At 62.8% G+C, this 55,633-nt stretch carries 56 protein-coding genes and 1 riboswitch (2 of these 57 running past the window's edge); of the genes, 35 read left to right on the top strand and 21 right to left on the bottom strand.

Annotated elements, in window-relative coordinates; all coding sequences use genetic code 11:
• Positions 1-544 carry the final stretch of a lytic murein transglycosylase gene (locus tag DSM14862_RS15730; protein ID WP_007118269.1) on the top strand. 755 nt of this gene lie to the left of the window's left edge, so 544 of the gene's 1,299 nt are visible here — the last part of the coding sequence; its start codon lies off the left edge, out of view; it ends in the stop codon at positions 542-544.
• Positions 545-574: 30 nt separating this feature from the next.
• Here DSM14862_RS15730 and DSM14862_RS15725 read toward each other — a convergent pair whose 3' ends face one another.
• Positions 575-1,972, bottom strand: coding sequence for an aspartate aminotransferase family protein (locus tag DSM14862_RS15725; RefSeq protein ID WP_007118268.1), 1,398 nt, complete (start codon positions 1,970-1,972; stop codon positions 575-577).
• Between the two features lie 75 nt (positions 1,973-2,047).
• Positions 2,048-2,749 (bottom strand): GntR family transcriptional regulator, encoded by a 702-nt coding sequence (locus tag DSM14862_RS15720; RefSeq protein WP_007118267.1) that lies wholly within the window; start codon positions 2,747-2,749, stop codon positions 2,048-2,050.
• 145 nt (positions 2,750-2,894) lie between these two features.
• On the opposite strand from DSM14862_RS15720, the gene DSM14862_RS15715 reads away from it, so the two are divergent.
• The 5 genes from DSM14862_RS15715 to DSM14862_RS15695 all read left to right on the top strand — a co-directional run bounded on the left by DSM14862_RS15715 (position 2,895) and on the right by DSM14862_RS15695 (position 8,207).
• Entirely contained in the window at positions 2,895-3,980 is a 1,086-nt protein-coding gene (locus DSM14862_RS15715) for a polyamine ABC transporter substrate-binding protein (protein WP_007118266.1), read from the top strand.
• A 78-nt stretch (positions 3,981-4,058) separates the two neighbouring features.
• The gene (locus DSM14862_RS15710; RefSeq protein WP_007118265.1) at positions 4,059-5,186 is read left to right on the top strand and encodes an ABC transporter ATP-binding protein; all 1,128 of its coding nucleotides are present in this window, start codon (positions 4,059-4,061) and stop codon (positions 5,184-5,186) included.
• 2 nt (positions 5,187-5,188) lie between these two features.
• Complete coding sequence (locus DSM14862_RS15705) at positions 5,189-6,064, top strand: ABC transporter permease subunit (protein WP_040700321.1); 876 nt, start codon at positions 5,189-5,191, stop codon at positions 6,062-6,064.
• The gene (locus DSM14862_RS15700; protein ID WP_007118263.1) at positions 6,061-6,882 is read left to right on the top strand and encodes an ABC transporter permease; all 822 of its coding nucleotides are present in this window, start codon (positions 6,061-6,063) and stop codon (positions 6,880-6,882) included. Before DSM14862_RS15705 ends, DSM14862_RS15700 begins: the two co-directional genes overlap by 4 nt.
• Complete coding sequence (locus tag DSM14862_RS15695; protein WP_007118262.1) at positions 6,879-8,207, top strand: NAD(P)/FAD-dependent oxidoreductase; 1,329 nt, start codon at positions 6,879-6,881, stop codon at positions 8,205-8,207. The genes DSM14862_RS15700 and DSM14862_RS15695 overlap by 4 nt, the downstream gene beginning before the upstream one ends.
• Positions 8,208-8,213: 6 nt before the next feature.
• Here the strand turns inward: DSM14862_RS15695 and trhO are convergent, their stop codons facing one another.
• Positions 8,214-9,113 carry an oxygen-dependent tRNA uridine(34) hydroxylase TrhO gene (gene trhO, locus DSM14862_RS15690; RefSeq protein WP_007118261.1) on the bottom strand — a complete coding sequence of 300 codons (900 nt, stop codon included), beginning with the start codon at positions 9,111-9,113 and terminating at the stop codon, positions 8,214-8,216.
• 98 nt (positions 9,114-9,211) lie between these two features.
• Between trhO and pncA the strand changes: the two genes are divergently transcribed.
• On the top strand, positions 9,212-9,808 hold the full coding sequence (pncA, locus tag DSM14862_RS15685) for a bifunctional nicotinamidase/pyrazinamidase (protein WP_007118260.1): 597 nt from the start codon (positions 9,212-9,214) through the stop codon (positions 9,806-9,808).
• 69 nt (positions 9,809-9,877) lie between these two features.
• Positions 9,878-11,170 carry a nicotinate phosphoribosyltransferase gene (gene pncB / locus DSM14862_RS15680; RefSeq protein ID WP_007118259.1) on the top strand — a complete coding sequence of 431 codons (1,293 nt, stop codon included), beginning with the start codon at positions 9,878-9,880 and terminating at the stop codon, positions 11,168-11,170.
• Between the two features lie 3 nt (positions 11,171-11,173).
• Here pncB and DSM14862_RS15675 read toward each other — a convergent pair whose 3' ends face one another.
• Complete coding sequence (locus tag DSM14862_RS15675; RefSeq protein ID WP_113075677.1) at positions 11,174-12,184, bottom strand: PAS domain-containing protein; 1,011 nt, start codon at positions 12,182-12,184, stop codon at positions 11,174-11,176.
• 177 nt (positions 12,185-12,361) lie between these two features.
• A riboswitch (cobalamin riboswitch) is annotated at positions 12,362-12,579 on the top strand.
• A gap of 34 nt (positions 12,580-12,613) precedes the next feature.
• Here DSM14862_RS15675 and DSM14862_RS15670 point away from each other — a divergent pair.
• The 10 genes from DSM14862_RS15670 (at position 12,614) to cobJ (ending at position 22,170) form a co-directional block, all read left to right on the top strand.
• Positions 12,614-12,799 carry a CbtB domain-containing protein gene (locus tag DSM14862_RS15670; RefSeq protein ID WP_007118257.1) on the top strand — a complete coding sequence of 62 codons (186 nt, stop codon included), beginning with the start codon at positions 12,614-12,616 and terminating at the stop codon, positions 12,797-12,799.
• 222 nt (positions 12,800-13,021) lie between these two features.
• Complete coding sequence (locus DSM14862_RS15665; protein ID WP_007118256.1) at positions 13,022-13,705, top strand: CbtA family protein; 684 nt, start codon at positions 13,022-13,024, stop codon at positions 13,703-13,705.
• An 11-nt stretch (positions 13,706-13,716) separates the two neighbouring features.
• Positions 13,717-14,214: a hypothetical protein gene (locus tag DSM14862_RS15660; RefSeq protein WP_007118255.1), complete on the top strand. Its 498-nt coding sequence runs from the start codon at positions 13,717-13,719 to the stop codon at positions 14,212-14,214.
• Between the two features lie 72 nt (positions 14,215-14,286).
• The gene (locus DSM14862_RS15655) at positions 14,287-14,661 is read left to right on the top strand and encodes a DUF1636 family protein (RefSeq protein WP_040700318.1); all 375 of its coding nucleotides are present in this window, start codon (positions 14,287-14,289) and stop codon (positions 14,659-14,661) included.
• The gene (gene cobW, locus DSM14862_RS15650; protein WP_007118253.1) at positions 14,658-15,692 is read left to right on the top strand and encodes a cobalamin biosynthesis protein CobW; all 1,035 of its coding nucleotides are present in this window, start codon (positions 14,658-14,660) and stop codon (positions 15,690-15,692) included. Before DSM14862_RS15655 ends, cobW begins: the two co-directional genes overlap by 4 nt.
• A gap of 6 nt (positions 15,693-15,698) precedes the next feature.
• The gene (cobN, locus tag DSM14862_RS15645) at positions 15,699-18,941 is read left to right on the top strand and encodes a cobaltochelatase subunit CobN (RefSeq protein WP_007118252.1); all 3,243 of its coding nucleotides are present in this window, start codon (positions 15,699-15,701) and stop codon (positions 18,939-18,941) included.
• On the top strand, positions 18,938-20,086 hold the full coding sequence (cobG, locus tag DSM14862_RS15640) for a precorrin-3B synthase (protein WP_040700315.1): 1,149 nt from the start codon (positions 18,938-18,940) through the stop codon (positions 20,084-20,086). The genes cobN and cobG overlap by 4 nt, the downstream gene beginning before the upstream one ends.
• Entirely contained in the window at positions 20,076-20,705 is a 630-nt protein-coding gene (locus DSM14862_RS15635; protein ID WP_007118250.1) for a precorrin-8X methylmutase, read from the top strand. The genes cobG and DSM14862_RS15635 overlap by 11 nt, the downstream gene beginning before the upstream one ends.
• Before the next feature lie 2 nt (positions 20,706-20,707).
• Positions 20,708-21,439, top strand: a complete 732-nt coding sequence (locus DSM14862_RS15630; protein ID WP_040700722.1) for a precorrin-2 C(20)-methyltransferase — start codon at positions 20,708-20,710, stop codon at positions 21,437-21,439.
• Positions 21,436-22,170, top strand: coding sequence for a precorrin-3B C(17)-methyltransferase (cobJ, locus tag DSM14862_RS15625; protein ID WP_007118248.1), 735 nt, complete (start codon positions 21,436-21,438; stop codon positions 22,168-22,170). Before DSM14862_RS15630 ends, cobJ begins: the two co-directional genes overlap by 4 nt.
• Here the strand turns inward: cobJ and DSM14862_RS15620 are convergent.
• Entirely contained in the window at positions 22,146-22,895 is a 750-nt protein-coding gene (locus DSM14862_RS15620; protein WP_040700720.1) for a cobalt-precorrin-6A reductase, read from the bottom strand. The two genes, cobJ and DSM14862_RS15620, sit on opposite strands and share 25 nt — an antisense overlap.
• Here DSM14862_RS15620 and cbiT point away from each other — a divergent pair.
• From cbiT to cobF, 7 genes are read left to right on the top strand one after another with little or no spacing between them, the layout of a single operon-like run.
• On the top strand, positions 22,894-24,075 hold the full coding sequence (gene cbiT, locus DSM14862_RS15615; protein ID WP_007118246.1) for a precorrin-6Y C5,15-methyltransferase (decarboxylating) subunit CbiT: 1,182 nt from the start codon (positions 22,894-22,896) through the stop codon (positions 24,073-24,075). The two genes, DSM14862_RS15620 and cbiT, sit on opposite strands and share 2 nt — an antisense overlap.
• Entirely contained in the window at positions 24,072-24,449 is a 378-nt protein-coding gene (locus DSM14862_RS15610; RefSeq protein WP_007118245.1) for a cobalamin biosynthesis protein, read from the top strand. The genes cbiT and DSM14862_RS15610 overlap by 4 nt, the downstream gene beginning before the upstream one ends.
• Entirely contained in the window at positions 24,446-25,231 is a 786-nt protein-coding gene (cobM, locus tag DSM14862_RS15605; protein WP_007118244.1) for a precorrin-4 C(11)-methyltransferase, read from the top strand. The genes DSM14862_RS15610 and cobM overlap by 4 nt, the downstream gene beginning before the upstream one ends.
• Positions 25,228-26,550 (top strand): cobyrinate a,c-diamide synthase, encoded by a 1,323-nt coding sequence (locus tag DSM14862_RS15600; RefSeq protein ID WP_007118243.1) that lies wholly within the window; start codon positions 25,228-25,230, stop codon positions 26,548-26,550. Before cobM ends, DSM14862_RS15600 begins: the two co-directional genes overlap by 4 nt.
• The gene (cobA, locus tag DSM14862_RS15595; RefSeq protein ID WP_007118242.1) at positions 26,550-27,275 is read left to right on the top strand and encodes a uroporphyrinogen-III C-methyltransferase; all 726 of its coding nucleotides are present in this window, start codon (positions 26,550-26,552) and stop codon (positions 27,273-27,275) included. Before DSM14862_RS15600 ends, cobA begins: the two co-directional genes overlap by 1 nt.
• Positions 27,272-27,574 (top strand): DUF1636 domain-containing protein, encoded by a 303-nt coding sequence (locus DSM14862_RS15590; protein WP_007118241.1) that lies wholly within the window; start codon positions 27,272-27,274, stop codon positions 27,572-27,574. The genes cobA and DSM14862_RS15590 overlap by 4 nt, the downstream gene beginning before the upstream one ends.
• Complete coding sequence (cobF, locus tag DSM14862_RS15585; RefSeq protein ID WP_007118240.1) at positions 27,571-28,320, top strand: precorrin-6A synthase (deacetylating); 750 nt, start codon at positions 27,571-27,573, stop codon at positions 28,318-28,320. The genes DSM14862_RS15590 and cobF overlap by 4 nt, the downstream gene beginning before the upstream one ends.
• A gap of 3 nt (positions 28,321-28,323) precedes the next feature.
• On the opposite strand, the gene arfB is transcribed toward cobF, so the two are convergent.
• From arfB to DSM14862_RS15555, 6 genes are all read right to left on the bottom strand, one after another.
• A complete protein-coding gene (gene arfB / locus DSM14862_RS15580; protein WP_007118239.1) occupies positions 28,324-28,746 on the bottom strand; it encodes an alternative ribosome rescue aminoacyl-tRNA hydrolase ArfB in 423 nt (140 codons plus the stop codon).
• 329 nt (positions 28,747-29,075) lie between these two features.
• Entirely contained in the window at positions 29,076-29,696 is a 621-nt protein-coding gene (locus DSM14862_RS15575; RefSeq protein WP_007118238.1) for a queuosine precursor transporter, read from the bottom strand.
• 63 nt (positions 29,697-29,759) lie between these two features.
• Positions 29,760-30,674, bottom strand: coding sequence for an esterase-like activity of phytase family protein (locus DSM14862_RS15570; RefSeq protein WP_040700312.1), 915 nt, complete (start codon positions 30,672-30,674; stop codon positions 29,760-29,762).
• Complete coding sequence (gene mepA / locus DSM14862_RS15565; protein WP_007118236.1) at positions 30,647-31,591, bottom strand: penicillin-insensitive murein endopeptidase; 945 nt, start codon at positions 31,589-31,591, stop codon at positions 30,647-30,649. Before mepA ends, DSM14862_RS15570 begins: the two co-directional genes overlap by 28 nt.
• Entirely contained in the window at positions 31,588-32,961 is a 1,374-nt protein-coding gene (locus DSM14862_RS15560) for an MFS transporter (RefSeq protein WP_007118235.1), read from the bottom strand. Before DSM14862_RS15560 ends, mepA begins: the two co-directional genes overlap by 4 nt.
• A gap of 68 nt (positions 32,962-33,029) precedes the next feature.
• Entirely contained in the window at positions 33,030-33,599 is a 570-nt protein-coding gene (locus DSM14862_RS15555; protein ID WP_007118234.1) for an acyl-CoA thioesterase, read from the bottom strand.
• 132 nt (positions 33,600-33,731) lie between these two features.
• Between DSM14862_RS15555 and DSM14862_RS15550 the strand changes: the two genes are divergently transcribed.
• From DSM14862_RS15550 to DSM14862_RS15530, 5 genes are all read left to right on the top strand, one after another.
• The gene (locus DSM14862_RS15550; RefSeq protein WP_007118233.1) at positions 33,732-34,019 is read left to right on the top strand and encodes a YggT family protein; all 288 of its coding nucleotides are present in this window, start codon (positions 33,732-33,734) and stop codon (positions 34,017-34,019) included.
• Between the two features lie 99 nt (positions 34,020-34,118).
• The gene (gene recQ, locus DSM14862_RS15545) at positions 34,119-36,164 is read left to right on the top strand and encodes a DNA helicase RecQ (RefSeq protein ID WP_007118232.1); all 2,046 of its coding nucleotides are present in this window, start codon (positions 34,119-34,121) and stop codon (positions 36,162-36,164) included.
• Positions 36,165-36,193: 29 nt separating this feature from the next.
• Positions 36,194-36,973 (top strand): peroxide stress protein YaaA, encoded by a 780-nt coding sequence (gene yaaA, locus DSM14862_RS15540; protein ID WP_007118231.1) that lies wholly within the window; start codon positions 36,194-36,196, stop codon positions 36,971-36,973.
• A gap of 93 nt (positions 36,974-37,066) precedes the next feature.
• Positions 37,067-37,717 (top strand): DUF1007 family protein, encoded by a 651-nt coding sequence (locus DSM14862_RS15535; protein WP_007118230.1) that lies wholly within the window; start codon positions 37,067-37,069, stop codon positions 37,715-37,717.
• A complete protein-coding gene (locus tag DSM14862_RS15530) occupies positions 37,702-38,583 on the top strand; it encodes a nickel/cobalt transporter (RefSeq protein ID WP_007118229.1) in 882 nt (293 codons plus the stop codon). The genes DSM14862_RS15535 and DSM14862_RS15530 overlap by 16 nt, the downstream gene beginning before the upstream one ends.
• Here the strand turns inward: DSM14862_RS15530 and DSM14862_RS15525 are convergent.
• Genes DSM14862_RS15525 through DSM14862_RS15510 form a run of 4 tightly spaced genes read right to left on the bottom strand, consistent with a single transcriptional unit; the run spans position 38,580 to position 45,275 of the window.
• Entirely contained in the window at positions 38,580-40,622 is a 2,043-nt protein-coding gene (locus tag DSM14862_RS15525; RefSeq protein WP_007118228.1) for a hypothetical protein, read from the bottom strand. The two genes, DSM14862_RS15530 and DSM14862_RS15525, sit on opposite strands and share 4 nt — an antisense overlap.
• A complete protein-coding gene (locus tag DSM14862_RS15520; protein ID WP_007118227.1) occupies positions 40,619-43,387 on the bottom strand; it encodes a DUF4159 domain-containing protein in 2,769 nt (922 codons plus the stop codon). Before DSM14862_RS15520 ends, DSM14862_RS15525 begins: the two co-directional genes overlap by 4 nt.
• A complete protein-coding gene (locus DSM14862_RS15515) occupies positions 43,384-44,271 on the bottom strand; it encodes a DUF58 domain-containing protein (RefSeq protein WP_007118226.1) in 888 nt (295 codons plus the stop codon). The genes DSM14862_RS15520 and DSM14862_RS15515 overlap by 4 nt, the downstream gene beginning before the upstream one ends.
• Positions 44,268-45,275 carry an AAA family ATPase gene (locus tag DSM14862_RS15510; RefSeq protein ID WP_007118225.1) on the bottom strand — a complete coding sequence of 336 codons (1,008 nt, stop codon included), beginning with the start codon at positions 45,273-45,275 and terminating at the stop codon, positions 44,268-44,270. The genes DSM14862_RS15515 and DSM14862_RS15510 overlap by 4 nt, the downstream gene beginning before the upstream one ends.
• Positions 45,276-45,345: 70 nt before the next feature.
• Here DSM14862_RS15510 and DSM14862_RS15505 point away from each other — a divergent pair, with 70 nt between their 5' ends.
• Positions 45,346-45,921 carry a DUF1285 domain-containing protein gene (locus tag DSM14862_RS15505; protein WP_007118224.1) on the top strand — a complete coding sequence of 192 codons (576 nt, stop codon included), beginning with the start codon at positions 45,346-45,348 and terminating at the stop codon, positions 45,919-45,921.
• A 19-nt stretch (positions 45,922-45,940) separates the two neighbouring features.
• Positions 45,941-46,705 (top strand): hydroxypyruvate isomerase family protein, encoded by a 765-nt coding sequence (locus tag DSM14862_RS15500; RefSeq protein WP_007118223.1) that lies wholly within the window; start codon positions 45,941-45,943, stop codon positions 46,703-46,705.
• Here the strand turns inward: DSM14862_RS15500 and DSM14862_RS15495 are convergent.
• The 4 genes from DSM14862_RS15495 to DSM14862_RS15480 all read right to left on the bottom strand — a co-directional run bounded on the left by DSM14862_RS15495 (position 46,694) and on the right by DSM14862_RS15480 (position 50,835).
• Complete coding sequence (locus tag DSM14862_RS15495) at positions 46,694-47,311, bottom strand: glutathione S-transferase (RefSeq protein ID WP_007118222.1); 618 nt, start codon at positions 47,309-47,311, stop codon at positions 46,694-46,696. The two genes, DSM14862_RS15500 and DSM14862_RS15495, sit on opposite strands and share 12 nt — an antisense overlap.
• A gap of 216 nt (positions 47,312-47,527) precedes the next feature.
• Positions 47,528-47,734: a YdeI/OmpD-associated family protein gene (locus tag DSM14862_RS15490; RefSeq protein ID WP_007118221.1), complete on the bottom strand. Its 207-nt coding sequence runs from the start codon at positions 47,732-47,734 to the stop codon at positions 47,528-47,530.
• Positions 47,734-50,532: a DNA polymerase I gene (gene polA / locus DSM14862_RS15485; RefSeq protein WP_007118220.1), complete on the bottom strand. Its 2,799-nt coding sequence runs from the start codon at positions 50,530-50,532 to the stop codon at positions 47,734-47,736. Before polA ends, DSM14862_RS15490 begins: the two co-directional genes overlap by 1 nt.
• A gap of 123 nt (positions 50,533-50,655) precedes the next feature.
• Positions 50,656-50,835, bottom strand: a complete 180-nt coding sequence (locus tag DSM14862_RS15480; RefSeq protein ID WP_007118219.1) for a zinc-finger domain-containing protein — start codon at positions 50,833-50,835, stop codon at positions 50,656-50,658.
• A gap of 166 nt (positions 50,836-51,001) precedes the next feature.
• Here DSM14862_RS15480 and gpmI point away from each other — a divergent pair, with 166 nt between their 5' ends.
• From gpmI to DSM14862_RS15465, 3 genes are read left to right on the top strand one after another with little or no spacing between them, the layout of a single operon-like run.
• Positions 51,002-52,519, top strand: coding sequence for a 2,3-bisphosphoglycerate-independent phosphoglycerate mutase (gene gpmI, locus DSM14862_RS15475; protein ID WP_007118218.1), 1,518 nt, complete (start codon positions 51,002-51,004; stop codon positions 52,517-52,519).
• A complete protein-coding gene (locus DSM14862_RS15470; protein WP_007118217.1) occupies positions 52,516-53,652 on the top strand; it encodes a murein hydrolase activator EnvC family protein in 1,137 nt (378 codons plus the stop codon). Before gpmI ends, DSM14862_RS15470 begins: the two co-directional genes overlap by 4 nt.
• Positions 53,653-53,655: 3 nt before the next feature.
• The gene (locus tag DSM14862_RS15465) at positions 53,656-54,993 is read left to right on the top strand and encodes a S41 family peptidase (RefSeq protein ID WP_007118216.1); all 1,338 of its coding nucleotides are present in this window, start codon (positions 53,656-53,658) and stop codon (positions 54,991-54,993) included.
• Positions 54,994-55,088: 95 nt separating this feature from the next.
• On the opposite strand, the gene DSM14862_RS15460 is transcribed toward DSM14862_RS15465, so the two are convergent.
• Together DSM14862_RS15460 and DSM14862_RS15455 are read right to left on the bottom strand one after the other, a co-directional pair.
• Positions 55,089-55,463, bottom strand: a complete 375-nt coding sequence (locus tag DSM14862_RS15460) for a hypothetical protein (protein WP_007118215.1) — start codon at positions 55,461-55,463, stop codon at positions 55,089-55,091.
• A gap of 9 nt (positions 55,464-55,472) precedes the next feature.
• Positions 55,473-55,633: the 3' end of a DUF6478 family protein gene (locus tag DSM14862_RS15455; protein WP_007118214.1), read on the bottom strand. Its footprint extends 613 nt past the window's final position; 161 of the gene's 774 nt are visible here — the last part of the coding sequence; its start codon lies beyond the right edge, outside the window — the gene reads right to left on this strand; its stop codon occupies positions 55,473-55,475.

Here is a 55,633-nt window from a genome sequence, read left to right as displayed (position 1 = left end):
TACCGCGGCGTACCTCAAGCATTTTGGCTGGACCGAAGGACAGCCTTGGGGTGTCGAAGTAGCCCTGCCCGAGGGGTTCGATTATCTGCTGGCCGACCGTGAGGTGACAAAGACGCCTGCGGAATGGGCCGAGCTTGGCGTAACCGCATTGGATGGCACTGCGGTGGCAGATCACGGGCCGGGGTCGGTGTTGCTGCCCGCTGGGGCGCAGGGGGCCGCCTTCATGATTTTCCCGAATTTCGAAGTGATTGAGCGCTATAATACGGCGGATGCCTACGTGATCGGGGTGGGCCACTTGGCCGACCGGATCGGCGGCGCTGGGGAGATTAAGCAAGAATGGCCCCGCGAGGATCGCGCGCTGAGCTTTGATGAGCGGATCGAATTGCAGACCCTGCTGACCAAGGCCGGATTTGACACGCAAAAGATTGATGCCAAGATCGGACCGCTGACCGTCAATGCGGTGCGCAGCTTCCAACAGGCCGAGGGCATCGCGCCGGATGGCTATGCCTCGCCCCGGCTGCTGGAACGTTTACGCAAAGAGTGAGGGCCGCCCCGCATGGGACAGCCCGGCTGCTTAGGACGCCGCTCTTAACAGGTCTTTGTCTTTCAGGTCCGCATAGGTCGCATCTAGCGCCTTGGTGGCCCGCTTAGCGAAAATCTTGATCTCTTCGGGCGTGATGATCAACGGCGGAGAGATGATCATCCGGTCGCCCACATGGCGCATCACCAGATTGTTGGCAAAGCAATGCTCCCGGCAAGTATACCCCGCGACGCCACCATCGGCGGCAAATTTGGCGCGGCTTTCTTTATGCGGTGTCAGGGGCAGGGAGGCCATGAGGCCAGAGACGTTAACCCCGCCCACGAGCGGATGCTCCCCCAGCTTATCCAGCGCTTCTTTCAACGCGGGGGCTGCAATGTCTCGCACATGGTCGATGATGCTCTCTTCTTGCATGATGCGCAGGTTTTCCAACGCCACAGCGGCGCAAACGGGGTGGCCTGAATAGGTGTAACCGTGGTTAAATTCGCAGGCGTTGATCACCTCGGCCACTTCGTCACAAACGATCGACCCGCCAATCGGCGCGTAGCCCGAGCTGAGCCCCTTCGCGATGGTCATGATATGCGGCTTGATGCCGATGGTTTGCGAGCCGAACCAGTTGCCCGTCCGGCCGAAGCCGCAGATCACCTCATCGGCGATGATCAGAATGTCGTGCTTTTCGCAGATGCGCTGGATTTCAGGCCAATAGGTGCTGGGCGGGATGACGACGCCACCGGCGCCTTGTACGGGCTCGCCGATGAATGCAGCGACCTTATCCGCGCCCAGTTCGAGGATCTTTTCCTCCAACTCACGCGCACGGGCCAGACCGAACTCTTCGGGTGTTTGGTCGCCTCCCTCGGCGTACCAATCAGGCTGGCCGATATGGTGAATACCGGGGATGGGCAGACCGCCTTGTTCGTGCATCGGCGTCATGCCCCCAAGGCTGGCCGAACCGACCGAAGACCCGTGATAAGCATTCTTGCGGCTGATGATATGGCTCTTCTCGGGTTTGCCCTTTTGCGCCCAATAGGTGCGGACCATGCGCAAATTGGTGTCATTCGCCTCTGACCCGGAGCCAGCGAAAAAGACGTGGTTCAGATCACCGGGGGCGAGGTCGGCCAGTTCTTTGGCCAGCGCGATGGCAGGCACATGGGTCGTTTGAAAGAAGGTGTTGTAATAGGGCAGTTCATTCATCTGCCGCGCGGCCACTTGGCCCATCTCTTCGCGACCATAGCCAAGGTTCACGCACCAAAGCCCCGCCATCGCGTCGAGGATTTCATTGCCCTCGCTGTCGGTCAAATAGATGCCTTTTGCCCGCGTGATGACGCGTGCGCCTTTTTTGCCCAAGTCGTCGTTGGTGGTGAAAGGGTGCATATGATGCGCCGCATCGAGGGCCTGTAGGTCCGCGGTGGGGAGGTGATTCGTGATGGGCGGCATGGGTGTGCACCTTCTATCTGCGTGGAAATTAAGCTTCGCCGCAGGATATGATCAAATTATAGCATGTCAATCGAATCAACGCGGAATGGGTTGCCCATCGAGCGCGGCGCGGATTTGGGTCATTCCTTGGGCAACATCGCCTGCCATGACCTCCCCGGCGAGGGTGACATTGCCCGCAGAAAAGGCAGCCATAAGTTCTGCATGTTTATCGGGCAGATTGCTGGTGCCATAGCGCCCGCAAACCACCCGAAGCGACGGGCCAAACCGCAGCCAAAGTCGGTCTACTGTGGCGGCCATGATCGGGGCTTCGGCAAGGTCGTAGATCATCGCATGGAAGTTGTAGTTCTGCATTAGATAGCCGCCCACATCGCCGCGGTCGATCGCGTGGTTCAACGCCGTGTCGCAGTCATTCAACGCTGTTAAACGCCCTTCTGTCATGCGTTCCGCGGCGCGTCTGGTCAGCTCAGGCTCAAGGGTTTCACGCATGAACTTAAGCTCTTCAAGGCCCGTGTGGGTCAGTTCGGGCACGGTGACGCGACGGTTGCCCAGATGGGTCAACGCGCCTTCGGATGTCAGACGGCGAATGGCCTCGCGTACGGGGGTCATCCCCGCATCAAGGGCGGTGGTCAAACCTTGGATCGTGACCCCCTGTCCGGGGGCCAGATCGCCGAAAAGAATCATCTTACGCAGGCGTTCATAAACATGCTGATGGATCGGTGTTTTGACCGCCGCGTCGGCGGCGGGAAGCAGTCTCGAATCGGTTTTTTCTGAACCCATGGGAGCGGTCTTTCCGTCTTGTTTCGCCGTAGCTTGCAGCATTTCATTCTGCATGAAAGCATAAACCATCTTGCCCGAAGAGGCAAAACTTGATCAAATTGATGAAAGGTGGGGATCAACCCGACCTGTCTAACGGGAGTATGAAATGAAACATGTGCTACTAAGCAGCGTCGCCGTTGCCACCTTGATGGCAGGTGCGGCCTCTGCGGAAACGGTCCGGGTCTATAACTGGTCCGACTATATCGACGAATCCCTGCTGGAAAAATTTGAAGAAGAGACCGGCATCGAACTGGTCTACGATGTGTTCGACAGCAACGAAATGTTGGAAACCAAAATGCTGTCCGGTGGGTCGGGCTATGACGTGGTCGTCCCCACGGGCACCTTCCTGCAGCGCCAGATCACTGCCGGGGCATTCCAGCCACTGGACACCTCCAAGCTGCCCAACCTTGAGAATATGTGGGACGTGGTTTCTTCGCGGACCGAACAATATGATCCCGACAATGCGCATTCGATCAACTACATGTGGGGCACCACCGGCATCGGCGTAAACCTCGGCAAGGTCAAAGAAGCACTGGGTGAAGACGCCCCGGTCGACTCTTGGGACTTGGTCTTTGATCCCGCCAATATGGAAAAGCTGGCCGACTGTGGCGTGCATTTCCTCGACGCCCCTGCCGAGATGATCCCTGCGGCGCTGAACTACATCGGCGAAGACCCCAACAGCCATGACCCCGACGTGATCGCGAAGGCCGAAGGCGTCTTCATGCCGATCCGCCCCTATATTCAGAAGTTCCACTCCTCGGAATATATCAATGCCTTGGCGAACGGCGATGTGTGCGTCGCAGTCGGCTGGTCCGGCGATATTTTGCAGGCCCGTGACCGCGCGGCCGAAGCTGATAACGGCGTTGAAGTTGCCTATAACGCTCCCTCCGAAGGGGCGCAGATGTGGTTCGACCAAATGGCCATCCCGGTCGATGCGCCAAACCCCGAGGGCGCGCATAAGTTTCTGAACTTCATCATGGACGCCGAAAATATGGCGGCCGCGTCGAACTATGTGTACTACGCGAACGGCAATAAAGCCTCGCAAGAGCATCTGGTCGAAGATGTGATCGGCGACCCGGCGATCTACCCTTCTGAGGCGGCGTTGGACAATCTGTTCACCACCACACCTTACCCGCCAAAAGTTCAGCGCGTGGTGACCCGGCTCTGGACCAAGATCAAGTCCGGTACCTGATCTGAGACAGGGGGTGCGGCCAGTCAGGTCGCGCCCCTTTTTCTTGCCCTCGCGACCTGATCAAAGGATGTCTCAACCGTGAGCCCAACCGTCTTCGCCCCGTGGAATGATCCCGACGAAAAACCGCTTATTCGCTTTAAGAATGTCACCAAGAAATTTGGTGAATTCGTCGCCATCGACGATCTATCGCTGGACATCTACGCGCAAGAATTCTTCGCGCTGCTTGGCCCCTCGGGCTGCGGCAAAACGACGATGATGCGGATGCTGGCGGGGTTTGAAAACCCAACCGCCGGGCGGATCGAATTGGCCGGGCAAGACATCGCGCCGGTCCCGCCGAACAAGAGGGCGGTGAACATGATGTTCCAGTCCTACGCGCTGTTCCCGCATCTCAGCGTTTGGGACAACATCGCTTTTGGTCTGCGTCGCGATAAGATGGGCAAAGACGCGATCGAGGCACGCGTGGCCGAGATGCTGAAACTCACCCGTCTTGAAAAGTTCGCCCGCCGTAAGCCGCATCAGATCTCTGGTGGCCAACGGCAGCGCGTGGCATTGGCGCGATCCCTTGCCAAAGCGCCGAAGCTTTTGTTGCTCGATGAACCCTTGGGCGCGCTCGACAAGAAACTGCGGCAAGACACCCAGTTTGAACTGATGGACATTCAAGAATCCACCGGCACCACCTTTGTCATCGTGACCCACGACCAAGAAGAGGCGATGACCGTTGCCTCCCGCGTGGCGGTGATGGACGAGGGCCGTGTCATTCAAGTGGCCACCCCGGCTGAGATCTATGAGGCGCCGAATTCCGTTTATGTGGCCGACTTCATTGGTGACGTGAACATCATCGAAGCTAACACCAAGGCCATTGGACAAGACCAGTACCATTTAAATTGGATCGACGGGCAGCCGCCGCTGACGGCGACCTCTGCCGTGCCATTCAGCGAAGGCCAGCAGGCCCATCTGGCGATCCGCCCCGAGAAGATCCGCATCACGACCGAGCAGCCCGAGGATGCGCCTAATGCGCTACAGGGCAAAGTGCTGGATATCGCGTATTTAGGCAACCTCTCCACCTATCATGTCGAACTGCCCGGCGGGCAGGTGATCAAGGCGCAGACGGCCAACACCCGCCGCATCGCCCGTCGTGACATCACTTGGGAAGACCCGGTCTGGATTTCATGGAGCGCCACCGCAGGCGTTTTGTTGGCGCAATGAATATGCGTCGTTTCGCCCTGATCGCGGTCCCATATTTCTGGCTGCTAGCGCTGTTTTTGGTGCCTTTCCTGATCGTTTTCAAAATCTCCTTGTCTGACACGGCGCTGGCGATCCCGCCCTATACGCCGACCATCAAGGACGGCATCAGTGCGCTTTTCGCCCAATTGGATTTCGAGAATTTCGCCTTTCTGGCCTCTGATGACCTTTATTGGAAAGCCTACCTCAGTTCGCTGCGCATCGCGTTGATCTCAACCGCCTTCACGCTGCTGGTCGGCTATCCTATCGCCTACGGCATGGCCCGCGCCCCCGAAGAGTGGCGTGCCACGTTGATGATGTTGGTGATCCTGCCGTTCTGGACCTCTTTCTTGATCCGCGTCTACGCGTGGATGGGCATTTTGAGCAACGAAGGGCTGCTGAACCAACTGTTGATGTGGGTGGGTTTAACTGCAGAGCCTTTACAGATCCTTAATACCAACACGGCAGTCTATATCGGCATCGTTTATACCTATCTGCCCTTCATGATCCTGCCGATCTATGCCGCGCTTGACCGTTTGGATGAATCATTGAACGAGGCCGCCGAAGACCTGGGCTGTTCGCGTCTGCAAGCCTTCTGGCTGGTGACGATCCCACTGTCGCGCAACGGTATCGTGGCGGGCAGTTTTCTGGTCTTCATTCCGGCCTTGGGCGAATTCGTGATCCCCTCGCTGCTGGGCGGTTCGGGCACGCTGATGATCGGCAAAGTGCTGTGGGAAGAGTTCTTTAACAACCGCGATTGGCCGGTGGCGAGTGCTGTTGCCGTGATCTTGCTGCTGATCCTGATCATCCCGATCATCCTGTTCCAACGCAACCAGCAAAAGCAGGCGGAGGCCGAACAATGAAGCGGATGACATGGTTCAACGTGACCTCGCTGACGCTGGGGTTTGCCTTTCTTTATCTGCCGATGATCATTCTGGTGATCTACAGCTTCAACGCCTCCAAATTGGTGACGGTCTGGGCTGGCTTTTCAACCCGCTGGTATAGCGAGTTGCTGCAGAATGAGGCCTTCCTGAACGCCGCTTGGGTGACGATCAAGGTCGCGGTGATTTCGTCGTCGATCGCCACGGTGCTGGGCACGATGGCCGCCTATGTGCTGGTGCGCGGCGGGCGGTTCATGGGGCGAACGCTGTTTTCCGGCATGATCTATGCGCCGCTGGTCATGCCCGAGGTGATCACCGGTCTGTCGCTGCTCTTGCTCTTCATCGGCATCGGGCTGGACCGCGGCGTGCTGACCATCGTGCTGGCGCATACGACCTTTTCGATGTGCTATGTCTCGGTCGTCGTCTCCTCGCGGCTGGTGTCCTTTGACCGGTCTCTGGAAGAGGCCGCGCTTGATCTTGGATCATCTCCTTGGGAGGCATTCCGTCTGGTGACCCTGCCGATCATTGCGCCTGCGGTCATCTCGGGCTGGCTTCTGGCCTTCACGCTCAGCCTTGATGATCTGGTGATCGCCTCCTTCACCGCTGGGCCGTCGGCGACGACGCTGCCGATCAAGATCTTCTCGGCCGTGCGGCTTGGCGTATCGCCAGAAATCAACGCGCTCTCGACGATCATGATCGCCATCGTCACTGTCGGCGTCATCACGGCATCGCTGGTCAGCAAACGCTCAAGCCTGCGCGCGCAGGAGGAGGCCCGCGCGGCAGAACGGCCCGCAACGTGAAGCGTATCTACCCGGCTTTCGCCTATTCCGAAGCGCCGCGTGCGGGCTGTTGGTGGGATGAAACCTGCGCCGCGCCAGACCGCAAGGCGCAGCAAGGCGACGCGCAAGCCGATGTGGTAATCATCGGCGGCGGCTTCACCGGGCTCAACGCCGCGCTGCATCTGGCCCAGGCCGGGGTGGGGGCCACGGTGCTGGAGGCCGAGCGTGTCGGCTTTGGCGCATCTGGGCGGAACGGGGGCTTTTGCTGTCTAGGCGGCGGAATGCTCGACGACGTCACGCTGGATCGCAAATTTGGGCGGGAGGAGCGGCTCGGTTGGCGGCAGGCCGAATTGGCCGCGATCCGGCAGGTGGAGGATTTCATCACCACCCGCGGTGTCGATGTCGACCGACATTCCGATGGCGAGACCCAACTCGCCCACCGCCCCCGCGATTTCGATGAGATGCGCGGCAAGCTGGATCACTACGCAGAGAACTACGGTGTCACGGCACGGCTAACCCAGAAGGCCGACCTTGCCGCCGAAGGGCTAAACGCGGGTTTCGAAGGCGCGATCACCGTGCCGATTGGTTTTGGCTTCAACCCCCGCAAATATGTGACCGCCTTGGCGCAGGCCGCCGAAGAGGCGGGAGCGGTGATCTACCACAACAGCCCGGCCCTGAACGTGACCCGGCGTGATGGTGCATTCGATGTCACCACCCCCAAGGGCCGCATCCGCGCCGAGCGGGTGATCATCGCCACCAACGGCTATTCATCGGAAGACCTGCCGCTATGGCTTTCCGCGCGTTACATGCCGACGCAGTCCAGTGTGATCGTGACGCGGCCCTTGACCGAAGCTGAGCTGGCCGCCCAAGGCTGGACCAGCCAGCAAGCTAGCTATGACAGCCGCCATCTGCTGCATTATTTCCGGCTAATGCCCGACAATCGCATGTTGTTCGGCGTGCGCGGCGGGCTGCTGTCTAACCCAGCGTCCGAGGCGCGTGCCCTGCGCCGCGCACGGGCGGATTTCGAGGCGATGTTCCCCGCGTGGCGCAATGTTGAAACGCCGCATGGCTGGTCGGGCATGGTCTGTATCGCGCGCAACCGGATGCCGTTTGTGGGCGAAGTGCCGGATCAGCCGGGCATGTTCGCGGGTCTGTGTTACCACGGCAATGGCGTGGCAATGGCGAGCTATTCCGGCGCGCTTTTGGCCGATCTGGTGCGCGGCAAAACGCCCGAGCGGCCCTATCCCGCCCCCATGCGCGGCCCGCTGGCGCGGTTCGAGTTGGGGCGCTATCGCCGGGCGGTCATGCCCTTTGCATATGCCGGATTTGCGCTGTCGGACCGTTAAAGGCGCTTAGCTCTGATCTGGCGCTGCACGTTCTTTCGCCAACATGATCTGCCGCTGCCGCTCGCGAAAACGCTCCTTGTCGGCATCCGAAGTCTCGTCCACACATTGATGGCACGAAACCCCGATCTCATACCCGGCGTGTTTCGTATCCTCAGGCAGGATCGGACGGCGGCACCCGTGGCAGAGCATATGCGGCCCCTCGCGCAGCCCGTGGCCGACGCTGACGCGGTTGTCGAAGACAAAGCAATCGCCTTCCCAAGTGCTTTCCTGTTCGGGCACCTCTTCGAGGTATTTTAGAATGCCGCCTTTGAGGTGAAAGACATCATTCACCCCTTGGCCGATCAGATAGTTGGTCGACTTCTCACAACGGATACCGCCGGTGCAGAACATCGCGATCTTCTTGTTGTGGAAACGCTCTTTGTTCGCCTCCCACCACTCGGGGAATTCGCCAAAGCTTTCGGTCTGGGGGTCGACCGCGCCTTCAAAGGTGCCGATGGCGACTTCGTAATTATTGCGCGTGTCGATCACCGCCACATCGGGGGAACGGATCAACTCGTTCCACTCTTTCGGATCAACATAATGGCCCACCTTGGCGCGCGGATCGACATCGGGCTGGCCCATCGTCACGATCTCACGCTTGATGCGGACCTTCATCTTGCCAAAAGGCGGCTTATCGCTCGTTGCCTCTTTCCACTCCAGATCGGCGCAGCCGGGCAGGGCGCGCAGGTGGGCGATCACCGCGTCGATCCCGGCGCGAGGTCCGGCGATGGTGCCGTTCACCCCTTCGGGCGCCAAAAGCAGCGTGCCCATGACCGATTGCGCCCCGCAAAGCGCCAGCAGCGCAGGCTTAAGCGCTGCGGGATCCTCGAAACGGGTGAAGTGATATAGGGCGGCAATGGTATACATAAGCGTCAAATAAGCGCTTCGGGCGCAAAGCTCAATCCGGGGCGTGCCATTGACCTACCCCACCCGCAGCCCTACCCCTTTCGTTAAGGAGAATGACGATGACCCATGCCCTGATCGTGATCGACGTCCAAAATGATTTCTGCCCCGGTGGTGCGCTGGAAGTGCCCCAAGGCGATGAGATTCTGCGCGGGATCAATGCGCTGATGCCCGAGTTTGCCGCGGTGGTTCTGACGCAAGATTGGCACCCGGCGGGGCATTCATCCTTTGCGTCCTCGCATGACGGCAATGCGCCGTATGAGATTGTCACCATGCCTTATGGCCCGCAAGTGCTCTGGCCTGACCACTGTATCCAAGGCAGCATCGGCGCGCAGTTCCATCCTGATCTGCAAACAGACCGGGCCGATCTGATCATTCGCAAAGGCTATAGCCCAGACATCGACAGCTATTCGGCGTTTTTTGAGAATGACCATAGCACCCCCACGGGGCTTGAAGGTTACCTGCGCACGCGCGGGATCGAACGGCTGACCATGGTCGGGCTGGCGCTGGATTTCTGCGTGAACTTCTCGGCGGTGGATGCGGCGAAACTGGGTTTCAATGTCGATGTCCGCGAAGAGCTGTGCCGCGCCATTGATCTGGACGGATCGCTCGCCAAATCCCGCGAGGGGATGCGCGCGGCGGGGGTAACGCTGGCCTGATCCACCGCTTTACCCTTGCCTATTGGGCCGCGCCCTTGGCACAAGAAAGCAAGCAACAAGGAACCTCCCATGGTCGACATCGCCACCCGCGTCTATAACCACAAGTGGAAGATCGACCCGATCGTGCGGTCGCTGATCGACACGGATTTCTATAAGCTGCTGATGTGCCAGTCGGTGTTTCGCAACAAGCCGGACACGCAGGTCACCTTTAGCCTGATCAACCGCTCCACGCATATCCCGCTGGCCAATCTGATCGACGAGGGTGAGCTGCGCGAACAGCTCGACCACATCCGCTCGCTCAGCCTCAGCCGGGGGGAGAGCACTTGGCTGCGCGGCAATACCTTCTACGGCAAGCGCCAGATGTTCCGCCCCGATTTCATGGAATGGTTCGAAGGCATGCGCCTGCCGCCCTACCATCTGGAGCGGAAGGGCGACCAATTTGAACTGACCTTTGAGGGCAAGTGGCACGAGGTCATGTTGTGGGAGATCCCCGCGCTGGCCGTGTTGATGGAGCTGCGCAGCCGTGCAGCACTTGGCCCGATGGGCAAATTCGAGCTTCAGGTGCTCTATGCGCGCGCGATGACCCGCGTTTGGGAAAAGATCGAAGCGCTGCGCGAGGTAGACAATCTCTCCATCGCCGATTTTGGCACCCGTCGGCGGCATTCCTATCTCTGGCAGGATTGGTGCGTGCAAGCGATGCATGAGGGGCTGGGCAATGCCTTTACCGGCACCTCTAATTGCCGCATCGCCATGATGCGCGAACTAGAGGCGATTGGCACCAACGCCCACGAGCTGCCGATGGTCTATGCCGCGCTGGCCGATGATGACGAAGAGCTCGCCCGCGCGCCCTATGACGTGCTCTCGGATTGGCACGACGAACACGACGGCAACCTGCGGATAATCCTGCCGGATACCTATGGCACCAAGGGTTTTCTTGATCACGCGCCCGATTGGCTGGCGGGTTGGACCGGCATCCGCATCGACAGCGGCGATCCGGCCACGGCGGCGCAGACGGCCATCGACTGGTGGCGCGCACGGGGGGAGGATCCGACGACCAAGCGGGTCATCTTTAGTGATGGGCTCGACGTGGAAAAGATTAAAGAGCTTCACGCCCAGTTTGCGGGCAAGGCCAAGATTTCCTTCGGCTGGGGCACACTGCTTACCAATGACTTCCGCGGGCTGGTCCCGAACGATGCGCTGGCACCCTTCAGCCTTGTCTGCAAAGCGGTCAGCGCCAATGGGCGGCCTACGGTGAAACTGTCGGACAACCCCAATAAAGCGATGGGCCCGGCGGATGAAATCGCGCGGTACAAACGGGTCTTTGGTGTAGGCGAACAGGCCGCGCAGAAGGTGATCGTTTAACGGTCAGCCTTCGAGCAGGGCAAACATCGGAAATTCTGCTGTCGCCACCAGCCCCTCGCGCCGCCACTCATACTGCAATGTGCCGCCCGCGGCGCGGGTCAGCGACTGGATGATCCGCGACCCGCTGCTGCGGTCAGATTTCGTCACTTCCGGCCCGCCGGTTTCCTGCCAGATGAACCGCATCCGCGCGGGCGCTTTCAGCATAGAGACATCAAGCGACACACGCCCGTTTTCCGAGCTTAGCGCCCCATGTTTCACCGCGTTGGTGGCCAGTTCGTGCAGCGCCAGCGTCAACGGAGAGACCAGCCGATGCGAGATTTCAGGGTTCACCCCAGTTAAGGTGATCTGCTCTTCGGTGGCCGAGGTATAGGCCCGCATGATCGGCCCCATCAGCGTTCTAAAGTCGACCTCTTTCTGATCGCTGCGGCCAATCGTTTCGAAATGCGCGGCACCCAGAGCCGACAGCCGGTCGATGACCTTTTCCGCAAAGGCCGCCGGAGAGGGTTCCTCCCGCGAGGTCATCCGCACCATAGCGGTCATGACGTTCACGATATTGCGTAGCCGGTGCAGCAACTCATCATCGGCCAGTTCGCGGCGCTCCCGCTCGGCCTGGCGGCGTTCGGAAACATCCAACTGCGAGCCGAAGAAATAGGCGAGGTTCCCGGCCTCGTCGTTGATCGGACCAAGCTGCAAGGCGTTCAAAAATCGGCTTCCATCCTTGCGGTAGTTCACGATCTCAACCGTATCGACACGGCGGTCCACCAAAATTTCGCGCACCGTATCGACGCTCTCGCGCGTGGTCTCCGGCCCTTGCAAAAAACGACAGTTCTGGCCCACGATTTCATCCAGCGTGTAGCCGGTTAGATCGGTAAAAGCCTCGTTCACATAGACGATGGGATTGTCCGGAAGCGTGGGGTCGGTGATGCAAAGCGGCAGGCGTGCATGACGAACGACTTTGCCGAGAATGTCCTCGTTCAGGGCCGACCGATTGGCAGCCACCACGTCATCATTCATCAATTCGCCGCCCTTAGTACGAAAGTAGCCCGCAATGTGCCCCGCCCGCGCCATCCGGGTCAACCCGCATGTAGGATTCGCCCCATGTTAATCCACTATATACAGCCCCTGACGGTACGTTTCTCGTATCGGTTGCGGCGTCCGCTTAAATGCGACTTGTCATCGAGGGGCGAAAATGCGTAATTGAACCTGCTTGGTGTCCCGAAAAGCGCCCTATGGTGTGGGACCGAAAAGGGAATTCAGTAAGGGGTCGCTAAGACCCTGAAGCCGAAGCCGCCCCCGCGACTGTAAGCGGTGAGCCAATGCCCCTCGTGCCACTTGTCCATTCGGACGGGGAAGGCGGGCAAAGGTCACGACCCGCGAGCCAGGAGACCTGCCAGGCAAGTGAAACGCTAGATGCCGTCGGGTGTGACGGTAAGGAGAATGAAGATGACGACGATGATTAAGACCGCTGGGATCAAGACCGCCGGCGCCACGCGCAGCAAACTCGTACCGGCGCTGTTCGCCGCCGTATTGGGTGTGGCACTGATGGCGCTGACCGGCCATGTGCAGGCCGCTGCATTGCATGATGCCGCCCACGACGTGCGCCACGCGACAGGCTTTCCCTGCCACTAAGCGCCACGTCACTGTCACAGGGGTCCGGGCTGCCAACACGCAGTCCGGCTATCTGTGATTCTGCCGTCCGTCTGCTTTTGCCAGCCTTTCGCTGACCAGCTGTGCTCACTTTCCACCGCATATCGCGTTGGGAAGGGTCTACCACGTCTAGAGGTCTGGTGACGGTCTCGGCCCGCTTCATGCGCGGCGCCGTCTTTCATTTCGTATCCAAGGACCATTTCGATGTTCTCTCGTTTCCTAACCTCCGCCCTCTTTGCAGGGGCGTCTGCCGGGCTGCTGACCGGCCTGTTGCAGCTCTATTTCGTGCAGCCCGTGCTGCTTCATGCTGAGCTTTATGAGACCGGTGCACTGGTGCATTTCGGTGCCGACGCGGTCAGCGCGCACCCCGATCTGCCCGGTTTCGATGCCGTCCGTGATGGGCTGAGCCTGATCTTCACCATGCTGACCTATACCGCCTATGCGTTGATCCTACTTGGCGCGATGAGCTTTGGCGAAGAGCGCGGCGCAGTGATTGATGGCCGCTGGGGCATCCTTTGGGGTGTGGCCGGTTTCGTCGCTTTCCACCTCGCGCCGGGCTTTAGCCTTGCGCCCGAAGTGCCCGGTGTGGCCGCGGCGGACATCACCGCGCGGCAAATCTGGTGGTTTGCCACCGCAGCAGCAGCGTTGGTGGCGATGTGGCTGCTGACCTTCGGCACTGGCTGGGGCGCGTGGATCGGCGCGGCGGTGTTGCTGATGGCCCCGCATATCGTCGGCGCACCCGAGCCCGAGAGCTTTAGCGGCCCGGTGCCGACTGAGATCGGCGCGCTATTTGCCGCCCGCGCACTTGGTATTGGCCTTGCCGCTTGGGTGCTGCTGGGCAGCTTCGCCGGCTTCTTTTGGCAACGTGAAGGCGCGCGCAGCGCCTGAGGGAGGTCAAGATGGACAGATCACTGGCACTATTCGCCATCGGATTGGTCTTTGGCGGTGGCATTGGTTTTGCCATCGCCGCGAGCAACGGCGTGACCTTTGACGGTCATGACCACGGCGACCCTGCCGCTCATGGCGGGATGGACCACGGCGGCACGGATCACGCACAGATGCACGGCCAACCTCTCACGCTTATCGACGAAGACACCCCAAGCCTTGCGATCCGCGTGACGCCTGACCCAATGTCGGGCCATAACCTATTCGTGGAAACCGAAGGCTTCGCCTTTGCGCCGCAAAACGCCAGCGGCGACCACCAGCCGGGCGAGGGCCATGCCCATGTCTATGTCAACGGCACCAAGATCGGGCGCCTTTACGGCCCGTGGCTGCATCTGCCCGATCTGCCCAAGGGCGAGGTTACGGTTGAGGTCACGCTCAATGCCAATGACCACCGCCCCTTCGCGGTAAACGGTGCGCCGATTACCGCGCGCGAGGTGCTGACAGTTGAATAATCGCCCCGCTTCCCCTTTTCATAACGGGCCGGAGCGCATACCCGGCACGCATAACCCGATGGGATCAGATCAATGAGCACGACCCTACATGTCTGTATGACCTGCCGCGCAGGTGAGGTGCTGGAAGAAGATGCGCCGCGCCCCGGTGCGCAGCTTCATGCCGCCCTTGACGCCGCAGGCGCGCCCGAGGGCGTAACAATCGTGCCGGTGCAATGTCTTTCCGCCTGTTCGCAGGGTGCTGCCGTGGCACTGTCTGCGCCCGGCAAATGGTCCTATGTTTATGGCCGTCTGACCAAGGAAGACGCCGCCGACATCCTTGCTGGTGCCGCCGCCTATGCCGCCACCGAAGACGGGCTTGTGCCATGGCGCGAACGCCCGGTTATCTTTCGCAAGCAAAGCCTTGCGCGTATCCCCCCTTTGACCCTGCCGCAGGAGCCTACCTCATGAGCGATCTCGCCAAAATTCCCGTTACCGTCATCACCGGCTTTCTCGGATCCGGTAAAACCACGCTGATCCGCCACCTGATGACCAATGCAGGCGGGCGTCGCCTTGCCGTGCTGGTTAATGAGTTCGGCACAGTGGGTGTTGATGGCGACATCCTGAAATCCTGCGCCATTGAGGATTGCCCGGCTGAAAACATCGTCGAGCTGGCCAATGGCTGCATCTGCTGCACCGTGGCGGATGATTTCATCCCGACCATTGAGGCGCTGATGGCCCTGCCGACCCGCCCCGATCACATCCTGATCGAAACCTCCGGGCTGGCCCTGCCGAAACCGCTGCTTAAGGCCTTCGACTGGCCCGCGATCCGCTCGAAGATCACCGTCGATGGCGTGATCGCGCTGGCCGATGCCGAGGCCGTGGCCGCAGGCACTTTTGCCGCTGATGTCGCCGCCGTTGATGCGCAGCGTCTGGCCGATGACAGTCTCGACCACGAAACTCCGCTGTCTGAGGTGTTCGAAGATCAAATCTCCTGCGCCGACATTATCCTGATGTCCAAGGCCGATCTGGCCGGCCCAGAAGGGCTCGCCAAAGCCCGCAAGGTGATCGAAGCGGAGAGCCCGCGCGAGATCCCAATCCTTGAGATGACCGAAGGTGTGATCGACCCCAAGGTCGTGCTGGGCCTCAATGCCGCTGCCGAAGACGACCTCGCTGCGCGTCCTTCGCACCATGATGGCCACGACGATCACGAGCATGATGATTTCGAAACCGTGGTGATCCCGATGCCGGAAGTGTCGGATGTCGAGGCGCTGGTCGCCGCAATCGAGCGGCTCGCGCGTGAGCAGAACATCCTGCGCGTGAAGGGCTATGTCGCTGTCGAGGGCAGACCAATGCGCCTGTTGGTGCAGGCCGTGGGCGCGCGGGTGCGTCAGCAGTTCGACCGCCCTTGGGGCAGCGATCCGCGCGCGGGGCATTTGGTGGTCATCGCTGAACATGACGACATCAACCTCGCCGTAATCCGCGACGTATTGGGAGCCTAACCGCGCATGCATGTCGTCTTTCGCGAAAGCCACGGGTTGGAGGATACCGACACCCCCTATGATCCGGGCCAAACGCCCGCTGATCTGGTGGTGCTGTCGTTTTCCGACAGTGACCTCGGCGCTTTCGCGGCAGGCTGGCATCGCGGTGGCGGCAAGGAGGGCAAGCTGCCCTCCCTGCGGCTGTGCAACCTCGTGGCGCTGCGGCACCCTGCGTCGGTCGACAACTACATCGAACAGACGCTGACCGGGGCCAAGGGCATCCTGATCCGCCTCATCGGGGGCGAGAATTACTGGCCCTACGGCATCATGCAGGTCCAAGATTTCGCCCGCCGGAATGACATCGCGCTGGCCGTGCTGCCCGCCGATGGGCGCGAAGATCCGGGGCTGGACGCGCATTCAACGCTGCCTGTCTCTACACTGCGCCGTCTTGCGCATCTATGTGACGCGGGCGGGCCGGTGGCGGCGCAGGCCGCACTTGCGCAGATGGCGCTGGCGGCGGGGTTCTATGCCGGGCCGGTGATGGGCACGAAAACGGTGCCCGATTGTGGTTATTACGACCCCGATCAAGGCGTTGTGCCTTTCGCCGATGCGGCGGGCGATACCGTCGCTGTCACCTTCTACCGCAGCTACCTTCTGGCCGCCGATACCGCGCCCGTCGATGCGCTGATCCGCGCGTTGCGTGCGGCGGGGCTGAATGCCATCGGGCTGTTTGTGCCGTCGCTGAAATCCGATCCCGCGCGAGCCTTTTTGGGGGACGCGCTCGCCGCGATGAACCCCGTTTCCATCATCAACGCCACCGCCTTTTCGGGGCGCGGTGATGACGGCACCTCCCCGCTCGACGCGCCGGGCTGCCCGGTGTTTCAAGTGGCGCTATCCACCGCGCGAAGGCGTGATTGGGACGAAAGCGAGCGCGGCCTTTCGCCCGCCGATCTGGCCATGCATGTTGTGCTGCCCGAAGTGGATGGCCGCATTTTCACCGGCGTCGTCAGTTTCAAAAGCCCCGAAAAACGCGACCCTGATCTGCAATATTCCCGCTTCGCCCACCGGGCCGAGGATGCCCGCATCGCAGCGGTCGTAGAGCGCGTACTTGGCTGGCAACGACTTGCGCAAACCTCTGCCGAGGCGCGCAAACTGGCGCTGGTGCTTTCGACCTATCCGGGGCGGGACGATCAACTGGCCCACGCGGTCGGGCTTGATGCGCTGGCCAGTGTCGAAGACATGCTGATGCGTTTGGCGGGCGAGGGCTATAGCGTCACGCCGCAGATCGGCTTTGGCCGTAGCCTCACCCAGCAGCGCATCTCTTGGCCGCTGGCTGATTACCGTGCCGCTTTGGCCAGCCTGCCGCAGGCGCTGCGCGATGACCTTAGCAATGCATGGGGGCAGGCCGAGGATGACCCGCTGGCTCAGGACGGCGCGTTCCACTTCGCCGCGCAAACCTGCGGCAACGCGCTGGTCGCGCTGCAACCCGAACGCGGCGATCTGACGGACCGCGAAGACAGCTATCACGACCTCGCCCGCACCCCGCGCCATTCCTATGTGGCGTTTTACTTATGGCTGCGCGCGCAGGGGCATCATGCGTTGGTGCACATCGGCGCGCATGGCACGCTGGAATGGCTGCCGGGCAAGGCCGTGGCCCTGTCAGACGACTGCTGGCCCGAGGCGCTGACCGGCGATCTGCCAGTGATCTATCCGTTTATCGTCAACGATCCCGGCGAAGCGGCACAGGCCAAGCGGCGCATCGGGGCCGTGACCTTGGGCCATCTGCCACCCCCGTTGAAAGACAGCGAAACGCCCGAGGGGCTGTTGCGTCTGGAACGGCTGCTGGATGAATATTCCACCGCCGATGGGCTCGACCCCGCGCGGCGCGACCGGCTGGTCGACACGATCCGCGCCGAGGCGCAGGCGGCGGGGGTCGAAGATGACCTTGGCCTTGATGCCGCCAGTTCCGCTGCCGAGGCGCTGACCCGAATTGACGCCTTCGTCTGCGACATCAAGGAAAGCCAATACGGCGATGGCCTCCACATCTTTGGCGCGGGAAAGGGCGAATGGGATGGGCTGCTGACCGCGCTTGCGGGGCGGCGCGTCACTGCTGGCCCTTCCGGCTCTCCCTATCGCGGGCGCTCGGATGTGCTGCCCACGGGGCGCAATCTCTATGCCGTTGATCCGCGCGGGGTGCCCAGCCGGGCCGCCCACGCGCAGGGCGTTAAGCTGGCCGAAGAATTGCTACGGCGCCATCTGCAAGACAACGGCGATTGGCCGCGCGGGCTGGTGATTGATCTGTGGGGCTCGGCCACCATGCGCACGGCGGGCGAAGAGGTCGCTATGGCCATGCATCTTGCGGGGCTCGCGCCGAAATGGGATGACGGCAGCGAACGGGTATCGGGCTTTGAGGTGATCCCTCTGACCCTGTTGGACCGTCCGCGCATCGATGTGACGTTGCGCATCTCGGGCCTGTTCCGCGATGTGTTTCCAGGGCTGGGGCAGATCTTTGAAGCCGGTTCCGCAGCGCTGGCCGAGCGTGAAGAAGCGCCCGATATGAACCCCTACCTCACCCGCACGCCGCGCGTCTTTGGCCCCAAGCCCGGCCTTTACGGCGTGAACATGGAAGCGGCCTTGCAAGACTATTCCGACGCGGGCAGAGCGGCGGCTGGGGAGGCATGGCTCAGCGGGTCAGAATGGGCGATCAATGCCCAAGGCGAAGCGCATCAAGACCGCGCCGCGCTGGAGGCGCAGTTGCACCGCGCCGATGGTTTTGCCCATGTGCAGGACTTGGCCGAAAGCGATATCCTGTTGGCGTCGGACTATGCCAGCCACGAAGGTGGTTTTGCCGCGGCGATGGCACATCTCGGCGCGCAGAAACCGTCGATGTACCACCTTGACCACACCCGCGCTGGCAGCCCCCGCGCGCGGTCCATGCCCGAGGAAATCGCCCGTGTCGTGCGCGCCCGCGCCGCCAATCCCGGCTGGGCCAGCGGCATGATGCGCCACGGTTTTCGCGGCGCGGCAGAGGTGGCGGCGACGCTCGACAATCTTGCCGCCTTTGCGCATCTGACACGCGAGGTGCCCGCGCATCTCTTTGACCTTTATTTCGACGCCACGCTTGGCCGCGACGATCTGGTGGCCTTCATGGAGGCCGAGAACCCTGCCGCGCTGCAGGCCATGCGCGACCGTTTTGCAGCGCTCCGGGACGCTGGGCTTTGGGTGACCCGCCGCAATTCGATCTCGGCTGCGTTGGACGGGGTGCAGTGAGCGTTGCACCGGTCATAAAGGGCTGGTGCCCCGGCGCGTTGCGCCCGATGCTGTCCGGCGATGGGTTGGTGGTCCGCCTCCGGGTGCCACAGGGGCGGTTGACCCCAGCCCAAGCGCGCGGCGTCGCAGGCCTGTCGCAGCACTATGGGAACGGGGTGATTGATCTGTCGAACCGGGCCAATTTGCAACTGCGGGGTGTTGATCCAGAACGGCATGAGGGGCTAATCGACGCCCTGCGCGCGCTGGCCCTGATCGACGTAGATGAGGGTGCGGAACGGCGGCGCAATATCATGATCACGCCTTTCTTGCAGGCAGGTGATGATACGGATTTCCTAACCCAGCAATTGATCACCGCCGCTGAGATCCATGCGCTGCCCGATGTATCGAGCAAATTTGGCTATGCGGTCGATGCTGGGCCCCAGCCGGTGTTGCAGGGTGACCCCGCCGACATTCGATTTGAGCGATCGGCGGAGGGGCAGCTTTTACTCTGCGCCGAGGGTGCGGCGATGGGGAAGCTCATTTCCCGCGATACCGCCGTGGCCGAGGCTATCGCATTGGCCGCATGGGTTCGCGCGCAGGGTGCCAGCCGCGCCGCACGTGCTTTGAAGGCGGGGGCGACCCTCCCTTCTGGTTTCGACCATCCCCGGCAAAGCGGCCTCGGCACACCGGCGCTTGGCCACTACCCAGCGGGCGCGCTGGTTGCCTGTGCTTTTGGTCAGATGGACGCAGAAACACTCACTGCCCTTGCCAACCTTGGCCCGCTGCGCTTGACCCCGTGGCGGGTGGTGCTGATCGAAGGCGCGACGGCCCTGCCTGACCTGCCCAGCCTCATCACCGATGCCAACGACCCGCTCTTGCGCGTCGTCGCCTGTATCGGCGCGCCCGGTTGCGCGCAGGCACGCGGCGAAACGCGTAGGCTGGCGCGCGACCTCGCTGCTTCGGTGCCGCAAGGCCAACGCCTGCATCTCTCAGGCTGCGCCAAGGGCTGTGCTGCACCGCGCGCGACCGATATCACCCTGACCGCCACCGCGCCGGGGCAATATGACCTCATCCGCAATGCCCGCGCCGATGCGGCCCCTGATCTGCGCGGGCTAACCCCCGCCGCCATCGCCTCTTACTTTAGAAAGTCCGCCGATGCCCCATAGCTATATCACCGACGGTGCCGAGATTTACCGCCAGTCCTTCGCCACCATCCGCGCGGAGGCGGCGCTGGCGCGCTTCACCCTTGAGGAAGAGATCGTCGCCGTGCGCATGATCCACGCCGCCGGCATGGTCGGGCTGGAGGAACATATCCGCTTTTCCGAAGGCATGGCCGTTGCCGCGCGGGCGGCGCTGGAGGACGGCGCGCCGATCCTCTGCGATGCCTATATGGTCAGCGAAGGCATCACCCGCAAACGCCTGCCGCGCGAGAATGAAGTGATCTGCACCCTGCGCGACCCCTCGGTGCCGGATTTGGCTGCGAAGATGAGCAACACCCGCTCCGCCGCTGCGCTGGAACTGTGGCGGCCGCATCTGCAAGGCGCGGTGGTGGCCATCGGCAACGCGCCGACGGCGCTGTTTCATCTGCTCAACATGCTCGAAGACCCCGATTGCCCGCGCCCGGCGGCGATCATCGGCTGCCCAGTGGGCTTCATCGGCGCGGCGGAATCGAAAGAGGCCTTGATGCAGGATCTGCCGGTGCCTTCGATGATTGTGCAGGGGCGTTTGGGCGGATCGGCGATCACCGTGGCGGCGGTGAACGCACTGGCAAGCAGGGTGGAATGAAGATGGGCAAGGTAGTTTGCGCAGGCCTCGGCCCCGGCGATCCGGAATTGATGAGCGTGAAATCCGACCGTGCTATTCGCGGCGCGCGGCATCTGGCGTATTTCCGCAAAAAGGGCCGTGCGGGGCAGGCGCGCCGCATCGTTGAGGGCATGTTGCGCGATGATGTCGTGGAATATGCGATGGAATATCCTGTGACCACGGAGCTGCGGTTCGATTCCGAAGAGTACCGCGCTCAGATGGTTGCCTTCTATGCCGAATGGGCAGACCGGCTGGCGGAATTGTCGCAAGTTCACGAGGTGGTTGTGCTGTGTGAAGGTGACCCCTTTTTCTATGGCTCATTCATGCATCTACACACCCGGCTTCAGGGCCGCGCCGAGGTTGAGGTACTGCCCGCGATCCCCGGTATGGTGGGCTGCTGGAACGCGCTGGATACCCCCTTCACTTGGGGCGATGACGTGATGACCGTGCTGATGGGCACATTGCCCGAGGCCGAATTGACCGAGCATATGAAACGCGCCGATGCGCTCGTGGTGATGAAAACGGGCCGCAACCTGCCAACCGTGCGCCGAGCACTCGCGGCGGCAGGCAAGCTGGACGATGCATGGCTGGTGGAGCGGGGCACGATGCCCGATCAGCGGGTGGCGAAACTTGCCGACGTGGCGGACGACGATTGCCCCTATTTCGCGATCGTCTTGGTCCACGGTCAGGGCCGCAGACCGGAGGCAGACACATGAGCGGCACCCTTTATATCGCGGGCCTTGGCCCCGGTGACGACGCACTGGTGACACCCGAGGTGACCGAGGCGCTGGCGCAGGCCACCGATGTCATCGGCTATATCCCTTATGTTGCCCGCGTCGCCCCGCGCGAAGGGCTGACGCTGCATCCCACTGACAACCGGGTGGAGTTGGACCGCGCGACCCATGCGCTGCAATTGGCACAGGCCGGCGCGCGGGTTGTGGTGGTGTCTTCCGGCGATCCGGGCGTCTTTGCCATGGCCTCGGCGGTGTTTGAAGCGGTAGAGCGTGACCCGGCGTTTGAGAGCGTCGACATCCGCGTGCTGCCCGGTATCACAGCGATGCTGGCGGCAGCAGCCCGCCTTGGCGCGCCGTTGGGACATGATTTCTGTGCGATCAACCTCAGCGATAATCTTAAGCCTTGGACGATGGTCGAGCACCGCCTGCGCATGGCCGCGCGGGCGGATTTCGCCATGGCCTTCTACAACCCGCGCAGCAAGTCGCGCCCGCATCAATTTGCCGAAGCGCTGGAGATTCTGCGCGCCGAATGCGGGCCGGATCGGCTGATCACCTTCGCCCGCGCCGTGACCACACCCGAAGAAGCGTTCAATACCGTCACATTGGGCGAGGCCACGCCCGAGATGGCGGATATGCGCACCGTGGTGATCGTCGGCAATTCCGCGACCCGGCGGGTCGGGCGCTATGTCTATACGCCGCGCAGCGCGGTATGATGTAGCCAATGCATCACTTCGGTCACATCATTGGCGGCCACCTTGCCCGGCAGAACGGGCCGGTCGGCCAAGAGCACCGGCAGGCCAAGCGCGCGGGCGGCATCAAGCTTGGCCCGCGCGCCGCTGCCACCGGCGTTTTTGGCGACCACATGGGTGATCGCATGGGTCTGCATCAGCGCGGTGTCACCCGCCACGTCGAACGGACCCCGCGCCAGCACGACCGTCGCCCGTGGCAGCGGCAGCGATCCCTGCGGCGGATCGACAAGGCGCAGCAGATACCGGTGCTGTGGCTTTGCGGCGAAAAGCGCCAATTGCTGCTTACCGATGGCCAGAAAGATCTGCGCCGGGCTGTCTGGCAGGGCGGCGGGCAGATCGGTGATGTCAGGCACGAAGGTCCAATCGTCACCCTCCTGCGGCTCCCACGGCGGGCGCTCGAACCGCACCAGCGGCAGGTTTTGTCGGGCGCAGGCGACAAAGGCGTTGTTGCTCATGCCCGCAGCAAAGGGATGGGTGGCGTCGATGACATGGGTGATCGCTTCGGCCTTGAGATAATCCACCAGCCCCGCCACGCCACCAAAGCCGCCGACGCGGGTCGGCAGGGGCTGGGCCACAGGGCTGTCGGTGCGTCCGGCATAGGAAAAGACCGCATCAATCTCGGCCTCTGCCAAGGCGCTCGCCATGGCGCTGGCTTCGGTGGTGCCACCCAAAAGAAGGACGCGCATAATGGGTGACCCTTGGCTCAGCATCATCGGAATGCCCGACGATAGCGCGGATGCCTTGCCCCCGGCAAGCCGTGCGGCGCTGGCGCAGGCCGAGGTGATCTTTGGCGGGCCGCGTCACTTGGAACGGGGGGCTGCGGGCACGCGCGGGCGCGCTTGGCCGGTGCCTTTCTCTGTCGAGCCGGTGCTGGCCGAGCGGGGCAAGCGGGTGGCGATGCTGGTGTCGGGCGATCCCTTTTGGTTTGGCGCAGGCGGCAGCATCGTCGGTGCGCTGGACCCCAGCGAATGGCGCAGCCTGCCCGCGCCCTCAACATTCTCGCTGGTGACCAATGCGCTTGGCTGGCGGCTGGAGGAGGTCACCTGCCACGGGCTGCACGCGGCACCACTGGCGCAATTGCGCGGTGCGTTGCGTCCCAAAGGGCGGATGATTTGTCTGTTGCGTGATGGGGATGCGCCCGCGGCACTGGCGCAGTTCCTCTGCGAACAGGGCGCGGGCGCGGCGCAGATGCATGTGGCCGAACGGCTTGGCGGCCCCGATGCGCGGCTGCGCACGGTGCAGGCTGACAGGTTTGATCTGACGGATGTGCAGGCGCCTGTGGCAGTTGGCGTGGAGCTGCCCGAAGGCATCGGCTTGCCGCGCACCCCCGGTCTGCCGAATGATTGCTTTGCGAGCGACGGCCAAATCACCAAAGCGCCGGTGCGGGCGCTGACACTTTCGGCCCTTGCTCCCCGGCCCGGGGACCTGCTGTGGGACATCGGCGCAGGCAGCGGCTCGGTCTCGGTTGAGTTCTGTCTCGCGGGTGGCCACTCAATCGCATTTGAACAGCACGCAGCCCGGGTGGAAAATATCACCCGGAACATCGCAGATTTCGGCCTGAACGCCCGGATGCAGGTCACCCATGGCCGCGCGCCGGAGGTCTGGGCGGGGCATCCCTTGCCTGATGTTGTATTTGTTGGCGGTGGGGGGAATGCGGCGCTTTACGATGCCCTTCTGCCTGCGCTACCAGCGGGCACGCGGCTGGTCGCCAATGGGGTGACGCTGGAAACCGAGGCGCTTTTGGCGCAGCTTCACGCGGCGCATGGGGGCAGTCTTTTTCGGATCGAACTGGCGCAGGCCGCCCCGCTTGGCACAATGCGCGGCTGGCAGCCGCTGCGGCCCGTGGTACAATGGAGCGTGACACTATGAGAATGGCCGGGATCGGATTTCGGGGCGCGGCAAGCGTGGCATCCCTGCGCGATGCGCTGGCACGGGCAAACCCCGACGGCCTCAAGATCGACGCGCTGGTGACCGAGGCAGCAAAGGCCCGCGCGACCGTGTTTCGCGACTTTGCTCAAGAATTGGGGGTGCCGGGGCTTGGCATCACCACCGAGGATTTAGCCCGCATGATCACACCCACACAATCGGCCCGGATCGAAGACCGTTTCGGCACCGGGTCACTCTCGGAAGCCGCCGCGCTGGCCGCCGCCGGGCCGGGGGCCGTATTGGTTGCCGAGCGCGTCGTTTCGGGCGATGCCATGGCAACTGCGGCGATTGCCGAGACGAAAGGAAAAACACCGTGACTGTACATTTCATCGGAGCGGGCCCGGGGGCGGCGGATCTCATCACCCTGCGCGGGCGTGACCTGATCGCGGCCTGCCCGGTCTGCCTCTATGCCGGATCGCTGGTGCCCGAAGCGCTGCTAAGCCACTGTCCCGAGGGCGCGCGCATCGTCAACACCGCGCGTCTGTCGCTGGACGACATTATGGAAGAAATCGCCGCCGCCGATGCCGCAGGGCATGATGTGGCGCGATTGCATTCCGGTGATCTGTCGGTCTGGTCCGCGATGGGCGAACAGCTGCGCCGGCTGCGCGAGATGGGCATCGCCTATGACGTGACGCCGGGGGTGCCGTCCTTTGCCGCTGCGGCGGCTGAGTTGGGGGCCGAATTGACCCTGCCGGGCGTGGCGCAATCGGTCATCCTCACCCGCACCTCGGGCCGCGCCACCGCGATGCCCGAAGGGGAGACACTCGCCAATTTCGCCCGCACCGGGGCGACGCTGGCCATCCATCTGTCGGTTCATGTGCTGGATAAAGTCGTCGAAGACCTGACCCCGCATTACGGCACTGACTGCCCTGTTGCCGTGGTCTGGCGCGCAAGCTGGCCCGATCAGCGCATCGTCAAAGCGACGCTTTCGACCCTGCGCACCGAGGTCGGCGAAGAAATGGCCCGCACCGCGCTGATCCTCGTTGGCCATGCCCTCGGCGCTGAAGATTTCAGCGAAAGCCGCCTTTACGCCGCTGATTATGACCGCCGCTTCCGCCCCGTCGGGGCCGAGCCACGTTTCCCGGAGACCTCTTCATGATCCCCCCCGGCCTGCTGATCTCTGCCCCCGCTTCCGGCACCGGCAAAACGACCTTGATGCTGGGCCTGCTGGCCGCGCTGCGCGCCGAGGGCGTCGCGGTGCAGCCGTTCAAAAGCGGCCCGGATTATATCGACCCGGCCTTTCACACGGCGGCGTCGGGGCGGGCTTCTTTCAATCTCGATAGTTGGTCGATGGACCGCGCGCGGATTGAAGGGTTGGTCGGCAATGCCGATGGGGCTGAATTGATCCTTGGCGAAGGGTCGATGGGGCTGTTTGACGGTGTGGCCAAGCCGGGCGCCTGTGGCAATGGCGCCAGCGCTGATGTCGCGGCGCTGATGGGCTGGCCGGTGGTGCTGGTGCTTGACGTGTCGGGTGCGGCCCAATCGGTGGCGGCCACGGCGCTTGGCTTTCGCGAAATGCGGCCCGATGTGACGCTGGCAGGCGTGGTGCTGAACCGCGTCGCCTCCCCCCGGCATGAGACCTTGGTCCGCGCGGGGATGGAGGCTGTGGGTATCGAGGTTTTCGGCGCGCTCCCACGCCGGGTTGAGATCGAAATGCCCGAGCGTCATCTCGGGTTGGTGCAGGCCGGAGAGCAGGAGAACCTGCCCGATTTGTTGGGGCAGGCGGCAGCCTTCGTTGCCACGCATGTCGATATCCCCGCCCTGCGGGCCGCCGCGCGGGGCACGTTGCAGAACCCGCCCGCGCCCGCAAAGATCACCCCGCCCGGACAGCGCATTGCGCTGGCGCGGGACAACGCTTTTGCCTTTGTCTATCCGCATTTGCTGGCGGGATGGCGGGCGGCGGGGGCGGAGATTCTGCCCTTTTCCCCGCTGGCGGATGAGGCCCCCGACGACAGCGCCGATTGTTGCTGGCTACCCGGCGGCTATCCTGAGCTTCATGCAGGCAAGCTTGCCGCTGCCGCGCTTTTCCGCAAAGGATTGCGCGACTTCGCCGAGACGCGCCCCGTGCATGGAGAATGCGGGGGCTATATGGCGATGGGCGCAGGCATCATCGACAAAGAAGGCACGCGTCACGAGATGGCAGGGCTTTTGGGGCTGGAGACGTCTTTCGCCAAGCGCAAGATGCATCTGGGCTACCGTCAGGCCGATCTTAACGCGCCGATCCCCGGCCATTCGGCGCGGGCCGAATTGCGCGGCCATGAGTTCCACTATGCCACGATCCTTGCAGAACCCGACGCGCCGCTGGCCCGCATCACGGACGCCAATGACCTTGAGGTGCCCGAGACCGGTTCGGTGCGTGAGTTCGCAGGCGGCGGGCGCGCCACGGGGACGTTCTTTCACATGATTGCGGCGCTGTGATGGGGGGCTTTGTTTCCTTTGTCTCCTCCGGCCCCGGTGATCCAGAACTGCTGACTGTCAAAGCCGTGGCGCGGTTGCAGGCGGCTGATGTGGTGCTGTTTGACGATCTCAGCGCGGGCCCGATCCTGGAGCACGCGCGGCCCGATGCCGACCTAATCGGTGTGGGCAAACGGGCCGGGCGTGCGTCGCCCAAGCAAGACCATGTGAGCCGGGTACTGGTCGATCACGCACAGGCCGGGCTAAACGTTGTGCGGCTAAAATCTGGTGACAGCGGCATGTTCGGTCGGCTGGAAGAAGAAATCATCGCGCTGCGCGCCGCCAGTATCCCCTTTGAGATCGTGCCGGGTGTCACCGCCGCCTCGGCAGCCGCCGCCACGGCAGGCATTCCCCTGACCCGCCGGATGACCGCGCGGCGCGTGCAGTTCATCACCGGCGCGGATGTGACGGGTGAGTTGCCCAGCGATGTTAACATGGCAGCGTTGGCCGATCCGATGGCGACTACGGTGGTCTATATGGGCAAACGCACCTTTGCTGGCCTCGCCGCGCGGCTGGTTGAGCATGGGCTGCCGGGGCACACACCCGCGCTTTTGGCCGAGGCCGTTTCGACCCCGGCGGAGAAGGTGCAGCGGTTTACCATCGAGACCCTGGCGCGCCATCTGGAGAGCGCCAGCAGCACCACGCCTGCGCTGATCTTCTACGGGCCGTTGGCCGAGTTTGAGGCGTGAAGGCTTTCGTCTGCACCTCCTGCACCGCCGATGGCGGCTTTCTGGACGTGGTCCGCGCTGGATTGCCTGAGGTGGAGGTCGAGGGCATCGACTGTATGTCAGGCTGCACACGGGCGCAGACGGTTGCCTTTCGCGCGTCGGGCAAGGTGGCCTATCTGTTTGGAGAGATCACCGAAGCCGACATGGATGATCTGCGCCGTTTCGTGGCGCTCTATGCCGCCTCCGCCGATGGAAATTTCCCCGATGCGCGGGTGCTCGGCGGGCTGCGTTTGAAAGCAATCGCAAGGATACCGGGATGAGCGATCTGGAACTGACATTGATCGGCATCGGCACCGGCAACCCTGAGCATCTGACGCTACAGGCGATCCGGGCGATGAACGCGCAAGACCTGATCTTGATCCCGCAAAAGGGGGCGGGCAAGGACGATTTGGCAGGTCTGCGGCGCAGCATCTGCGACGAGGTGCTGACCAATGAGGCGGTCCAGATCGTCGGCTTTGATCTGCCCGTGCGCGACCCCGCGATCGAGGATTACCGCGCGCGCGTGGACCATTGGCATGACGCGATTGCAGATGCATGGCGCGCGGCAATGGCGCAGCACCCGACGGCGCGGCGCGTGGCGCTGCTCGTTTGGGGCGATCCGTCGCTATACGACAGCACCCTGCGCATCGCCGCGCGCCTGGATCCTGCACCCCGTATGACGGTGGTCCCCGGCATCACCTCGCTGCAAGGGCTGACGGCGTCTCATGCGATCCCGCTTAATGAAATTGGTGCGCCCTTTTTGGTGACAACCGGGCGGCAGCTGCGCGATCACGGCTGGCCTGATGGGGTCGATACGTTGGTGATCATGCTTGATGGGGATTGCGCTTTTCAGACGCTGGACCCAGCGGGTGTGACGATCTGGTGGGGAGCCTATGTCGGCATGACCGAAGAGATCATCCGCCACGGCCCGCTGGCTGAGGTGACCGAAGATATCATCGCCACGCGTGCAGCAGCGCGGGCCGCGCATGGTTGGATCATGGACATCTATCTGCTGCGGCGGAACTAAGGCTCAGGTATTCGGGTCAACCTTGCCGCGCATCGCTTTGACCTCGCCGCGCACCTTCTTGGCTTTAAGGCGGCGTTTCTTTGAGCCAAGCGTCGGGCGGGTCGCGATGCGGCGTTTGGGTGGGGTGAGGGCGGTGCGGATCAGCTCGGCCAGCCGCTCGCGTACCAATTCGCGGTTGCGCGCCTGACTGCGGGTCTCATCACATTGCAACACCAGCGCGCCTTCGGTGGTCCAGCGCCGCCCGGCCAAACGGCGCAGGCGGTTCTTAACGGGCTGAGCCAGCGACGGCGATGTTGCGGCTTCAAACCGCAACTCAACGGCCGAGGAGACCTTGTTCACGTTCTGCCCGCCGGGACCGGAGGCGCGCATGAAGCTTTCGGTTAGCTCCCAATCTTGGATGGCGATGTTATCGTTGATGTGCAGCATAGGCTCTCCTCAACCTGCAACATGCCAGTCTGGGCCGTGGGGGTGAAGGGGGAATGCGAAATGGGCCGCCCCTTGCGGAACGGCCCAATCGAATGGTTTCAGGAGGGGGATCGGTTAGACCGATGTCCACCAGGTGGTTGCGTTGCTAGGGGCTGCCCTAGCAGGAAACCTCACTGGCTGTTCCGACACCTCGCTCCAATACCTTTCTAGACACTGGGTCACCTCCTTTTGATTGTTGAACTCACCCTGAGCGTTGCACAGGTTTTGAAATTCGCAAAGCATTTTTTTGGAGGTGCGGCGGCAAGGGGAATTCACCCCTTGCGTTGGTGTCAGGGGCGGGTCGCCAGCCGGGCAGTGAGCAGCCGGAAGGGGATCAGCGCAACGAGTGCGATGGCCAGTTTCACCGACCAATCCGCCATGGCAAGCGAAACCCAGAGCGGCGCGAGGGGGCCGGCCCCTAGCAGGGGCAGCGCTTCGCCCGCCCAAGCGACATCGGTGGCCGTATGAATGAACGATAGGCTGGCCGAGAAGGCGATGGAGAAGAACAGCGCCGTGTCGATTGCGCTGCTGATCAGCGTGCTAACCAAAGGCGCGCGCCACCAGGCGCCGTCGCGGAAGCGGTTGAAGATCGTCACATCAAGCAGCTGCGCCACGAGGAAGGCCACACCCGATGCCACAGCGATGCGGATCGTGACTAGCGGGCCAAACTCGCCCATGATCTGGGTGCCAATCAGCGAGCAGATCAATCCGACGACAAACCCCACCAGCACAACCCGGCGCGCGGCGGAGGCACCGTAAAGGCGGTTCATCACATCGGTGACAAGGAAGGCGAGCGGATAGGTGAATGCGCCCCAGGTCAGCCATTGGCCAAAGAGGAACTGAACAAGGATATTCGAGGCCACGACGATGGCGGCCATGGCAAGGATGCCGGGAAGATAGGTGCGTGTCATGTATGAACCGTTTTGTGCAAGGGTGCGGCGACTTGGCCTGCGGGGATCGCAGACGGGACGGCTTTAGTCCTCAGAACCCGGTTTGGCAAGGATCAGCTCAACGACCTCATTGCGCTGCATGATGAAGAAATTGTCGTCTGACAGCAGAGTAAGCCGGGTTTGGCCTGCCGCGTCTTGCCAAGTGCTGAGCGCTTCGAGGTTGTCATATTTGCTGGGCCCAGAGGTGAGCAACGTCACTTCTGCGAGGTTCGGCGCAGTCAGGTCGAAACTGCGGATGCGGCTGCGAAACCCCAGCGGGGTCACCGTGCGCTCCAATAGATAGAGCGTGCCATCATCGGCAAAGTCCGCATCGACAGGCAGGAACGGCCCACGGCGCGGAATTTCTCCGACAATCGTCCATGCTTTGCCGTCAAAGGCATAAAGCGGGAAGGGGCGGTCTTCGACACCTGAGCTTTCCGGCATGGTAAAGAGACGCCCATCAGGGTGGGCGGCCAATGTCTCCATCCCCGCGTTCGGCTCGAACCCTGCGAAATCTTTGTGTTTGGGTAGGGGGTTGGTGACGCCGCTTTTAGGGTCAAGCCGGGCGACGTGGTGGCTGTGCTCGAAGGAGACGTAAAGCTGCCCAGTGTCATCCCGCGCCAGCGCTTCCGCATCCCGCGCCTTGCCACGCAGAGCTTTGCCCTCGGCCCCTTTAAGCGGCGCGTTGTCCTCAAGCTCAAGAGCCACCAGACGGCCCGCCTCGCGGACCATGCGGGCCTGCACGACGCGCCCGCGATCCGACACTGCTGTTAGGGGTGTGCCATCGGCGTTGACCTCAACACCCGAAAACCCACCGAACCATGGGGCCGGGTGGTGCCATGTCAGTACGCTGTCCACCTGCACCACCGGCGTTGTCTGCGCGGCGGGGGCCACGCAGGCAATCAGCAAGAAGAACGGAAGGCAGGCGCGGATCAGTTTGCGTTCAATACGGCGTTGCATTGAGCAGGCAGATCCGCAAGCAGCAGTTCGCGCTTGGGCTTGGGTTTCGACTTGGGCGCGTTCGGATCAGCCTTTGGCGGGTTCAGGATATTCGCCTGCCACTGACGTGCATCGGCGCAGCCATCACCGGGTGGGGGTGGGGCCTGATCCACGCAACCGCGCGCGCCTTTGGGGCAGGCGATGCGGACGTGGAAATGGTAGTGGTGCCCATACCAAGGACGGATCTTGCGCAGATAGCTACGGTCGCCCTTCTCGTCGTTGCACATCTGCACCTTCGCCCCGGGGAAGACGAAAATACGCGCGGTGCGGGGATCTTCGGCTGCAGCCTTGACGACCTCATGATGTGCCGGGGTCCACGACGAATTCACATAGGCCCCACTGGCGCGCCGCATGGAGATCGACGAGATATTCTCGCGCTGCGCCCGGCTAAGGTTCAGCGACTTTGGCGGCAGCATCCAGATGTCGGCGTCCAAGCCAATCTGGTGACTGGCGTGGCCGGTGAGCATCGGACCTCCGCGCGATTGGCTCATGTCACCGACATAGATGCCTGCCCAGCCCGGCTGCTGCGCCGCCTTTCGGCTAAGCTTTTTGACCATATCAACCATTTCGGGATGCGCCCAGTTGCGGTTGCGCGACAGGCGCATGGCTTGCCAAGTCGGCCCCGTCTCAGGCAGTTGCTCGGCCCCGGCAAGGCAGCCTTTGGAATAGCTGCCATAGGCTGCAGGCGTCTGCGCAGAGGCGAAACTCTTGGCCCCGAAAAGGCGTTTGGCCTCGACGCTGCTCAGCGCGCCACCGGAAGAGCCGATGGTCGGAAGGGCGACTTTCTCACCGCTAATGTCAGTCTCAGTTCGGTCGCCCCCGCAGGAGGCGAGCGCAAAGGCCAGCGCCACGGAGGTGAGGGTGCGAAGCAGCGTCATGTGGCGAAATCTCCCTTGGGTTTGACCCACGCTAGCAGGATCAATCCGATGATGAAAAGCCCCACAACTGGGGTGATGCCCAGCCGTTGGCTGCCGGTGAGGTCACTTGTGATCCCAATCAGCGCCGGAGCGAGAAACGAGGTCGCCTTACCCGAGAGCGCATAGAGGCCGAAAGCCTCGGTCATGCGCTCGGGGTTTCCCTGTCGTGTCAGCATGTTACGCGAAGATGCCTGCAGCGCACCGCCCGCTGCACCGATGGACGCGCCCGCGACGTAGAACAGGATATCGGGCAGGGCAGACCCCTCAGGCAAAGAAACGCCCGTGACAGAATTCGGCCCCAGCGAGATGATCAGGCAGGCGGTCGCGATGAGGATAATGCAGCAGGCCACGATCACCGGCATCGGGCCAATGCGCCGGTCGATCCGTCCGCCCAGTACACAGAACACCGCGCCCGAGATCGCAGCGAGAATGCCAAAGATGCCGATCTCTTGGATCGACCAATCCAGCACGCCAAGCGCATAGACTCCGCCGAAGGTATACATCCCGTTCAGCGCATCCCGGTAGAACATCGACGAGCCGAGATACGCCAGAAGCGAAGGATGCTTTGGCAAGCCGCGCAGGGTACGCGCCAGATCCGACAGACCCGCGCCGACACGGTAGCGCACGGCACCGGGTTTCGGCGTGTCGCGTATGAAAAGGAAGAAGGGGATCATAAAGACAGCATACCAGATCGCCGCCAGCGGACCGACGATGCGGGTGTCAGCTTTGGTTGATGGGTCCAGCCCGAACAGCGGCGTAAGCCCGGCCATGGTGCGCCCATTCGCGCCGCTTTGAAACAGGGCAATCATCGCGATCAACGCCAGCACACCGCCCGCATAGCCAAAGGCCCAGCCGTCACCCGAAATGCGGCCCCGCTCATCTGCGTCGGGGTGAAGCTCGGGCAGATAGGCGTTGGTAAAGATCGTCGCAAACTCCATCCCGATCAGGCCAATGCCGAAGAAAAACAGCGCCCAAAGCATCGAGAAATCCGCCGGGGCGGTCCACCACAGCGCGGCTGCGCCGACCACATACATGACCGAGAAAATCCAAATCCACGGCATCCGCCGCCCTGAGGAGTCCGCTACCGCGCCAAGGATCGGGGCCAAGATCGCAATTGCGATGCCCGCAAGCGCCAGACCATACCCCCAATAAGCCTGCGCCTGCGCTTTGGCGGCGCTCAGACCCATCCCGCCTTCGACCAGCGCATTGGTCGCGGTTTGCGCGAAGTAAGGACCAAAGATAAATGTGAGCAGCAGCGTGTTATAGGGCTGGCTGGCCCAGTCGAAAAAATACCATCCCCAGATGCGCTTGCGCCGCGTGATCTCTGCCATAATGCGCCCCTTCGCGGCCTGCCTCGGTTCAAGTTAGAGCAGGGCGCGGGGGAAGGCGCAAGCTTGGCCTAGACAGCGGGGTTTTGAGCGGCGGTGACTACGTCCTGCATGGGGGGCCAGATGCGATGACTGTCGGCGCGGATCCATTCGGCCACCCACCCCGGAATTGGGCGCGAGGGCTGCTGACGGCCCATCGCACCCAGCACCTTTTCGGGGGGGATCAGCCCCTTTTTATCCGTGACGGCAGAGCGATAGAGCACATGGCTCGCGCATTCGCCGTTTTTCTTCCACATGGACTGCTCCAGATAGATGAACTTGTCGTCCCAACACAGCGTTCGGCTGCGCATCTCGAACTTCTCAAACATGCGGATGCGGCGGCGAAACCGCGTGCTGGAGCCTGCAATTGTGATGGCCCATTTGTTTTGCCGCAGCAGCGTGATCAACCCGGCCCGTTGCGCCATGGCGGTGCGGCCCAGATCATAAAGAGACAGCGCCCGCCCGTTGTTCAACTCCATCCAGATGTCCAGATCATGTGGCCAACAGATGTGGTGGCTGACATGGGTGTCGGTCAGATTTTCCAGCGGCGCTTGCTGCGCGGCGACGAACATCTCTTTGGCCATGCGGACGATCGGGAACATAAGGCTTTCCTTTATAAGGTCGGCGCGGATCTGTGGCGGATGCCCTGCAGGGTCAAGCATATACGTCGCGGCACTCTTGCCCTTTCGGGGCAGGGCGCTTAACTGTCCTGCGTCACACCAAGGGGATATTCCATGACGTCACTGTTCCAAATCCTAATGCTGCTTTTGAACATCGTTTGGTTCATCGTCATCGCCCATGTCATCATGTCTTGGTTGATCAACTTCCAAGTTCTGAACCTGCGCCAGCCGCTGGTCGCGCAAATCTGGGACGGGCTGAACCGCATTCTTGAGCCGGTCTATAGCCGGGTGCGCAATGTCGTTCCGTCAATGGGTGGGCTTGATCTGGCGCCGCTGATCGTGCTGATCGCCGTGGCTGTTGCGCGGATCGTGCTGACCAACAACGCAGCGGCGTTCTACTAACGCCCGCTTGCGCGGTTATATCGCGCCTATCTGGCCTTGTTCACGATTTGTTAGTGTGGGAGTCTGCATGAAAAGAGCAGACAATCTTACAGGTTCCCCATGACAGGCGCTGCCACGCTTCTTCGTGACGTATTCGGTTTTGACGGGTTCCGCCCCGGCCAGCAAGAGATCGTTGAGGCGGTCACTGAGGGCGAGAACGTGCTCGCCATCATGCCAACGGGCGGCGGTAAATCCCTGTGTTTCCAACTGCCTGCGCTGATGCGCGAGGGGGTGACCGTGGTCATCAGCCCGCTCATTGCGCTGATGCGCGATCAGGTGCGCAGCTTGCAAGAAGCGGGCGTCGCGGCGGGTGCGCTGACCTCTGGCAACACACCCGAAGAGACCGACGCGGTTTGGGAAGCGCTGGAGGCAGGCACGCTCAAACTGCTCTACATGGCCCCCGAACGGCTCGCCGCGGGCTCGGCCATGGGCATGTTGCGGCGTGTGGGCGTTAATCTTATTGCCGTGGACGAGGCGCATTGCGTCAGCCAATGGGGCCATGATTTCCGCCCCGACTACCTGCGCATCGGTGAATTGCGCCGCACGCTGAACGTGCCGCTTGCCGCCTTCACCGCCACTGCAGACGCTGAAACGCAAGTGGAGATTGTCGAGAAACTGTTCGACGGCACCCCGCCACGCGCCTTCTTGCGCGGGTTTGACCGGCCCAACATCCACCTCGCCTTTGCCGCTAAAAACAAGCCGCGCGATCAGATCCTGAACTTCGCCGCCGCGCGCAAGGGCCAGTCGGGCATCGTCTATTGCGGCACGCGGGCAAAGACCGAAGGGCTGGCCAAAGCGCTGCGCGATCAGGGGCAAACCGCGCTGCACTATCACGGCGGAATGGAAGCCGAAGATCGCCGCATCGCCGAGCGGCGGTTTCAGCAAGAAGACGGGTTGATCGTCTGCGCCACGGTGGCCTTTGGCATGGGGATTGATAAACCGGATATCCGCTGGGTGGCTCACGCGGATTTGCCCAAGTCGATTGAGGCCTACTATCAAGAGATTGGCCGTGCCGGACGTGATGGTGCCCCGGCGGAAACGCTGACGCTTTATGGCCCGGACGACATTCGCCTGCGCCGCAGTCAGATCGACGAGGGGCTTGCCCCGCCCGAACGCCGCGCCGCAGATCACGGGCGATTGAACGCGCTTTTGGGGCTGGCCGAAGCGCTGGAATGCCGCCGCAAAACCTTGCTGGGCTATTTCGACGAGACTGAAATCACCTGTGGCCGCTGCGACCTCTGCGACAGCCCGGCGGATGTGTTCGACGGCACCACAGCGGTGCGCAAGGCGCTGTCGGCGATGCTGCGCACCGATGAATGGTTTGGCGCGGGGCATTTGATTGACATCCTGCTTGGCAATGAAACCGATAAGGTGCGCCTGCGCGGGCATCAATCTTTGCCGACCTATGGCGTGGGTGGCGAATACAGCCGCAATGAATGGCAGGCGGTGTTTCGGCAAATGATGGGCCATGACCTCGTGCGCCCCGATGCCGAACGCCATGGCGCACTGCGCATGACCGATGCGGCCCTGCCGATCCTGCGCGGCGAAGCAGCAATCAACCTGCGCCGCGACACGATCAAGGCGGCGGGGGCCATTCGGCGGCCAGCGGTTAAGGCGATGGTCAGCGATGAGGATGCACCGCTGCTCTCGGCGCTCAAGGCCAAACGCCGTGCGTTGGCCGAAGCGGCGCGCGTGCCTGCCTATATCATCTTCACCGATCGCACCCTGATTGAGATGGCCGAGGCGCGACCGCAAAACCTTGATGCGATGGCGCGCATCGGCGGGGTCGGCGCGAAAAAGCTTGAGACCTACGGCGCGGCCTTTCTTGAGGTGATCAACGGCGAGGCACAGCCCATGCATAAGGCCCGGCGCAAGCTGGCGGGGCGCGAGGCGGGCAATGTCTATGACCAGTTGTTGCAGGTGCAGGCCGATCTGGCGCGCGGCGAGCAGGGCACCGAAAAACCGCTGAGTTGTTCTGCGGCGATGCTGGCAAAGGTGGCGCAACTGCGCAGCGCTGACAGTTCTGCCATTGAGCGGCTCTTGGGCGACAAACGCGCCGAACGCTTCGGCCCCGCCTTTCTGGACGTTCTGCGCGACGCGGGCTAGATCACCCGAAACGCCCCAAGGAGACTGCCATGCTCGTCGTTATTTCCCCTGCCAAACGTCTTGATTGGGCGGAGCGCGATGTCGCTGTCACCCAGCCTGATTTTCAGGAGGATGCGGTGCGGCTGGCGACAACGGCCCGCAATCTCACGTTGGGCGATCTCAAGAAATTGATGGGGCTAAGCGACGATCTGGCGCGGCTCAACCGCGACCGTTTTCAGGCGTTTGAAGCCGAGCCTTCCGCTGACACCACCCGCCCCGCTGCGTTTGCCTTTGCCGGGGATACCTATCAAGGGCTAGAGGCCGCGAGCCTAGATGCCGATGAGTTGACCTATGCCCAAGACCACCTGCGCATCCTGTCGGGTCTCTACGGTGTGCTGCGCCCGCTCGACGCGATCCAACCCTACCGGCTGGAGATGGGCAGCAAGCTGAAAACCCGGCGCGGTGGTAACCTCTATGACTACTGGCGTGACGGCTTGTCTAAGGCGCTGAACGCTCAGGCGGAGGCGACGGGCAGTGAGGTCCTGATTAACTGCGCGAGCCAAGAATACTTCGGCGCGGTTGACCTGAAGGCGTTGAAACTGCAAGTCATCACGCCGCAGTTCATGGAAGACAAAGGCGATGGCAAGGGGCCGAAGATTGTCAGCTTTTTTGCCAAGAAAGCACGCGGTGCCATGGCGCGGTATATCGTACAGCATCGGGTGAATGATCCGCAGGGGCTGCAGGATTTCGACAGTGGCGGCTATGCTTATCAGCCGGAGGCCTCAACCCCCGAGCGCCCAGTTTTCGTCCGTCCCTATCCGTCGAACTGAGCCGTGGGCGGGGGGTGCCAATGCGCGCGATCCCGCCTTGCGCCGCTTCCCGGACAATTGCCGCATTGGGCAAAGAGGGCTACACCTAGCGCCATGAAATACTCGCTCGCCACCGCCGTCATTCTTGCCTGCGCCACACCGCTTGGCGCGCATCCGCATATCTTTGTCGATACCGGCCTTGAGGTGATCGTCGACGCCGAGGGGCGCCTGACCCACCTGCGGATCACATGGGCCTACGACGAATTCTATTCGCTGCTGGTGACCGAGGATCGCGGCCTTGATCCCGATTACGACGGGGTGCTGACCGAGGCGGAAGTGGCCTCGCTCAACGGGTTCGACATGCAGTGGGTCGATGGATTCAACGGCGATACGGTCTTGCTGAACGGCACCGAAGAGATCGCACTGTCGGGCCCGCAGGAGGTGACGACGGCCTTCTCTGAAGGGCGGATCATCACCACCCATTTGCGCGCGGTCGAGGGCGATGCGCCTGACGCGAAGGGGCTGGTGACCAAACCCTATGATCCGACCTATTACACTGCCTATGAGGTCGCGAGCAAAGTCGGCATCGAAGGCAATGACAACTGCCGTGCGCGGGTCAAAATGCCAGATATGAGCGCCGATCTCCGCGCCTTGCAGGCTGATCTGAGCGCCTTGGATGCGAATACCGATCCGGGCGATGTGGGCCTGCCGGAGATTGGCGAAGCCTTGGCCAATGAGGTGGTGATCACATGCGACGCATCATAGCGTTGGCCGCCTTGGCGACCTTGCTGGCAATGGCGGCATTGTGGTGGACGGGCGGTTTTAACGCGCTGGCCCATTGGGCGGCGGGGCAACAACGCGGGTTTCAAAACAGCATCGCCAGCGGGCTGCGTGCCACGCGGGGCGGCGATGTGGCTGCGTTCTGGACGGTGCTGCTGGCGTCATTCGCTTATGGTGTGGTGCATGCGGCGGGGCCGGGCCACGGTAAGATCGTGATCGGCGGCTATGGGCTGGCGCGCGAGGTGCCGATGCTGCGGCTGTCGCTGATCGCTCTGGCGGCTTCTTTGGGGCAAGCAGTGACGGCTGCGGCCGTGGTCTATGCGGGAATCATGCTGTTGGGCCTTGGACGTGAGGCGCTGGTTGGGGTGACCGAAGACATTATGGCCCCGGCGAGCTATGGCGCGATTGCCTTGATTGGGCTTTGGTTGATCTGGCGGGGGCTACGCCATGCGCGGCAGGAAACGGCCCCCAGCGGAGAAGCGATCTGCAATCATTGCGGTCATGCACATGGACCCAGCGTTGCGCAGGTGCAGCAGGCGGGAAATCTGCGCGATGCGCTGCTTTTGATCGGCGGGATCGCCATGCGTCCCTGCACCGGGGCGCTGTTTGTGTTGGTCATTACTTGGCACATGGGAATTGGTGGCGTCGGTGTGTTGGGGGCTTTTGCTATGGCTTTCGGCACCGGGTTGGTCACCATCGCCACCGGGCTGGCGGCGACGGGTTTGCGGGCGGGTTTGTTGGGCGGTCTCGCCGGCTCACCCCGGCTTGCGCAGGCCGCTGCGGTTGCCGAACTCACGGCGGGACTGGTTGTTGTCACACTGGCCAGTGGCCTGTTGATGCGCGCGCTTTAACGACGCCCTTCGCGCAGCCAAGCGGCGGTGATGAACAGTGCTGAGAGCAGCAGCACCAGCCAGCCTGGCAGGAGTGGCGTTTGGCGCACATCACGCGTCTCATAGGCGCCCCGCGGGGTCAGCCCAAGCCAGCCGCGCCCGGCAGCGGGGCGGCCAAGGCGCACATCGCGCAGACGCGGCAGCCCCTCTTCAACCCGCGCCACACCGCCACGCAGCGCGTCGATGACCGGGCGCAAGGCTTCGTCACTGGCAATCGTCTCAACAAATTCGCGCGGAGCGGCGGGGCCAAGGCCGATGACGGTCACCTCATCGCCATTCTCCAGCCGGTAGAGACCGATCTCTTCGCCAGTATGCTCCGCCTCAAACCGGCCCGGCCCAGCCGGGGCGAGGGGCAGTTCGGTGGTGCTGCCATCGGGTGCGGTGATCGTGACCGGGGGCACCGTTTCATCCAAAGTGCGGCGGGTGATGCGCATGGTACGCCCCTGCGCGGTGGCGGTCAGCGCCTCTTCCTCAAGCTCGGGTTCTTTCATCATCCAATGGGCCAGACGGCGCAGCAGTTCTAACTGCGGACCGCCGCCCTCATAGCCCCGATTCCAAAGCCATGCATGATCCGACGCCAGAAGCGCCACGCGGCCTTCGTCGACGCGGTCCAATACCAGCAAGGGGCGGTCGTCTGCGCCGCTCATGACCACGTCGCCGCGCTCTGCTGTCACATCGATCTGGCGCAGCCAGCGGCCCCAGTCGCCCTTGCCGGGCAGGTCGGCGGTGACGGGGTGCCGCTGACCGATGTCGGTCACGACGGGGGGAAAGGCCTCCTCCAGCACCCGCGCGGTGGGGGTGGCGGGCAGGACCGTGCCAAGCGGCGAGCGGTAGAGACTGTCGGCACTGGCGTAGTCAGGCCCGGCAGCGACCAACACGGCCCCACCTTTGCGCACATATTGCGCCACGTTATCGAGGTAGAGCGCAGGCAAGATGCCGCGCCGCTGGTAGCGGTCAAAGATGATAAGATCGAAGTCGTCGATCTTATCCATGAACAGCTCGCGGGTTGGGAAAGCGATCAGCGAAAGCTCATTGACCGGCACGCCGTCCTGTTTGTCAGGCGGGCGCAAAATCGTGAAATGCACCAGATCGACCGAGCTGTCAGACTTCAGCAGGTTGCGCCATGTGCGCCCGCCGGGATGCGGCTCACCCGAGACGAGCAGCACGCTGAGACGGTCACGCACCCCGTTCATCTGGATCAGCGCGGCGTTGTTGCGATCGGTCAGCTCACCGTCGGCTTCGGGCAGGGAGAAACGGATCACGTTGCGCCCGCCGTGGGGCAGGGTCACTGGCAGGTCGATGTCTTGGCCTACGGGGACGTTAAAGCTTTGCGGTTCCTCGCCATCGACGGAGATATCAAGCTGGGTCAGCCCGCCGCTCTCGGGCGCAGCGCCTAGATCATCAATGCGCAGGGTCAGGGTCACAGGTTCGCCGATAATGGCAAAGGCGGGCGCATTGCGGACGGTCAGGCGGCGGTCCCAATCCTCGGCAAGACCCGTCTGCAACAAGTGCAGCGGCGCGGGCAGATCAAGCGGCAGGTCCGCATCATGCACGCGGCCATCGCTGACGGCCAGAATGCCTGCAATGCGCGAACGCGGCTCCTCGGCCAGTGTGTCGGCTAGTGTGGTCATCAGCCGTGTGCCTGCGTCCTCGGCCCCGTCGGGCACGGTGATGCGGCGCAGTTCGGTATTGGGGCGCGCAGTGATGCGGGCGGCCATGGCGTTGGCGGCGGTACCGGTTTGCGCGGCGCGGTCGCTGAGCCGTTGGCTCGCGCTTTCATCTTCAAGCAGCAACACGATGTCGCTCAGCGGGGCGCGGTCTTCGGTCTGGTAGGAAGGGCCAGCCAATGCGGCGAACACGACCACGGCTGCCAGCCCCCGCAGCGCCCAGCCTGATAGCCCGCGCGAGACGGCCAGCAGAACGCCAGATGCGGCAAACACCCCAAGCCCAACCAGCAGCGCCAGCGGGATCAGCGGGTCAAAGATTACCGTTCCGGTCATTGGCCCAACCTATCCAGCAGCGCAGGCACATGGACCTGATCGGATTTATAATTGCCCGTCAGCACATGCATCACGAGGTTCACGCCAAAGCGGTAGGCCAACTCGCGCTGCCGCTCACCGGCATAGCCGCGCCCAATGGGCAAAAGCGGTGCGCCATCGCGGCGCACGGCCCAAGCGGCGGCCCAATCGTTGCCGCCGATCACCACCGGGGTTACTCCGTCATTGAGGTTGCGAAACGGCATGCCCTCGATCCGTTCAGCATCGGGCGGGGCGGCCTCAACCCAGACATCGCGGCTGCTGTAGCGGCCGGGATAGTCTTGCAGCAGATAGAAGGTGCGGGTCAGGACATGGTCACCGGGCAGCGGCTCCAACGGCGGAATGTCGAGCGGGGCGGCCAGTTCTTGCAGCTTGCGCCCGTTCGGGCTGGCGGCGCCGTAGCTCGCGATATCGGCATCGCGGGTATCAAACAGGATCAGCCCGCCCGAGCGGAGGTAGTCGTTGAGCTTGCCATAAGCCTCGGTCGAAGGTTGCGGCTGCTCGGGGGTGACGGGCCAATAGAGGATCGGGAAGAACGCCAACTCGTCTTGTTCCAGATCAACGCCGGTGGGCAAGGCGGGCTCTACCGTGGTGCGGAAATAAAGCGTGTCTGAGAGGCCGGTCAGCCCGGCGCGGGCGATCTCGTCAACATCCGAGTTTCCAGTCAGCACATGGGCCAGCGTGACTTCGGAGGCCGAGCGTATGGCAAAGCTTTCGGGGTCAGTCCCCTGCGCCTCGCCGAGTTGGGGGGCCATGCCGAGACCCAATACCAGCGCCAAGGTGCTGCTGGATCGGCGCAGCAGCAGCCCCGAGAGGGCGAGGGAGGCCAGAACATCCGTGACCAGCAGCAAAATCGCGAGGCTAAGGAGCGCCCCGGCCAGTGGCTGTTCCGGCGTCAGTGCAAGACCACGCAGCGGCACATCGGCAGGCCATGTGGCGGGGGTGAGAGTGGTCTCTTGCGTTAGTACATTGCGCGCCAGTCGCCGATCTTCGGCGCCGTAGATGCCGGGGGGCAGGGCCGGGCCAGCGGGGGCCGTGATCAGGTCTGGCCCTGCGACACCGGGCAGGTTCCCGGCCTCCGATAGGGTTCCAAAGCCGTCCATCACCCGCAGCGGGGTCCATGTGGTGCCGTCAAGGCTGCCGGCCTCGGGCGTGCTGGCGCCTGACGACACGGCCAACCGCTCCATCATTTGCACAAAAAGGCCCGAGAGCGGCAGGGTCGACCATTCCGCCGTGGCGGTAACGTGGAAGAGCACGACCTGCCCTTGACCCACGGCTTTGCGTGTGACCAGTGGTGTGCCGTCGCTAAGTGACGCAATCACCCGGTCGGCCAGCGTCGGGTCGGGTTGGGCCACGACCTGCGCGGAAACGGTCACGTCATCTGGCACTGGCAGGCCGAAAAAGGGCGAGCCGTTGCGGAAAGGGGCCAGCGCTTTGGGCTCGCCCCAAGACATTGCCCCGCCCACGCTGCGCCCCCCGGCGCGCAGGCGCACGGGCATCAGCGGGTCTTCGTCGATGCGGCTCACGTCACTGGCGGCGATGCGCGGCCCGGCGAAACGGATCAGCATGCCGCCCGCGTCGATCCATTCTTGCAGCGGCTCTGCCTCGGCGGGGCCAAGCGTGGCGACATCGGCCAGCACGATCACATCGGGATTAGCGGGCAGCACGTCGGTCAGGGGGCCGTCGATCAAATCTGCATTCGGGGCCAACGCCTGTTCGATATAGTGCAGGGGCGAGAGCAGTTGCAGCCCCTCTTGCGCCCCGCGCCCGCCGATCAGCGCAACCTCACGGCGGCGCAGCCCATCATCGACCAAGGTGCGCGCCCCGGCAGAGCGTTGGCCCGCGATGTCGAAGGAGGTCAATCGCGCGCGCAGTTCGGCGGGCAGCGACAGGGACGTGGTGGCTTCGGTCGCCCCCGCCTCGAAGGTGGCATTGGCAGTGGCAAGCACGCGGGCATTGCCTGCGGGGTCGCGGCCATGGGCCTGCACCACGGCCTCGCGTTCCGGGCCGGGGGCGGCGCGGCGCAGGGTGAGGTCGATCGCGCCATCTTGGTAGACGGCGGGGGCGATGCCGATGACATTGCTCGCCGATTGATGCACCTCAACCGCGCCATTGGTTTGCAGCGCGGCGAGCAGGTCATCGCGGCCCGGATAGTACAGACCATCGCTGAACCACATCGTGTCAAAGGCGGGCAGCTCTGCCATGATTTCGGTCGCGCGGGTGATGTTTGTAGGGGCGGGCTGCCACGGCGCGGGCGTGAGCCCGGCAAGACGGCTGCGCCATGCGTCGGCGGATTGGAAGGTCGGCACTTGCGGGTCGGTCAGGGTTAGGATGCCCACCGTCCGCTCGGCCCGCCCGGCGCGGGTCAGTTGCGCGTCTACAGCGGCCAATTGGCGGTCCCAACCGCTGGCCCCGGCCCATGAGCCATCAAGCACCATCAAGAGCGGACCACTGCCCTGTTCCGCCTCGGCCTGAGGGTTCAGCACTGGCCCGGCGAGGCCAACAATGATCGCGGCCACGGCGAGCATCCGCAGCAAAAGCAGCCACCACGGGGTGCGGTCGGAGGTGCTTTCGTCATCCGCCAGCCCCAAGAGCAGTGCTACGCCGGGAAAGCGGCGGCGGATCGGCGCGGGAGGCACAGCGCGCAGGATCAGCCAGAGGATCGGCAGCGCCAGCAGGGCCAGCAGCAGCCAAGGCGCGGTGAAACCGATGCCGCCGAAAACGCTCATGCAGCACTCCCCTGCCGCGCGTCCAGCGCGCCATAAAGCCACAGCAGCGCCGATTGCGCCGAGGCATCTGTGTGGTGCAATCCATAGCGCCATCCAGTGCGGGCGCAGAGTTGCTGCAACGCGTCTTTGCGCGCCGCCAGCCGGTCGAGATAACGGTCGCGCAGGTCGTTCGCCTTGAGCGTCTCGTGGCGCAGGGAGCCGCCGACACTTTCGAAAATGGTACGACCCGCGAAGGGGAAGGCCTCCTCTGCCGGGTCGAGCAGGTGATACAAAACACCCCGCACCCCGCGATCTGCGGCTTTGGTCAGTGCGGTGCGGACGGGTTCGAGATCGCCCATGAAATCCGAGATGAAGATCGCCCGCGCATGGGGGATCATGCCGCGGTGTTCGGGCGGGGCATACTCGCGGCTATCCTCGCGGCAAAGCAGTTCGGCCAGACGCAAGATTTGCGGATCGCCGCGCCGTGGCGGTAGGGCGGTGCCCGTAAATCCCACACGCTCGCCGCCGCGCAGCAGCAGAATCGACAGAGCCAGCCCCAGCAACCGCGCGCGATCAGCCTTATCGGGCAGCCCTTTGTCGGAGGAAAAGCGCATCGACGCCCCCTGATCGACCCAAAGCATCACCGATTGAGCGATTTGCCACTCCCGCTCGCGCACGAACTCCTGATCGCCCCGCGCCGAGCGTCGGTGATCGATCATGCGGCGGCTGTCGCCCATCTGCGCGGGACGGTATTGCCAGAAATCATCCCCAGACCCCGCGCGGCGACGGCCATGAGCACCGGGCAGCACGGCGCCTGCCAAATGCTCGGCCCGCGCCAGAAGCGCGGGAAGCCGGGCCGCCTCGCCCTCGGCGTCGGCCCTGAGGGATAGGGGGGAATGGGTCACGCGGCGGCCTTTTTCCCGATCAGCCGGGCGGCAGTGTCGTCGATCAGTGCTTGCAGGCTGTCGCCCCGCGCACGGGCCGCAAAGTTCAGCGCCATACGGTGGCTTAGCACCGGGCGAGCCAAGGCCAACACATCCTCAGCCGAGGGGGCAAGCCGCCCGTCAAGCAGGGCGCGGGCACGCACTGTCATCATCAGCGCCTGCGCGGCGCGTGGCCCCGGCCCCCAAGCGACACTGTCGCGCACCGCAGGGGTGGCCTCCGGTTCATCGGGGCGGAAGGCGCGGACGAGATCAAGGATCAGTTCCACCACACTGTCGCCCACCGGCATCCGGCGCAGCAGGTTCTGCGCGGCCAGCAGATCGTCGGTCGAGAAAACAGGCTGCACCGCGCCTTCTTCCACACCCGTTGTGGTAATCAGAATGTCCCGCTCCGTCGCGCGGTCTGGGTAGGCCACGTCGATCTGTACGAGGAAACGGTCGAGTTGTGCCTCGGGCAGCGGGTAGGTGCCTTCTTGCTCGATCGGGTTTTGGGTGGCCAAGACGTGGAAGGGTTGGCCGAGGGCGCGGTCTTGACCCGCGACGGTGACGGTTTTCTCCTGCATCGCCTGCAAAAGGGCAGACTGCGTGCGCGGGCTGGCGCGGTTGATCTCATCGGCCATCAGCAACTGGCAAAAAATCGGCCCCTCGATAAAGCGAAAGGCGCGGCTGCCATCGGGGGCGGTGTCGAGCACTTCGGAACCCAGAATATCAGCGGGCATTAGATCGGGCGTGAATTGCACGCGATTGCCATGAAGGCCCATGACGGTGCCCAAAGTCTCAACCAGTCGGGTCTTGCCCAAGCCCGGCAGGCCGATCAGCAGCCCGTGGCCACCGCAGAGGAGCGCCGTGAGCGCAAGGTCGACAACCTGCTCTTGGCCGACGAACCGCCCGGTGATCGACTGCTTGGCCTTGCCTAGCTTTTCGCTCAGCGCTTCGATTTGCGCGATCAGATCATCCGCTTCGGCCATGACATTTCTTTCCCCGGAGTTATATCTTTCAGGTGTAAGTGTATCGCGACCAAAGGGAATGGCAAAACCAATGAGCGGACAAAATACCGTGACACCCACCGCAGACGGCTTGATCGAAGCTGCCAAGGCCGCAAAAACGCGCGGAACCCCGCCGCTAGAGAAGTGGAACCCGGAATTCTGCGGCGATCTGGACATGCAGATCAAGCGCGACGGGACGTGGTTTTACCAAGGCACGCCGATCGGGCGGATTGAATTGGTCAAATTGTTTGCATCGATTCTCTGGCGTGAGGGGGATGACTATTTCCTCAAGTCCCCGGTCGAGAAGGTGGGCATCACGGTGGAGGATGCGCCGTTTGTTGCCGTTGATTTCGAGGTCGAAGGCGAAGGCAAGGCGCAGCAGTTGCGGTTTCTCACCAATTTGGGCGATGTGGCCGAAGCGGGGCCGGAGCATCCGATCCGGGTGGTACGCGATGAGGAGACGGGAGAGCCGTCGCCCTATGTGCTGGTGCGCCGGAACCTTGAGGCCCTGATTGACCGCAAGAGCTTTTACCGCTTGGTCGATCTAGGTGTGCACCGCGATGGCTGGTTTGGTGTCTGGTCCGGCGGAGAATTCTTTGGCATCATCCCGTCGGAAGACCTGCCGTAAGAACGCCGAAAGCCCCCGAATGCCGATAACCCCTGCCGCCAATCTGTCGTTGCTCTGGTCGGAGTTGCCTTATCTTGACCGGTTCGACGCCGCGGCTCAGGCAGGGTTTGGTGCGGTTGAGGTGTTGTTTCCCTATGATGTACCCGCGAAGGAGACGCAGCGGGCGTTGCTGCGCAATGGTCTGGAGCTTGTGCTGATCAACGCGCCACCGCCAAATTATACGGGCGGCGCGCCGGGTTATGCTGCCATTCCGGGCGGGGAGGCGCGTTTTGCTCATGATATGCGCCGCGTCTGGCGTTATGTGGAAGCCCTGCGACCCAAGATGGTCCATGTCATGGCCGGAGAAGCAGAGGGGCCAGCGGCAGCCGCTACCTTTGTGGAAAACCTCAAGCATGCGGCAGCAGAGGCACCGCAGGGCGTGACCCTGATGATCGAGCCGCTTTGTCCGCAGGCCAAGCCGGGGTATTTCCTGAATGATTACGCACAGGCCGCTGATCTGTTGGCAGCGGCAGATGCACCGAATGTGGCGCTGCAATTCGATAGTTTTCACGCACAGATGATCCATGGCGATGCGGTGGCGGTGTTTAAGAAGTACCGCCAGTCGATCCGCCATGTGCAGCTGGGGGATACGCCTGACCGCGGTGCGCCGGGCACAGGGGCGGTGGATTTTGACGCGCTGTTTTCGGCACTTCGCGCGGGCTATGACGGTTTTGTTAGTGGCGAATACCACCCCGGCGGGGCCACGGAAGACACGCTGGGTTGGGTTGCGGCGCTAGGGGAATGAGGTTGGCGCATCGGCGGTCTGCCACTGCGGGTATTTCGTCATAATGCTTTCAAACTCGGGCGACGCGAGAAAGCGGTCGAGCCAATTGCGCAACGCGGGCCAGTCCTGTGCGTCGAACCACGCTCGGTCGATAAAAGCGAATTGCCGCACGAAGGGCAGGATCGCGTAGTCGGCCAGCGTCGGGCGGTCGAAAATCCAATGGTCTAGTTGCGCGTCGAGGTCTTGGAGAAAGGCGCTGGCCTTGATGCGCTGGGCCTCGGGGTCTTCAACGGGGTAGCGCGTGGCGTATTTCGTGCGGTCGAGCGCGTCTTTGAACGGACCATCGGCGCGGGCGATCCAATCATGCCCCTCGGGTGGCATGTCGAGCCAACTTTCGGGGTCGTTTGCGGCCAACGCCCATTTCATGATGTCGAGGCTTTCGTCGATGGGGCCGGTTTCGGTGACAAGGCAAGGCACGGTGGCGGTTGGCGATGCTTTGAGGAAGGCTTGCGGCTTGTCGCGCAGAACCACTTCGCGCAGATGGACTGGCGTGCCGGAGGTGGCAATCGCAAGGCGGGCGCGCATGGCGTAGGGGCAGCGGCGGAAGGAATAGAGGATTGGGGTCATGGGGTATGAATATTGAAGATACGGCGGTAGTGGAAGGGCCAGCGCCTGCCCGTGGGGTGGCGATTACGGCGGTGCTTCGTGCCACTTTATGGCGCGGCTTTAGCGCTCGTCTAAAAGTGTAGCACCCAGCTTCACCAAATCGCCAGCCCGCCCGGACGGGCAGGCGATGGCCCGGCGCCTGCGGCTTGATTCCGGGCGGGGGTGGTCAGATTGAACCTATTGAAACGGCGTCGGCGGCATCCCCTTGCCAGCGAACCGTGCCACATCATCGACCCGTTTCGACCGCGCGGTCGTGGTCCGCGCGCTGTCGATCCAAGCCAGCGCATCTTCGCGCAACTCGGCGCTGTAGCCGTCCCACCCTGCCTGCGCGCCGGTTTCTTCCAGCGCTTGGGCGAGGTCTTCGGGGAGTTCTGCTTGGTCCATCAATGTGCCTCCGCCCAGTTTGCGCCAACGCCAGCATCTACGGTCAGCTTTACGTCCAGCTTCACCACCGGATCATTGGCATTTTCCATCACCTCCCGCGCGGCTGCGATCAGCGCGTCTTCGGCCCCTTTTTCCACCTCGAACAGCAGTTCATCGTGCACCTGCAACAGCATCTTTGCAGGCAGATCAGCAATGGCCTCAGGCATGCGGATCATGGCGCGGCGGATCACATCGGCAGCGGTGCCTTGGATCGGCGCGTTGATCGCGGCGCGGGCGGCGAAACCGGCCTGCGGCCCCTTGGCGCCGATGTTGGGGGTGTTGATCTTGCGGCCAAAGAGCGTCTGCACAAAGCCATGCTCTTTGGCGAAGGCCTTGGTGTCGTCCATATAGGTGCGGATGCCGGGGAAACGCTCGAAATAACGGTCGATGAAGCCCTGCGCCTCGGCCCGTGGTATGCGCAGGTTGCGTGCCAGACCAAAGCCGGAAATCCCGTAGATCACGCCAAAGTTGATCGCCTTGGCATTGCGGCGGATTTCCGGGGTCATTTGGTCCATCGGCACGTCGAACATCTCGGAGGCGGTCATCGCGTGGATGTCATCGCCACGCTCGAAGGCCTCTTTGAGTGCATCAATCTGAGCGATATGCGCGAGGATGCGCAGCTCAATCTGGCTGTAGTCCAGCGCCACCAACACCTTGCCCTCGGGGGCGACGAAAGCCTCACGAATACGGCGGCCTTCTTCGGAACGGATCGGGATGTTTTGCAGGTTCGGGTCGGTCGAGGCCAAACGGCCCGTGGCCGCCCCGGCGATGGAATAGCAGGTGTGCACCCGGCCCGTGTTGGCGTTCACATGGTCCTGCAAGGCATCGGTGTAGGTCGATTTCAACTTGGACAGTTGCCGCCAATCCAGCACACGGCGGGCGAGGTCATGTTCGGTTGCCAGATCCTCCAGCACATCGGCACCGGTGGAATATTTACCGGTCTTGCCCTTCTTGCCGCCATCAAGCCCCATCTTACCGAAGAGGATTTCACCCAGCTGCGCGGGCGAGCCTACGTTGAACGTCTCTCCGGCCAGTTCGTGAATATCAGCCTCAAGCCCCGCCATCTTTTGGGCAAAGGCGTTGGACATGCGGCTAAGTGTATCACGGTCAACCAATATCCCGGCGCGTTCCATCTGCGCCAGCACTGGCACCAACGGGCGCTCAAGCGTCTCATAGACTTTGGTGACTTCGGCGCGGTGCAACTGCGGCTTGAACAACTTCCACAGGCGCAGGGTCACATCGGCGTCTTCGGCGGCATAGGGCACCGCGTCTTCCATTGGCACCTTGTCGAAGGTCACGGCAGATTTGCCACTGCCCAACAGCGGTTTGATCGGCAAGGGCGTGTGGCCGAGGTAACGCTCGGAAAGCGTGTCCATCCCATGCCCGTGCAGACCTGCGTGCATCGCGTAGGACATCAGCATCGTGTCGTCGATGGGGGCCACGGTAATGCCAAGCTGGGCAAAGATTTTGCCGTCGTATTTCATGTTTTGCCCAATTTTTAGGATCGCGGGATCCTCCAGCATCGGGGTCAGCAGTTGCAGCGCCTCTTCAAAGGGCATCTGGCCGGGGGCCAGGTCATCGGAGCCAAAGAGGTCATCGCTGCGGCTGGCTTTGTGGGTCAGCGGGATGTAGCAGGCCTGCCCCGGCTCCACGGAGAGCGACACGCCGACCAGTTCGGCGGTCAACTCATCAAGGCCCGTGGTTTCGGTATCCACCGCGACATAGCCAACCTCGTAAATCCGGTCGAGCCAGACGCGCAGGGCCTCGGCATCGCTGACTTGCTCGTATTTGCTATGGTCAAAAGGCACATCGGCGATCTGTGGGGCGTCTGCCACGGCAGGCGCTGGCGCTTCGGGGATCGCGGGCGCTTCGCGGCCCAGCACCTCAGCCACGCGTTTCGACAGGGTGCGGAATTCCATTTCCGACAGGAAACCCAGCAGTTGCTCTGGGTCCGGGTCGCGAACCTCAAGATCGTCGATAGTGAAATCAATCGGGGTGTTTTCATCCAGCAAAACGAGGCTGCGGCTCAGACGGATTTGCTCGGCATGGTCAATCAGGGTCTGGCGGCGTTTGGGCTGCTTAATCTCGCCCGCGCGTTCCAGCAGTGCGTCCAAGTCGCCGTATTCGTTGATCAGCAGTGCCGCCGTCTTGATGCCGATGCCGGGCGCGCCAGGCACGTTATCAACCGAATCGCCCGCAAGCGCCTGCACATCGACGACACGCTCAGGATAGACGCCGAATTTCTCAAACACACCATCGCGGTCGATGGTCTTGTTCTTCATCGCGTCCAGCATCTCGACCCCGTCGCCGACAAGCTGCATCAGGTCTTTGTCAGAGCTGATGATGGTGCAGCGGCCCCCGGCAGCGCGGGCCTGAACGGCGAGGGTGGCGATGATGTCATCGGCCTCGTATCCCTCCAGCTCCTTGCAGGCAATGTTGAAGGCAGCGGTGGCGGTGCGGGTCAGCGGAATCTGCGGCCGCAGGTCTTCGGGCATGGCCTCGCGGTTGGCTTTGTACTGGTCGTACATGTCGTTGCGGAAGGTGTGGCTGCCTTTATCGAAAATCACGGCGACATGGGTCGGCGCATCAGGGCCGGTGTTGCCCTCTACATATCGGTGCAGCATGTTGCAAAAGCCCGCCACAGCCCCGATGGGGATGCCGTCAGATTTGCGCGTCAGCGGCGGCAGGGCGTGATAGGCGCGAAAGATGAAGGCCGAGCCGTCGATCAGATGCAGGTGGTGGCCTTTGCCGAATGTCATATGAATGCTCCGCTGGATTGGCGACCCTTTTGCCACGTAGCATGGCCCGCGACCAGACGCCAATGCGCCGCGCGGGCAGGTTCGTGCCGTCGGTTCAGGTGTTCAGGTATAGGTCGGGAAGGCTCAGACTTTGCCTTCGAAATCCGTGTGCACGAATTTGCAATCGCAATAGCCGCATTCGACCCAGCCGCGGTCTTGGGGGATTTGCAGCCAGACGCGCGGATGACCAAGCGCGCCTTCGCTGCCGTCACAGGCCACACGCCAGGTGTTTACGATGCGGGTTTCGGGCGCTGGAAGGGTCATGTGCGGGTCCTTGGATCAGGCGAAAGTTGCCACTCGTTATGACCAAAGCGGGCGCGCGGGGCAAGGGCTCTGCGCGGGAATGGGGGGCTTGTGCACAAAGTGGTTCAAGTGCCAGCCTACAAGGGGTAAAAGGCGCTAACCAGTGACAACCGGAGCAAGCAGTCTGATGAGCGCCCCCAAACCTGTCGTATTGTGCATTCTTGACGGCTGGGGTCTCAGCGAGGTGCCGGAGGGCAACGCGCCCTTGCTTGCGAAGACGCCGAATTTTGATCGGATCATGCAGGCGGGGCCAAGCGCCCAGCTGATCACCCATGGCCCTGACGTTGGCCTGCCGCGCGGGCAGATGGGCAATTCCGAGGTCGGTCATACCAATATCGGCGCGGGCCGGGTGGTTGCGATGGACCTGGGCCAGATTGATCTGGCCATTGAGGAAGGCAGCTTTGCTGAGAATGCGCGGCTGCGCGCGTTTATCGCGAAGCTGCAAGAGACGGGTGGCACCGCGCATCTGATGGGCGTCGTCTCGGACGGTGGGGTGCATGGGCATCTGAGCCATATGATCGCCGCGGCGCGTGCCTTGGATGCGGCAGGGGTGCCTGTGGTAATCCATGCGGTGACCGATGGGCGCGATGTGGCGCCCTCGTCGGCGCTTGGCTATTTTGCAGCGTTGGAAGAGGTGCTGCCAGAGGGTGTGCGCATCGTCACTGTCACAGGGCGCTATTTTGCCTTAGACCGCGACAACCGATGGGATCGGGTGGGCAAGGCTTCAGCCGCGATCCTGCGCGGGGAGGGCGGTTCAGCGCCCAACGCCCGTGCGGCGGTGCAATCGGCCTACGACCGAGGCGAAACGGACGAGTTTATCGCCGCAACGGTTATCGATGGTTACAAAGGTGCAGTCTCGGGCGACGGGCTTTTCTGCCTCAACTTCCGCGCTGACCGTGCGCGGGAGATTATGGCCGCCCTCGGCGCGCCGGGGTTTGACGCCTATGACACTGGCCCGCGCCCCGAATGGGCGGCGTTGATGGGCATGGCGGAATATTCCAAGGATCACGCCGCCTATATGACCACGATGTATCCCAAGCCCGATATCGTAAACACATTGGGCGATTGGGTGGCGCAGCATGGGCTACGGCAGTTCCGGCTGGCTGAGACCGAAAAGTATCCACATGTGACCTTCTTCCTAAATGGCGGGGTGGAAATCCCGGCGAAGGGCGAGGACCGCAACATGCCAAAATCGCCTGATGTCGCGACCTATGACTTGCAGCCTGAGATGTCCTCGGTCGAGGTGACCGACCAATTCGTGCAGGCGATCGAGGCGGGCTATGACCTGATCGTGGTGAACTATGCCAACCCCGATATGGTCGGCCATACCGGCGATCTGAATGCTGCCATCGCGGCCTGCGAGTCGGTGGACGCGGGGCTGGGCCGGGTGCTGACAGCGCTGGAGAAAGCAGGCGGCGCAATGATTGTCACCGCGGACCACGGCAATTGCGAGATGATGATCGACCCTGAAACCGGCGGCGCGCATACGGCGCATACGCTTAACCCCGTGCCAGTGGTGGTGGTGGGTGCGCCCGAAGGGGCCGCCTTGCGTGACGGGCGGCTGGCCGATCTTGCGCCAACGATATTGCATCTGATGGGCCTGCCGCAGCCCAATGAAATGACCGGGAAAAGCCTGCTGACATGAAGCATTTCGCCGCGGCTGTTTTATTCGCCTGTTTGCCCCTGATGGCCCACGCTCAGGCAGAAGAGGCCGCCGCTGAGGCGCGCGCCGCCTCGGCAGCGCTTGAGACGGCGTCGGCCAAGCTTGATCAAGCCGATGGCGCACGCGACCGGGTGCAGGCGTTGACCGAGACCATTCAAGCCTTCGAAGCCGGGTTGGCGGCGATGCGCGCGGGGTTGCGGCAGGCGGCGATCAACGAGGCGCAACTCAGCCGCAAGCTGCAGGCACGCGAAGGCGAGGTGGCACAGTTTCTGGGCGTCTTGCAAAGCATCGGCGGTGATCCCTCGCCGGTGGTGCTGCTCCACCCCGACGGGCCCATGGGCACCGCCCGCGCCGGGATGCTGCTGGCCGAGCTGACGCCCGCGCTTAACGCCCGCGCCGATGCGCTCCGCCAAGACTACGAAGACATCAAAACCCTGCGGGCGCTGCAAACGGATGCGGCGCAGCGTTTGCAGCAAGGGTTGACGGAAGTGCAAGGCGCCCGGACCGCGCTTAATCAAGCCATGGCAAACCGCACCGATTTGCCCACACGCTTTACCGAGGACCCGGTGCGGACCGCGATTCTCATCGCTTCGACCGAAACGCTTGAGGGCTTTGCCAGCGGTCTGTCGCAAATTACCACCGGAACGGAGGAGCCCGCCCCTGTGAACCTTGAGGGGCAGGTGGGCGAATTGCCTTTGCCTGCACAGGGCTTGGTGCTGCGCAAGGCGGGAGAGACGGATTCGGCTGGGGTCACCCGGCCCGGTATGATCCTTGCCACCCGCCCCCGCGCCATTGTCACCAGCCCTGCCGCGGCGACGATCCGCTATGTTGGTCCGCTGCTGGATCTGGGCAATGTCGTGATCCTTGAGCCGCAGGTTGATACGCTTTTTGTGCTGGCCGGGTTGGATATCGTTTACGGACAAGCCGGGCAGGTGATTGCCGGTGGCACGCCCATCGGGTTGATGGGCGGCCCAGAAAGCGGCACAAGTTCTGCCATGTCACCAAATGGTGAAGGCACTAGCACTGACCGGACAGAAACGCTCTATATAGAAGTCAGGCAAGACAACACACCTCAGGATCCGGCAGACTGGTTCCGCACCGACAAGGATGGATAGCAGATGAAGAAATTCGTGATGGCAGCCGTTGCAGGCACGGTCGCGGGGGTGGTGGCAACCACACAGATCGCCGGACCCCTGTTGGCGCAAGAGGCCGAGAAGACCACAAATGTTTACGAGCAGCTTGATCTCTTTGGCGATATTTTCGAACGCATCCGCGCGCAATATGTCGAAGATGTCGAGCCCGGTGACCTGATCGAAGCCGCGATCAACGGCATGTTGACCTCGCTTGACCCGCATTCGTCCTACCTGTCGCCCAAAGACGCCGAGAAGATGCGCGAGCAGACGCGCGGCGAATTTGGCGGTCTGGGCATAGAGGTCACCCAAGAAGAGGGCTTCGTCAAAGTTGTCTCGCCCATCGACGAAACACCTGCCGCCGAAGCAGGGATTGAGGCCGGTGATTTCATTACCCACGTTGATGGCGAAAGCCTGCTGGGCCTTGGCCTTGATGACGCGGTTGAGATGATGCGCGGACCGGTTGGGTCTGAGATCATCATCACCGTAGTCCGCGAAGGCGAGCCTGAGCCCTTTGATGTGTCCATCGTGCGCGATACCATCCAGCTCACCGCCGTGCGCGCCCGCACCGTGGGTCAAACCGCCGTGCTGCGTCTGACCACCTTTAACGAGCAGACCTATCCCAAGATGAAAGAGGGGCTGGAGCAGCAGATCGAAGACGCCGGTGGGATCGATGGGATCAACGGCATCGTGATCGACATGCGCAACAACCCCGGTGGCTTGCTTAATCAGGCGATTGCCGTGTCGGACGCCTTCCTTGAGGAAGGGGAGATCGTCAGCACCCGTGGCCGCGACATCGAAGATGGCGACCGTGTGAACGCCACGCCGGGTGATCTGGCCATGGGCAAACCGATCGTGGTGCTGATCAACGGCGGCTCGGCCTCGGCTTCGGAAATCGTTGCCGGTGCGTTGCAAGACCACCGCCGCGCGATTGTCATCGGTACCAAAAGCTTTGGCAAAGGCTCGGTCCAGACGGTCATGCCGCTGCGCGGAGACGGGGCCATGCGCCTGACCACGGCGCGGTATTACACGCCCTCGGGCCGCTCAATCCAAGCGCTTGGCGTGTCGCCTGACATCGTCGTGGCCCAGCCCCCTGCGGCACCTGAGGCTGAGGAAGACGAGGCATTGTCGGCACGTCCCCTGCGCTCAGAAGCCGATCTGCGTGGGCGGTTGAACAATGACAGCTTGACCGACGACCAGATCAAACAGATCGAAGAAGACCGCGAAAAGGCCCGCATTGCAGCTGAACTGCGCGAAGAGGATTATCAACTGGCCTATGCCATCGATATCCTCAAGGGTCTGTCGGCTTTGGGTCCGAACAAGTAAATCTCTCAAGACAAAATGCGAAAGGCCCCGCTGGTGACAGCGGGCCCTTTTTGTTTGTTGATGTCCTTAATGTCGTGGAGCGCGGCCTGTAGGTTTCACGCCGTTTCGCGGCAATGGCGACGGAATGCACGTTTCAGCATGTCGAGCTCGGCGCGCAGCAGATCCATCTCAGCGCGGATGTCGTCGCCAAGCGCCTCATCCGCCATCAGGGTTACATGCCCCAGTTGCGCGCCGCTGGTCTGTTCAGTGATAAGCAGCGTTTGCACCCCATCGGCGATCACCTCTGCCGGGATGGGGATCGAGAGATGCCATTCGCCCGCCGCCTCAGCAGCGGTTAACGTCACCTCAGTGAGTTCAGTGCCTTGGTGTGATACGGTAATCTGAGGGGCTTCGGCCCCGTCTTTGGCGGTGAGTACGCCATGCCAGACGCCCTGGCGCAGCACGGTCTTGGTCAGTACGAAATGGCTCATCGCAGGATCCTAAATCTGGGCACGGGGACGGCGAGAGAAGGTGAGGTCGCGTAGAACGACTTGGTTCATATCCGGCCCCTCAAAGATCAGGTCAATCCACGCCGCTTCGATCCGTTTTTCGTTGAGGTTGGTATAGGCGAGATCAAACTCAATGCTGATGCTCTCATTGT

The organism is Sulfitobacter indolifex, assembly GCF_022788655.1.
Taxonomy (GTDB): domain Bacteria; phylum Pseudomonadota; class Alphaproteobacteria; order Rhodobacterales; family Rhodobacteraceae; genus Sulfitobacter; species Sulfitobacter indolifex.
The sequence above is the reverse complement of the archived record's forward strand: the minus strand, read 5'-3'. Positions and strand labels throughout refer to the sequence as shown.

Excerpts from the sequence above, each read along its gene's own strand:
- DSM14862_RS15530 (WP_007118229.1), top strand. The coding sequence starts at position 37,702 with ATGCGACGCATCATAGCGTTGGCCGCCTTGGCGACCTTGCTGGCAATG.
- DSM14862_RS15560 (WP_007118235.1), bottom strand. The coding sequence starts at position 32,961 with ATGGCAGAGATCACGCGGCGCAAGCGCATCTGGGGATGGTATTTTTTC.
- cobJ (WP_007118248.1), top strand. The coding sequence starts at position 21,436 with ATGAGCGGCACCCTTTATATCGCGGGCCTTGGCCCCGGTGACGACGCA.
- DSM14862_RS15525 (WP_007118228.1), bottom strand. The coding sequence starts at position 40,622 with ATGACCGGAACGGTAATCTTTGACCCGCTGATCCCGCTGGCGCTGCTG.
- DSM14862_RS15460 (WP_007118215.1), bottom strand. The coding sequence starts at position 55,463 with ATGAGCCATTTCGTACTGACCAAGACCGTGCTGCGCCAGGGCGTCTGG.
- DSM14862_RS15725 (WP_007118268.1), bottom strand. The coding sequence starts at position 1,972 with ATGCCGCCCATCACGAATCACCTCCCCACCGCGGACCTACAGGCCCTC.
- DSM14862_RS15600 (WP_007118243.1), top strand. The coding sequence starts at position 25,228 with ATGATCCCCCCCGGCCTGCTGATCTCTGCCCCCGCTTCCGGCACCGGC.
- cobF (WP_007118240.1), top strand. The coding sequence starts at position 27,571 with ATGAGCGATCTGGAACTGACATTGATCGGCATCGGCACCGGCAACCCT.
- DSM14862_RS15630 (WP_040700722.1), top strand. The coding sequence starts at position 20,708 with ATGGGCAAGGTAGTTTGCGCAGGCCTCGGCCCCGGCGATCCGGAATTG.
- recQ (WP_007118232.1), top strand. The coding sequence starts at position 34,119 with ATGACAGGCGCTGCCACGCTTCTTCGTGACGTATTCGGTTTTGACGGG.
- DSM14862_RS15505 (WP_007118224.1), top strand. The coding sequence starts at position 45,346 with ATGAGCGGACAAAATACCGTGACACCCACCGCAGACGGCTTGATCGAA.
- DSM14862_RS15570 (WP_040700312.1), bottom strand. The coding sequence starts at position 30,674 with ATGCAACGCCGTATTGAACGCAAACTGATCCGCGCCTGCCTTCCGTTC.
- cbiT (WP_007118246.1), top strand. The coding sequence starts at position 22,894 with ATGGGTGACCCTTGGCTCAGCATCATCGGAATGCCCGACGATAGCGCG.
- polA (WP_007118220.1), bottom strand. The coding sequence starts at position 50,532 with ATGACATTCGGCAAAGGCCACCACCTGCATCTGATCGACGGCTCGGCC.
- DSM14862_RS15555 (WP_007118234.1), bottom strand. The coding sequence starts at position 33,599 with ATGTTCCCGATCGTCCGCATGGCCAAAGAGATGTTCGTCGCCGCGCAG.
- DSM14862_RS15635 (WP_007118250.1), top strand. The coding sequence starts at position 20,076 with ATGCCCCATAGCTATATCACCGACGGTGCCGAGATTTACCGCCAGTCC.
- DSM14862_RS15700 (WP_007118263.1), top strand. The coding sequence starts at position 6,061 with ATGAAGCGGATGACATGGTTCAACGTGACCTCGCTGACGCTGGGGTTT.
- DSM14862_RS15500 (WP_007118223.1), top strand. The coding sequence starts at position 45,941 with ATGCCGATAACCCCTGCCGCCAATCTGTCGTTGCTCTGGTCGGAGTTG.
- DSM14862_RS15660 (WP_007118255.1), top strand. The coding sequence starts at position 13,717 with ATGGACAGATCACTGGCACTATTCGCCATCGGATTGGTCTTTGGCGGT.
- pncA (WP_007118260.1), top strand. The coding sequence starts at position 9,212 with ATGACCCATGCCCTGATCGTGATCGACGTCCAAAATGATTTCTGCCCC.
- DSM14862_RS15670 (WP_007118257.1), top strand. The coding sequence starts at position 12,614 with ATGACGACGATGATTAAGACCGCTGGGATCAAGACCGCCGGCGCCACG.
- DSM14862_RS15520 (WP_007118227.1), bottom strand. The coding sequence starts at position 43,387 with ATGAGCGTTTTCGGCGGCATCGGTTTCACCGCGCCTTGGCTGCTGCTG.
- DSM14862_RS15550 (WP_007118233.1), top strand. The coding sequence starts at position 33,732 with ATGACGTCACTGTTCCAAATCCTAATGCTGCTTTTGAACATCGTTTGG.
- DSM14862_RS15665 (WP_007118256.1), top strand. The coding sequence starts at position 13,022 with ATGTTCTCTCGTTTCCTAACCTCCGCCCTCTTTGCAGGGGCGTCTGCC.
- cobN (WP_007118252.1), top strand. The coding sequence starts at position 15,699 with ATGCATGTCGTCTTTCGCGAAAGCCACGGGTTGGAGGATACCGACACC.
- DSM14862_RS15535 (WP_007118230.1), top strand. The coding sequence starts at position 37,067 with ATGAAATACTCGCTCGCCACCGCCGTCATTCTTGCCTGCGCCACACCG.
- arfB (WP_007118239.1), bottom strand. The coding sequence starts at position 28,746 with ATGCTGCACATCAACGATAACATCGCCATCCAAGATTGGGAGCTAACC.
- yaaA (WP_007118231.1), top strand. The coding sequence starts at position 36,194 with ATGCTCGTCGTTATTTCCCCTGCCAAACGTCTTGATTGGGCGGAGCGC.
- DSM14862_RS15470 (WP_007118217.1), top strand. The coding sequence starts at position 52,516 with ATGAAGCATTTCGCCGCGGCTGTTTTATTCGCCTGTTTGCCCCTGATG.
- DSM14862_RS15715 (WP_007118266.1), top strand. The coding sequence starts at position 2,895 with ATGAAACATGTGCTACTAAGCAGCGTCGCCGTTGCCACCTTGATGGCA.
- DSM14862_RS15480 (WP_007118219.1), bottom strand. The coding sequence starts at position 50,835 with ATGACCCTTCCAGCGCCCGAAACCCGCATCGTAAACACCTGGCGTGTG.
- DSM14862_RS15705 (WP_040700321.1), top strand. The coding sequence starts at position 5,189 with ATGCGTCGTTTCGCCCTGATCGCGGTCCCATATTTCTGGCTGCTAGCG.
- cobW (WP_007118253.1), top strand. The coding sequence starts at position 14,658 with ATGAGCGATCTCGCCAAAATTCCCGTTACCGTCATCACCGGCTTTCTC.
- DSM14862_RS15465 (WP_007118216.1), top strand. The coding sequence starts at position 53,656 with ATGAAGAAATTCGTGATGGCAGCCGTTGCAGGCACGGTCGCGGGGGTG.
- DSM14862_RS15510 (WP_007118225.1), bottom strand. The coding sequence starts at position 45,275 with ATGGCCGAAGCGGATGATCTGATCGCGCAAATCGAAGCGCTGAGCGAA.
- mepA (WP_007118236.1), bottom strand. The coding sequence starts at position 31,591 with ATGACGCTGCTTCGCACCCTCACCTCCGTGGCGCTGGCCTTTGCGCTC.
- gpmI (WP_007118218.1), top strand. The coding sequence starts at position 51,002 with ATGAGCGCCCCCAAACCTGTCGTATTGTGCATTCTTGACGGCTGGGGT.
- DSM14862_RS15720 (WP_007118267.1), bottom strand. The coding sequence starts at position 2,749 with ATGGGTTCAGAAAAAACCGATTCGAGACTGCTTCCCGCCGCCGACGCG.
- DSM14862_RS15610 (WP_007118245.1), top strand. The coding sequence starts at position 24,072 with ATGAGAATGGCCGGGATCGGATTTCGGGGCGCGGCAAGCGTGGCATCC.
- DSM14862_RS15490 (WP_007118221.1), bottom strand. The coding sequence starts at position 47,734 with ATGGACCAAGCAGAACTCCCCGAAGACCTCGCCCAAGCGCTGGAAGAA.
- cobA (WP_007118242.1), top strand. The coding sequence starts at position 26,550 with ATGGGGGGCTTTGTTTCCTTTGTCTCCTCCGGCCCCGGTGATCCAGAA.
- pncB (WP_007118259.1), top strand. The coding sequence starts at position 9,878 with ATGGTCGACATCGCCACCCGCGTCTATAACCACAAGTGGAAGATCGAC.
- trhO (WP_007118261.1), bottom strand. The coding sequence starts at position 9,113 with ATGTATACCATTGCCGCCCTATATCACTTCACCCGTTTCGAGGATCCC.
- DSM14862_RS15675 (WP_113075677.1), bottom strand. The coding sequence starts at position 12,184 with ATGAATGATGACGTGGTGGCTGCCAATCGGTCGGCCCTGAACGAGGAC.
- DSM14862_RS15575 (WP_007118238.1), bottom strand. The coding sequence starts at position 29,696 with ATGACACGCACCTATCTTCCCGGCATCCTTGCCATGGCCGCCATCGTC.
- DSM14862_RS15495 (WP_007118222.1), bottom strand. The coding sequence starts at position 47,311 with ATGACCCCAATCCTCTATTCCTTCCGCCGCTGCCCCTACGCCATGCGC.
- DSM14862_RS15655 (WP_040700318.1), top strand. The coding sequence starts at position 14,287 with ATGAGCACGACCCTACATGTCTGTATGACCTGCCGCGCAGGTGAGGTG.